The following is a 55,850-nucleotide window of genomic DNA, read 5'->3' as shown; positions in this document are numbered from 1 at the left end:
AGCCATCCGCCGGCTGACCCTTCACGTGGCTCGCGCCGTTGGCGCCGTTGGCGCCGGGACGATTGTCGATCACCACGGTCTGGCCGAGCTTGTCCTGCATCTTCGGCTGCATGAAGCGGGCGGTGCTGTCGGAGGCGCCGCCCGGCGGGAACGGCACCACCACCGTGATGGGCCGGTCGGGGAAAGTCTGGGCGAGCGCCGGCGCGCCCGAGAGCGCCGCGGCGAGCGCGAGCGGGATGATCTTCCAGCGGGACATGTTTCCTCCTGTCGCTTGGACGCGCTGGCGGAGGAGCCGTCGCCCTGAGTTGGCGTGGCGCGGTTCCTCCCCGGATGCCCTTGCGGGCGGCGCCGGTCTTGTCCACGGCCTGAGGCTCTGTTTTGCGGACCGGGCTAATGGATTAAAGCGCTAATGCATTAGTGAAGTCAAACCCGGATTGCGCTATGGTGGATCATGGATACCGCGCTCTCCCGCTCCCGGCCGCCCCGCGATCCGTCCCGCCATGCGGCGCCGCAGGTGTTCGATTATCTGCGCGAGCGCATCATCGCGCTGGAGCTGCCGCCGGGAACGCTGATCTCGCGTGCCGATCTGCAGGAGCTGTTCGGGTTCTCCTCCACCCCGGTGCGCGATGCGCTGATGCGGCTCCAGGAGGAGGGGCTGGTGGATATCTTCCCCCAGCACGCCACCATCGTCAGCCCCATCGACCTCAAGCTCGCGCGTCAGGCGCAGTTCCTGCGCCGCTCGCTGGAGCAGGAGGCGGTGCGCACCATCGCCCTGTCCGCCGAACGTGCCGAGGTCGTGGCGCGGCTGGAGACCGTGATCGAGGTCCAGGCGACCCTGCTTGGGCGCGGCGACCTGCCGGGCTTCGAGAATGCGGATCGCGAGTTCCACCGCGTGTTCTTCGAGACTGCGGGCATTGCCGGCCTGCACGCCATGGTGCGCCGCTATTCCGGCCATATCGACCGCATCCGCCGGCTGCACCTGCCCATGCCCGGCAAGGCGGCGCAGGTGATCGCCGACCACCGCGCCATCGTCGCCGGCATCGCCTCGGGTGACACCGGCAAGGCGCAGGATGCGCTGCGCGAGCACCTGTCCAAGTCGCTTGCCTTCACCCCCGACCTCCAGGCCCGCTGGCCCGATTATTTCCGCGACTGAGGCGCGGCCGGGGGCAGCGCGGAAGCGTGTGCGGGCGCGCCCGTCGAACGGCTGTGGCCGCAGGCGCTCCGGTTTCGGACCGGCGACAATGACGCTTGGGCGGGATGGCGGGTTGCGAACCATTTCAGTCTTGACTACAGCCTGCCGGACGGGAACCCAGCGCGCCGAGGCGCGCAGGCCATTGGCTGTGAATGATGACGGGCGAAGAGCAGGCGTGGGTCCACGGCCTTTGGGATGAGGTGTCGGATTTCGAGGCCAGCCAGTGCGAGCGGGCGTCGGCGCATCTGATGGGCGCGTTGTGCGCGGCGACCGGCGCCTGGAACGCGACCTGGGCGGGCGCGGTGAGGATCGGAGGCGCCGCGCAAGGCGATCCGCTCAAGGGCTGGCGCGTCGCCTCGGTGCAGGCGCTCAAGCCGGTGCCGCCCCATGAGGACGAGGGCCATTTCAAGGAGATCCTGAAGGAGTGGGACCGGCGCGAGATCGATCCCTCATTCCTGCTGCCGATGACCGGTGTCGGCGCGTTCCGCACCTATGCGTTCCGGCGCGATCTGCCGGCCGGCTGGTTCGAGAGCCCCTTCTTCCGGCGCTATTACGAGGCTGTCGGCACGCGCGACGCGGTGTTCGTCGCCTTCCCGCTGAACCAGGACTGCGAATCCCATTTCGGCTTCTATGCGGGGCGTCCGTTCACGCCCGGCGAGATCGCGCTCCTCGCCTATGCCCTGCGCGGCATCAAGTGGTTCCACCGCCACCTGATGATGAGCAGCGGCCTGCTTGCCGCCTCCGCGCCGCTCACGCCGGCCGAGCGGCGGGTGCTCCAGCTGCTGCTCACCAAAGCGTCCGAGAAGGAGATCGCCCGCCAGGCGGAGATCGCCACCTCCACAGCGCACCAGCATGTCACCAGCATCTTCCGCAAATTCGCCGTCCGCAGCCGGGCGGAGCTCATGAGCCTGTGGCTGAAGAGCTTGGGCTGAGCCGCGCCCCCGTGCCGCGCCTTGGAAGGCCGTACGCCTGAGGCTGCCAGGCACCGGACGTTGCCCGCGCGGTTGCTCTTTGAGGCCAAAGTGGTTGCTCGCCCATTCGCCTGCCCTCGCGGCGGCGCGCAGGCGGGTCGCAAAGCGCCGCCGCACGTTCATTCAAGTGTTTGAAAATATTTTCTCATTCTTCCCCGGTTCACGGGTGTGGCCGGGCTGCAATGCTGCAATCGAACCCGCATCCGGGCCTCTTTCAGAGCCGGGAAAATGGGCTAAGAATCGGTGGCTGATATCGCGGGGGCAGGTCATGTCTTGGGGAATTGTCTCGTGGCGGGGGCCGCTGCTCGCCGCCGCGCTGTGGGCTTCGGCCGTGCCGGCCGGCCTGCCTGCGCGCGCCGCCGACCTCACGACGCCCCCCGCGCCGGTGGCGCCGCCCTCTGGCTGGGAGTTCCAGGCCACCCTCTATGGCTGGGCCACCAGCCTCACCGGCGACATCGGCGCGCGCGATCTGCCCGCGATCCCGGTCAATGTGAGCTTCGGCGACATCCTCGGCCACCTCGACGGCGCGGTCATGGCCGACTTCCTGGCCAAGAACGGCGACTGGACGCTGCTGGCCGACGTGTTCTGGTCGAAGCTTTCCGCCGACAAGACGCTGGGCTTCGCCGGGCCGCAGCTCGACTTCAGCCAGCGCCTGCTGGTGATGCAGGGCATTGCCGGCTACCGGCTGCCGGTGGGGCCGGACAATTTCGACCTCAGCGCCACCGCCGGCTTCCGCTATCAGCGCCTGAGCGTCGACACCACGCTCACGCCGGCAGGCATCCCCTTCGGCCTGTCCTCCTCGGACGTGAAGGACTGGCTGGATCCTGTGTTCGGCCTGATGCTCCAGTACCAGTTCAACGACCGCTGGTTCCTGAACGCGATCGGGGACGTAGGCGGCTTCGGCCTCGGCTCGAAGCTCACCTCACAGGGCTTCGTGGCGGTGGGCTACAACTGGAACAAGTCGTGGTCCACCGCCATCGGCTATCGCGCCCTCTACACCGACTACGAATCCATCACCGGCCCGCGCCAGAACTTCCGCTACAACACGACCCTTCACGGACCCATGTTCAACATCGGCTATCACTTCTGATGCCCGGTTCCTGAGCGTGGCCCTTGCCGCGCGGCCACGGCGCGGCCGGCCTCGCCGAGGAGGAGAGGCAGCAGGCTGAAGCCCAGGATCGCGGTCCACATTCCTGCGTCCGGCGGCACCAACTGCAGCACCCCGGCGACGAGCGGCACGTAGGGCGGGATCGCCAGCAGGCCGGTGCACAAAGCGAGCGCGCCCCATACCCAGCCATTGGCGGTGATCTCGTTGCGCACGAGGCCCGCGCCCGCCTGACGCATGTTGAACACATGCCACAGCTGGGCGAAGGCGAGGGTGAGGAAGCTCACCGTGACGATCCCCGTCCCGTCGAGGCGAAGGCCCCAGATGGCAAAAGCGAGAGCGCCGAAGGTCGCGAGCGTGATCGCGCCGGCGTGCAGGACGATGCCGCGCCATTGCGGCCGGCCGAGGATCGGCTCCTTGGGATCGCGTGGCGGGCGCTTCAGCACGTCGCGGTCGCCCTCGCCCAAGGCGAGCGCGAAGGCGGGAAACACGTCGGTGACGAGGTTGAGGTAGAGAATCTGCAGCGGCAGGATGGGCAAGGGCAGGGTGGAGAGCACGGCGAGGCCCACCACCAGAACCTCGCTGAGATTGCAGGCCAGCAGGAAGGCCACCAGCCGGCGGATGTTGGAGAAGATCACCCGCCCCTCGCGGATCGCCTTGACGATGGTGGGAAAGGCGTCGTCCATCAGGATCATGGCGGAGGCCTCGCGCGCCACGTCGGTGCCGCGCTTGCCCATGGCGACGCCGATGTCCGCCTGCTTCAGGGCAGGGGCGTCGTTCACCCCGTCGCCGGTCATGGCCACCACGGCCCCGGCCTTCTGCCAGGCGCGCACGAGGTCCAGCTTCTCGGAGGGACTGACGCGGGCGAACACGTCCACATCGGCAATCCTGCCTTCGCGCACCAGGCGCTCGACCTCGCGGCCCTCGGCGACGGCGATGTCCGCGCCCTCCGGCGCCAGCCCCACCTGCCGGGCGATGGCGCGGGCGGTGACCGCATGATCGCCCGTGACCATGACGACGCGGATGCCGGCGCGCCGGCAGTCGGCGATGGCGGAGGGGACATCGGGCCGGGGCGGGTCCTCCAGCCCCACGAGGCCGATGAGGGTCAGGCCCTCATAGGGCGCGGCGTCGGCCCAGGCGTCGGTGCGCGCGGCGCAGGCGATGACGCGCAGCCCCTGCGCGCCGAGCGCCTCCACCTGGTCCATCCAGCGCGTCCGCTCCTCCGGGCCGAGGCGGGCCGCGGCGCCATCCGCCAGCTCGAAGTCGCAGGCGGCGAGCACCGCCTCGGGCGCGCCCTTGACCGCGAACAGGAAGCTGTCGCCGTCGGGGTGCACGGTCGCTGCCATGCGGGTCGCGGCGTCGAAGGCGTGGGCGGCGGCCCGCGCCATGCGGGTGGGGTGATGGGCGAAGCCGGCCTGCGCTCCGAGCCGCAGCAGCGCAATCTCCATGGGGTCGCCGGTGCCCTCGCCGGTCGCGGGATCGAAGTCGGCGTCGTTGGCGAGCACGCACACCTCGACCATGCGCGCGAGCGCCGCCTCAGCGCCGGGTGGCGGCAGCGGCGCGCTCTCGGCGGGCACGTCGACGGCGCCGGCGGCGAGCACGAGCCGGCGCACCGTCATGCGGTTGCGGGTCAGGGTGCCGGTCTTGTCGGTGAGGATGATGGTGGTCGCGCCCAGCGTCTCCACGGCGGCGAGGCGCTCCACCAGGGCGTTCTGCTTTGCCATGCGCCAGATGCCGCGCGCCAGCGCCAGCGTCGCGACGATGGGCAGACCCTCCGGGATCGCCGCGACCGCCAGCGCGATGGCGGATTCCACCATCAGCAGCGGGTCCTTGCCGCGCGCGAGGCCGATGGCGGCAATGACGATGGTGAGGCCACCGACGATCCACACCAACTGACCGGACAGGCGCGCGAGGCGCTTCTCCAGCGGCGAGGATTCGGGCGTCGCCTCCTCCACCAAGGCGGTGATGCGGCCGAGCTCGGTGCCATGGCCGGTGGCGACCACGAGGCCGAGCCCGCTGCCGCGGGTAAGGGAGGTGCCCTTGAACAGCATGGAGACGCGCTCGCCCAGAAGCGCGTCGGCGGCCACCGGGGCGGGGGACTTCTCCGCCGGCACCGATTCGCCGGTGAGCGTTGACTCGTCGGCCGCGAGGTTCGAGCCCTCGACGATGCGCAGGTCGGCGGGAATTCCGTCGCCGGCCTCCAGCAGCACGAGGTCGCCGGGCACCAGGTCCTCGGCGGGCACCAGGTGCACGCGTCCCTCCCGGCGCACGCGGGCGGTGCGGGTGCCGAGGGCGCGCAGCGCCTCGATGGAGCGTGCCGCCCTGATCTCGGTCACGAAGCCGATGAGCGCATTCAGCGCCAGAACCAGGACGATGGCGCCAGCCTCGACCCATTCCCCGAACCAGGCGGCGAGCGATGCCGCGCCCGCCAGCAGGTAGACCACCGGGCTCGCGAACTGGTGCACGAGCAGCGCGAGCGCGCTCGCCTTGCGTCGGGCGACGATCGTATTCGGCCCATGTGCGGCGCGCCTGGTGAGGCATTCCGCCTGAGTCAGGCCGCGCTCGGGCGATACGTTGAACTGCGCCAGTGCATCGGCGACAGGACTGGCATGGGGCGGGACCTCGGCAGGCGAGGGGGGAATGGCGGTCGCCGAATTCGCGCGAGCTTCGGAAATACGCGCCTCCTGAGATGCGATTGGCGGAACGTGACGATTAGGACCAGCCTGTCAGCAAGCCTCCCTAAGGGAATGCGCGAGGTCAAGCCGCGGCGCGGTCCACCGTCGCACCCCGCCGCGCCGTCTCAGAAGCCGAGCACCAGTGCCCCGCCCGTGAGGCCCGCGCCGACCGCCGTGAGCAGCACCTTCTCGCCCGCGCGCGGCGGCGCGGTTTCGGCGCTGGCGGCGAGGGAGAACGGGATGGTGGCGGCGGAGGAATTGCCGAACTCGGCGATGGTGGACACGAGGCTGTCCTGTGGCAGCGCGAGATTGCGGCGCACCGCCTCGAAGATGCGGGTGTTGGCCTGGTGCGGCACGAAGCGCGTCACGTCCGCGGCGCCGATGCCCGCCTGGGCCATGGCCTTGCGGGCGCAGCCGGTCATGGTGGTGACGGCCTCGGCATAGACTGCCGCGCCGTCGGCGATCTCCATGAAGATGTCCTGCGGCGCCGTCGTCGGCGAGAACGGCTGCCGGCTGCCGCCGGCGGGGATGCGGATGAGGCCGTATTGCGCACCGTCCGAGGTGAGGTCGGCGCCGATCACGCCGGTGCCATCGCGGTCCGATGGCGCGACCACGCAGGCGCCGGCGGCGTCGGCGAACAGCACCGCGCTCACCTTGTCCATGGGATTGATGCGCCGGCTGAGCACGTTCGCCGCCACCACCAGCACCGGGCGCCCCTGGGCGCGCACGAAGCCGTCCGCCAGCGCCAGCGCGTAAAGGAAGCCGGCGCAGGCCCCCGCAAGGTCCACCGCGCCCGAGCGCGGCAGGTAGAGCCGGTGCGCCAGCAGCGGCGCGGAGGGCGGCAGCAGGTGGTCCGGCGTCGAGGTGGCGAGCAGGGTCAGCGCGATGTCGGCGCGGTCGATGCCGCTCGCCGCCAGCGCCTGCTCGGCGGCGGGCAAAGCGAGGTCGGTGAGCGCCTCGCCCTCGGCCACGTAGCGGCGCGCGCGGATGCCGGTGCGCCGCTCGATCCAGCCGGCTTCGAGGCCGAGCCGCGCCTCCAGCTCTTCGTTGGGCACCCGCCGCTCGGGCGCATGGCGGCCGAAGCCGATGACGAGGCTCGAACGGGCCATGGCGCTGCCTCAGGCCAAAGCGTCCGCCGCCGCGGCGATGGCGGCATAAGCGGGTTCGAGGTCGGCGCGTGTCGCGCAGTAAGGCGGCATCAGATAGATCGTGTTGCCGAGCGGGCGAATGAGCAGGTTCCGCTCCAGGAAGAAATCGTAGAGGCGCGGGCCGATGCCGGCGAGATAGCCCGCGTCCCGCGCCTTGAGGTCGAGCGCCGTGATGGTACCGCAGCGGCGCACGCTCTCGAAGCGCGGATCGTCGCGGAACGGGGCGATCATCTCCTCCTGGAGCGCGCAGAGCGCGTCGATGCGCGCCGTCACCGGCTCCTCGTTCCACACCTCGAGGTTCGCGAGCGCCGCGGCGCAGGCGACGGGGTTGGCGGTGTAGGAGGAGGAATGGAAGAAGGTCTTCGCCCGGTCGTCCGAATAGTGGGCCTGGAAGATCTCTTTCCGGCAGAGCGTCACGGCGAGCGGCAGCGCGCCGCCGGTGAGGCCCTTCGACATGCACAGGATGTCCGGGACGATGCCGGCCTGGTCGCAGGCGAAGCGCGTGCCGGTGCGGCCCCAGCCGGTCATCACCTCGTCGGCGATGAACAGCACGCCATGCCGGGCGCAGGTCTCGCGCATGGCCTTGAGGAGGTCCGGCCTGTACATGAGCATGCCGCCCGCGCCCAGCACCAGCGGCTCGACGATGAAGGCGGCGGGCGCTTTGGCGCAGGCGGCTTCCAGCGCGGCCAGCGTCGCCGCCTCCCGGCCGGCGGCGGGGAAGGGGATGCGCTCCACCTCGAACAGCAGCGGCGCATAGGCGGCGTTGAACACGCCGCGCTCGCCCACCGACATGGTGCCGATGGTGTCGCCGTGATAGCTCGCCTCCATCACCACGATGCGGCTGCGGGTTTCGCCCGTGTTGCGCCAGAAGCCGAGCGCCATCTTCAGCGCCACCTCGACGCTGGTGGAGCCGCTGTCGGAATAGAACACGCGCGCGAGGCCCGGCGGCGCCACCTTCAGCAGCCCTTCGGCAAGCCTTTCGGCGGGAGCGTGGGTGAAGCCCGCGAAGATGATCTGGTCGAGGCTTTCCGTGGCCTCCCGGATCGCCGCCATGATGGCCGGGTGCCGGTGGCCGTGGGTGATGACCCACCAGGAGGAGATGGCGTCGAGGATGCGCCGGCCGTCCTCGGTCACGAGGTGCGCGCCCTCGGTGCGGGCGATGGGGATCATCGCGCCCGCGAGCGCATGCTGGGTGAAGGGGTGCCAGACCGGCGAGCTCACGCCGCCCCCCTTCCGGCCACGAAATCCTCGCGCCGGAAGGCGCTCGCGAAGGCCGCGGCGAGCGTGTCCTGGGTCAGCGGATCGAGCCGCGGCAGGCGGCCGAGCACATTGACCTTTCCAAGTTCGCCGACGATGCGGGCGTTCTCCTCGTGCGCCTCGCCGATGAAGGCGACGCCCAGAACCGGAATGCCCCGCGCACGCATCGCTTCCAGCGAGAGAAGCGTGTGGTTGATGGTGCCGAGCGCGGTGCGCGCGCACAGCACCGTCGGCAGGCGCCAGCGGGCGAACACGTCGGCGAGCAGCGCCTCGGGCGTGAGCGGCACCAGCAGTCCGCCCGCCCCCTCGATAACCAGCGGGCGGGAGGTCTGCGGCGGGGTCAGCGTGGCGGGGTCGATGGTGATGCCGTCCCGCTCCGCGGCGAGGTGCGGTGAAGCGGGCAGCGCCAGCCGATGGGCCTCGGGCAGGATGCGCTCCGGCGGCAGGTCGGCGAGGCGCGCCACCGCCTCGCTGTCGGTCTCCTCGCCGAGGCCGGCCTGCACCGGCTTCCAGTAGGCGCCGTCGAGGAAGCGCGCGAGCCCGGCCGCGAACACGGTCTTGCCGATGCCGGTGTCGGTGCCGGTGACGACGATCGCCGCGCTCACGCCGCCTGCTCCCGGAGCGCGGCGCCCAGCAGGTCGAACAGGCCGTCCACGGCCGGTTGGTCGGCATTGAGGGTAAGCGAGATGCGCAGCCGCGCGGTGCCCGGCGGCACGGTCGGCGGGCGCACGCCGCGCACGTCGTAGCCGGCATGCTGGAGGAGGCCGGCGAGCGCCATGGCGCGGCCGTTGTCGCCGACGATCACCGGCAGGATCTGCGAGCCGGACGGGGCGAGGCTGCAGGTCTCGCGCAGCCGCCGGCCGGCATGGGCGACCAAAGCGGCGAGGCGCTCGCGCCGCTCCGGCTCGTCGGTCATGATGGTGAGCGCCGCCTGCGCCGCCACCGCCATCAGCGGCGAGGGCGCGGTGGCGAAGATGAAGGGCCGGCAGCGGTTGACGATGATGTCGGCGAGCACCTTCGGCAGCGTCACCAGCGCGCCGGAGCCGCCCATGGCCTTGCCGCAGGTGTGCAGCACCACCACGTTCTCGCGCCCCTCGAACCCGGCCGCGAGGCCGCGCCCGTCCGGCCCGTAGACGCCGGTGGCGTGGGCCTCGTCCACCAGCAGGAAGCCGTCCTGGCGGTCGGCGAGCGCCAGGAGGTCGGCGAGCGGCGCGCGGTCGCCGTCCATGCTGTAGAGGCTTTCCGCGGCGATCCACACCTTGCCCGTGCCGCCCGCGGCACGGAAGGCGCGGATGGCATCCTCGGCGGCGCCGGCATCGTTGTGGGCGAACAGCACCGGCTCGGCCCGGCCCGCGCGGGCGCCCTCATGGGCGCTGGCATGGATCAGGTCGTCCATCAGCAGCAGGTCGCCCTTCTGCGGCAGGGTGCCGATGACGGCGAGGTTCGCCATGTAGCCGCCGGAGAAGAACAGGGCCGCCTCGGAGCCGAAGAAGCGCGCCGCCTCCGCCTCCAGCGCCGCATGGGCGGGATCGTTGCCGCGCAGCAGGCGCGAGCCGGTGGCGCCCACCGGCACACCCGCCTCCAGGGCGGCAGCGACCGCAGCCTTGAGCCGCGGCGAGGTGGCAAGGCCGATATAGTCGTTGGAGGCGAAGTCGATCCCCGACCGGCCGGAGAGCCGGCGCAGGGAATGGCGTCGTTCGAGACCCCGCAGCATCGCCTCGTAGCGGCCGAGGCGATCCTGATCGCTCATGCCGCGTCCACCCGAGCGCCGGGCTCGTCCTCGATCCGGACCTCCACCTCCTGGGGCGTGAGGCCGAGCGTGGCGAACAGCGCCATGTCCTTGTCCTCGCCGGGATTCTCGGCGGTGAGCAGGGTGTCGCCCACGAAGATGGAATTGGCGCCGGCGAAGAAGCACAGCGCCTGCATCTCGTCGCTCATCTGGGTGCGGCCGGCGGACAGGCGCACGTGGGAGGCCGGCATGAGGATGCGGGCCAGCGCGATGGTGCGCACGAACTCGATCGGCGAGACCGGATCGGCGCCGGCGAGCGGCGTGCCGGGGATGGGCATGAGCTGGTTGATCGGCACGCTCTCCGGCGGCGCGTCGAGGTTCGCCAGCGTCACCAGCATGTCGACCCGATCGCGCGCGGTCTCGCCCATGCCGAGGATGCCGCCGCAGCACACCTTGATGCCGGCGTCGCGCACATTGGCGAGGGTGTCCAGCCGGTCGGCGAAGGTGCGGGTGGAGATGACCTTGGAATAATGGGCTTCCGAGGTGTCGATGTTGTGGTTGTAGTAGTCGAGGCCGGCCGCGGCGAGCCGGTGCGCCTGGCCCGGCTCCAGCATGCCGAGCGTCATGCAGGTTTCCATGCCGAGCGCGCGCACGCCCTCCACCATGGCCACGAGCGTGTCCATGTCGCGTTCCTTGGGGGAGCGCCAGGCGGCGCCCATGCAATAGCGGGTGGCGCCGGCGTCCTTCGCCTTCTGCGCCTCGCCGAGCACGCGCTCCACCTCCATGAGCTTGGAGGCCTTGAGGTCGGTGCCGTGATGGGCCGACTGGCTGCAATAGCCGCAATCCTCCGCGCAGCCGCCGGTCTTGATGGAGATGAGGCGGCTCATCTGCACCTCGTTCGGATCGAAGTTGGCGCGGTGCACGCTCTGGGCGCGGAACAGCAGGTCGCTGAAGGGGGCCTTGTAGAGGGCGAGGGCCTCGTCCGTGGTCCAGACCTTGCGCTTGCTGGTGTCGTGGACGGTGGCGTTCGACCGAGCCTGAGGCGTCATCGGCCCTCCCTTTCGTATTGCTGTTGCTTCGCTGGTTCCTTGATAGCCCCTCGCTGCCGCGACCGCCAGCGTCCGCACAGGCCCGTGGGCGCACCCGCATCGACACCCGCTCGCGGGCCTTCCGGAGCATGGCGGATGGCAAGCCACAATAGTTTGTTTTTAAACAGGTATTCTTCCCATGGTCTGCCGCGGCCCGCGTCTTCAACCCGTCACACGAACGTCGCCTGCGCGGTGCTAGATGCGCGCCAGGGGCGGGTCTTCGCAAGAGTTGTCGCTTGGCCGCCGCACGCGCGGCGGACGCCGGCCATCCGCATGCTGAGGACGCGTTCGCCCGCAACGGGCCGACCCATGTCGGCAGGCCAACCCAAGACGGGGGATAAGATGACGCGCATGACGACCCTGGCCGCCGCTGCGGCCCTCCTCGGCCTGGCCGGCGCCGCCAACGCGGGCGAGATCACGGTCTACACCGCCCTCGAGGCCGACCTGCTGCCGGCCTACAAGGCGTCGTTCGAGGCGAAGTATCCCGGCACGACGATCCGGTGGGTGCGCGATTCAACCGGCATCATCACCGCCAAGCTTCTGGCGGAGAAGAACAATCCCCAGGCCGACGTGGTGCTCGGCACAGCCGCGACCTCGCTGCTGCTGCTGGACGCCGAAGGCATGCTCGCGCCCTACGCGCCGGAAGGCATGAAGAAGATCGAGGCCCGCTTCCTCGACAAGAATACCCCGCCGGCCTGGGTGGGCACCAATGCCTGGGCCGCCGCGCTGTGCGTCAACACGGTGGAGATGGAGAAGCGCAAGCTGCCGATCCCGGCGAGCTGGGCCGACCTCACCAAGCCGGAATACAAGGGCCTGATCGTGATGCCGAACCCGGCCTCCTCCGGCACCGGCTTCCTCGACGTATCGAGCTGGCTGCAGATGTTCGGCGACGAGAAGGGCTGGGCCTTCATGGACGCCCTGGACAAGAACATCGCCACCTACACCCACTCGGGCTCCAAGCCCTGCTCGCTCGCCGCCTCCGGCGAGTATCCCATCGGCATCTCGTTCGAGTTCCGCGCCGCCCGCCTCATCAACCAGGGCGCCCCGCTGGTGGCGGTGATCCCGGCGGAGGGCATCGGCTGGGACATGGAGGCCTCGGCCATCATCAAGGGCACCGACAACGAGGCGGATGCCAAGAAGCTGATGGACTGGGCGGTCTCCGACGAGGCCATGAAGATCTACGCCAAGAACTACGCCATCCTCGCCAATGCGGCGCTCGAAGAGCCGATCAAGAACCTGCCGGCGGACCTGAAGGCGAAGCTGATCGACAACAAGTTCGACTGGGCCGCCGCCAACCGCGCCCAGATCCTCCAGGAGTGGCAGCGCCGCTACGACGCCAAGTCCGAGCCCAAAAAGGGCTGAACTGGAGCCCAGGGCCGAGGCGGATCGGAGCGCCGTGCTCCGACCCGCCGAGGCCTCCCAACGCCATTGCACCCCCCGGGCAAGCCGGGGACGACGCGGCAAAGGGTCGGCGCCGCGAGCCTGGCGTGCCCCGGACAGAGCAGCGCGAAAGGGGCACCCATGAGCCAGCACACCGTGGACCTGTCCGGACTGGCGCCGCATCTGCCGGGAGCGGCCGCAGCCGATCCGAACGACGCCGTCGCCCGCGGCCTCGCCGCATCGGCGCCGCGCCCGGCCTATCTGGTGGTGAACGACGTTTCCAAGCGCTTCGGCGACTTCACGGCGCTGAAGAACGTCTCGCTTGATGTGCGCGAGGGCGAGTTCGTGTGCTTCCTCGGGCCGTCCGGCTGCGGCAAGACCACGCTGCTGCGCGCCATCGCCGGGCTCGACATCCAGAATTCCGGCACCATCCACCAGGCCGGCCGGGACATCTCGGCGCTGCCGCCGGAGGAGCGCGACTTCGGCATCGTGTTCCAGTCCTACGCGCTGTTCCCGAACCTCAGCGTGCGCCAGAACATCGCCTTCGGCCTGGAGAATCGCGGCCTCAAGCGCGCCGACGTCGCCGCGCGGGTGGACGAGCTCCTCCATCTCATCGACCTCGCCGCCCACGGCCACAAATATCCCTCCCAGATCTCCGGCGGCCAGCAGCAGCGCGTGGCGCTCGCCCGTGCGCTGGCACCGAGCCCGGGCCTGATCCTGCTCGACGAGCCGCTCTCCGCGCTCGACGCCAAGGTGCGCCTCCATCTGCGCGCCGAGCTGAAGCAGCTCCAGGCGCGGCTCGGCGTCACCACGGTGATGGTCACCCACGACCAGGACGAGGCGCTGTCCATCGCCGACCGCATCGTCGTCATGAACATGGGCGTGGTGGAGCAGGTGGGCACGCCGCAGGAGGTCTATGACGCCCCCGCGAGCCAGTTCGTCGCCGACTTCATCGGCGCCATGAACTTCGTCGAGGGCGTCATGCTCAATCCCGACGAGGTGATGGTGGGCGACCTCACCTTGGTGCTGCGCCGTCAGGCGGGCGCCCATGCGGCGGGGGAGCGGGTGGTGGTGGCGATCCGGCCGGAGGACGTGCGCATCCTCGGCGCCGACGCCCATGCGGAATGGGAGCATGTGAACCGCGTCGCCGTGGAGGTGGGCGCGGTGGAATTCCTCGGTTCCCACATCCGCGCCAGCCTGCTGCATCCCGCCTTCCCGGCGAAGCCGCTGGTGGCGCAGCTTTCCCAGACCGTCGCCCGGGCGCTGCAGATGGTGCCGGGCCGGCGGCTCGACGTGGTGCTGCCGACCGAGCGCCTCAGGGTGTTCGAGGCGCTGAGGCCGCACGGCGGCCACCATGGCTGACGTCGCCATCGGCGCGCGCGCCGCCCCGACGATCCGCCGCAAGGCCGGTCGCGACGACAGGCTGATGCTCGCCTTCGTGCTGATGATCGGCGCCTATCTCGTGGTGAGCCTGGCGCTGCCGCTCGGCTTCATGCTGTGGAAATCCGCCGAGGTGCGCGCCTTCGCCTACGGCGCGGCGGAACTGCAGGTGGACGTGGGGCAGGGGCCGGTGGCGCTCGGCACGCTCGACCAGGCGGCCGCGCGCCTCGGCCTCCTTCCGCCCGTGGAGCAGGCCCGGCGCTCGGCCTCGCTCACGGCGGCGCAGCTGTTTCCCGACGGCCGCTTCGAGGGCCGGCCGCTGACGGCGGTGCGCATGCGCCTGTCCGGCGGCGCCTCCGATGGGGTGCTGGAGTTCGGCGGCAAGGCTGCGGCTTCGGGCGAATGGGTGGAAGCGGGCCCGCGCGAGCTGCGCCGCCTCGTGCTGCGGGCGGGAAGCATCCGCTCGTTCGGCAACTACATCGCCTATTTCAGCAATCCCGCGCTTACGCGGTCCATCGGCAACAGCCTCGTCGTGGCGCTCTCCACCACCGTGGTCACGGTGCTGCTCGCCTTCGGCTTCGCCTATGCGCTGCAGCGCACCTGCATGCCGCTGAAAGGGCTGTTCCGCACCATTGCCGTGGTGCCTATCCTGGTGCCCTCGCTGCTCGCCGGTCTGTCGCTGGTCTATCTGTTCGGCAACCAGGGGCTCCTCAAGGGCCTGATGATGGGCTCTTCCATCTACGGCGCGCCGGGCATCGTCGCGGGCTGCGTGTTCTTCACCTTCCCCCACGCCTTCCTCATCATCGCCACCGCGCTCGCCATCTCCGACGCGCGGCTGTTCGAGGCGGCGCGGGCGCTGCGCACATCTCCGACCCGCACCTTCTTCAACGTGACGCTGCCGGGCGCGCGCTACGGCATCATCTCCGCCGCCTTTGTGGTGTTCACCCTCACCATCACGGAGTTCGGCGTGCCGAAGGTGGTGGGCGGCGAGTACAACGTGCTCGCGGTGGACATCTACAAGCAGGTGGTGGGCCAGCAGAACTTCGCCATGGGCGCCGTGGTCTCGGTGATCCTGCTGGTGCCGGCGGTGATCGCTTTCTTCGTCGACCGCATGGTGACGGCGCGGCAGGTGGCGCTGCTGACCGCCCGCGCGGTGCCCTACACGCCGTCGCGCAATGTCGGGCTCGACGCCGCCGCGTTCCTGTTCTGCTGCGGGATCGCCGGGCTTCTGCTGCTGGTGCTGGGAGTGGCGCAGTATGCGTCGCTGGTGAAGTTCTGGCCCTACAATCTCAGCCTCACCTTCGCGCACTTCGCGTTCGAGGGTGTCGACGGCGGCGGCTGGGAATCCTACTTCAACTCCCTGCGCATGGCCTTCTACGTGGCGGTGATCGGCACCGCGGTGGTGTTCGTGGGCGCCTATCTGGTCGAGAAGGGCAGGGGCTTCGTGGCCGCCCGCGCGGGCCTGCACTTCCTCGCCATGATGCCCATGGCGATCCCGGGCCTGGTGCTGGGCCTCGCCTACATCTTCTTCTTCAACGATCCGGCGAACCCGCTGAACGTCATCTACGGCACCATGGCGATCCTGGTGATCTCCTCCATCACCCACTTCTACACGGTCTCGCACCTCACGGCGCTGACCGCGCTGAAGGCCATGGACAAGGAGTTCGAGGCGGTGGCGGCCTCGCTGAAGCAGCCGGTGACGCGCATGTTCACCCGCGTGACGCTGCCGATCTGCCTGCCCACCGGGCTCGACATCGCCGCCTATTACTTCGTGAACGCCATGACCACGGTCTCGGCGGTGGTGTTCCTCTATGCCCCGTCCACCACGCTCGCGGCCGTGGCGGCGCTGAACATGGACGACGCCGGCCAGATCCAGGCCGCCGCGGCCATGTGCATGCTGATCTTCTACACCAACCTCGGAGCGCGTATCGTGCACGCCCTCCTTTCGCGCGGTCTCGCGCGCACCCAGGCCTGGCGCATCCGATGAGCACCACGTTCGACCTCGCGGTGGTGGGTGCCGGCATCGTCGGCCTCGCCCACGCGCTCTCGGGCCTCAGGCGCGGCCTTTCCGTGGTGGTGATCGACCGCGAGGCCGAGGCGGTGGGCGCCTCGGTGCGCAATTTCGGCTTCGTCACCGTCACCGGCCAGCAGCGCGGGGAATGCTGGCGCCGCGCCATGCGCTCGCGCGACATCTGGGAGGAGGTGGCCCCCGAGGCCGGCATCCGCGTCGAGCAGCAGGGGCTGCTCGTGGTGGCCCGGCGGCCCGAGGCCATGGCGGTGCTGGAGGCGTTCCGCCTCACCGAGATGGGCGAGGACTGCCACCTGCTCACCGCCGAGGAGGCCATGCGCTCCTACGGCGCCGCGCTCGCCGACCGGCCGTTCGCCGGCGCGCTCTACAGCCCGCACGAGCGGCGGGTGGAGAGCCGGCAGGCGGTGCCGCTCCTCGCCGCATGGCTGGAGGAGAAGGGCGTCTCGTTCCGCCGCCGCTCGCTGGTGAAGGCGTTGGAAGGGGGCCTCGTCTCCACCACCGACGGCGACATCCGCGCCCGGCACATCGTCGTGTGCCCCGGCGACGATCTGCTCACCCTCTACCCCGAGGTGATCGCCGCCCTCGGCATCACCCGCTGCCGGCTGCACATGCTGAAGGTCATGCCGCCGGACGGCTTCCGGCTGCCCTGCGCGGTGATGAGCGACCTCTCGCTGGTGCGCTATCTCGGCTATTCCGAGCTGCCGGAGGCCGGCGCGCTCGCCGCCCGCCTTAGGGCCGAGCAGCCGGAGGCGCTCGCGAACGGCGTGCACTTGATCGCCGTGCAGGGGGCGGACGGCGGGCTGATCGTCGGCGACAGCCACCATTACGGATTCTCGCCCTCGCCGTTCTCGCGCGAGGCGGTGGACGACATCATCCTGCGCGAGATGAGCGAGGTGCTCGCCGTGCCCGGCGCCCGCGTCGCGGAGCGCTGGAGCGGCACCTATGCCTCGCTGCCCGACCGGCTGATGGTGCGCGAGGCGCCGGCCAACGGCGTCCGCCTGGTCATCGTCACCTCCGGCACCGGGGCGTCCACCGCCTTCGCCATCGCCGAGGAGACGCTGGACGAATTTTCGGGAGGGCAAGCATGACATACGAGAACATCGCCGCGGTCGTCTTCGACTGGGCCGGCACCATGATCGATCACGGCTCGAAGGCGCCCATGGGCGTGTTCCAGCGCGCCTTCGCGCAGTTCGGCATCGATCTGTCGGTGGCGGAGGCGCGCGGCCCCATGGGCATGGCGAAGCGCGACCACATCGCCGCGTTGATGGCGCTGCCGCGCGTCGCCGCCGCCTGGGCGGAGAAGCACGGCCACGCGCCGGGCGAACAGGACATCGACAAGGTCTACGAGGTGTTCGTGCCCATGAACGTCGCGGTGGCGGCGGACTATGCGGACCTCATCGAGGGCGTCGCGGGCGTGGTCGGCCGGCTCAAGGCGGCGGGCCTCAAGATCGGCTCCACAACCGGCTACACCCGCGAGATCATGGCCCCGATCCTGCCGCTCGCCGCGGCGCAGGGCTACGCGCCCGACAGCATGGTGTGCGCCGGCGACCTCTCGGCCGGGCGGCCGACGCCGCTGATGCTCTACAAGACCCTGGTCGAGCTCGGGGTGTGGCCGGCGTCGCGGGTGGTGAAGGTGGACGACACCGAGGTCGGGATCGCCGAAGGCCTGAACGCCGGCTGCTGGACCGTTGGCATCGCGCTGACCGGCAACCTGTTCGGCCTCGACCCGGCCGAGACCGAGGCGCTCTCGCCGGAAGAGTTCGAGGCGCGCCGCGCCGCCGCCTATGCCGCGCTGGTGCGCTCCGGCGCCCACTTCGTCATCGACAGCGTCGCCGATCTCGAGGAGGTGCTGGATGAGATCGAGGGGGCGCTGGCGCGCGGCGAGCAGCCTTGAGCGCCGAAGGCGGCGCCAGTGAGGGCGACGTCAACACCTCGCCGCTGCGCGCCACCTGGGACGCCCGCCATGGGGAGGAAACCCGCGCGCTGTTGGCGCGCGATGCCGACGTTTTCCTGCATCAGTCGCTCTCCACGCCGTGCCTCGATGCCATCGTCGGCGCCGAGGGCGTCCATCTGGTCACGGCGGACGGCCGGCGCATCCTCGATTTTCACGGCAACAGCGTGCACCAGCTCGGCCATGGCCATCCGGCCGTGGTCGCCGCCATCCGCGCGCAGATGGAGACGCTGCCGTTCTGCCCGCGCCGCTTCACCTGCGAGGCGGCGGTGGCGTTCGCCGAGAAGCTGGTCGAGCTCGCCGGCCCGCCGTTCGGCAAGGTGCTGCTCGTGCCCTCGGGCTCGGCCGCCATCGGCGTGGCGCTGAAGCTCGCCCGGCACGCCACCGGGCGGCACAAGACGCTGTCCATGTGGGACGCCTTCCACGGCGCCAATCTCGACGCCGTCTCGGTGGGCGGGGAGGCGCTGTTCCGCAAGGATGCCGGCCCGCTGCTCCCGGGCACCGAGCACGTGCCGCCGCCCGGCCTCGCCCGGCGCTTCTTCGGTGACGACGACAAGGCGACCGACCGGCTCGCGGACTATATCGACTACGTGCTGGAGGTTCAGGGCGACGTCGCCGCGCTGATCGCCGAGCCGGTGCGCTGGACCACCGTGGAGCCGCCGCCCGCCGGCTTCTGGGCCAGGGTGCGCGAAAGCTGCACCCGCCACGGCGCGCTGCTGGTGTTCGACGAGATCCCGTCCGCGCTCGGGCGCTGCGGTTCGTTCTACGTGTTCGAGCAGATGGGCTGCGTGCCGGACATGGTGGCGCTCGGCAAGGGCCTCGGCGGGGGCATCGTGCCCCAGGCGGCACTGGTGGTGCGGACCGATCTAGACGTGGCGCCGCATTTGGCGCTCGGCCACTACACCCACGAGAAGAGCCCGCTCGGCAGCGCCGCCGGCCTCGCCGCCGTCCGCGCGATCGAGGAGGAGGGCCTCATCGCCCGCGCCCGCGCGCTGGGGAAGATGGGCGGCGCGGCGCTGGAGGCCATGGCGGCCCGACGCCCGGAGATCGCGGCGGTGCGCCGCATGGGCGCCTTCTTCGGCGTCGAGCTGCACGCATACGGCGGCATCGCCGCCGAGGCGCGGGCCGACCGCGTGATGTATGCGGCGCTGGAGCGGGGGCTGAGCTTCAAGGTGGGCGGCGGCAAGGTGCTGACCCTGTGCCCGCCGCTGACCATCTCGGACGGGGATTTCGCGCAGGCCCTGGAAATCCTGGAGACGGCGCTCGGGACGGCGGTCGCCAGCTAGGCCGATCCAGGGTCGCACAAGGCCAGCCGGCGGCCCGGTGGATGCCCCGGACGAGCCGGGGCATGACGGTGGTGGAGACGACGTGGCGCGATGAGGTTTCTCGTGTCGTCATCTCCTCTCGCACCCCGTCATCGCCCGGCTCGTCCGGGCGATCCACCCTGCGGCCGGGCGCGCCGTTGGCCTGATCGCCCATCCGGTTGCATCGGCGCAAGGCTGCTTTTCCAGGTGTCGCCGCGCATTGCATTCAAGGCCGCATGGCGCCATCTCTCCACCATCGGCGCCGCTCCCGCGCTGCATGGAAAGGACATCCCATGGGCCTGCTCGTCGACGGCGTCTGGCGTGACCAGTGGTACGACACCAAGTCCACCGGCGGCCGGTTCGAGCGCCAGGCCTCGCGCTTCCGCAACTTCGTCACCGCCGACGGCGCGCCCGGCGCCACGGGCGCGGGCGGCTTCCCGGCCGAGGCGGGGCGCTATCATCTTTATGTCTCGCTCGCCTGCCCCTGGGCGCACCGCACCCTGATCGTGCGCGCGCTGAAGGGGCTGGAGGACGCGATTTCCGTGAGCGTGGTGGAACCCTTCATGGGTGCGGATGGCTGGATCTTTGCCGCGCCGGACCCGATTCTCGGCAAGACGCGCCTCTATGAAGTCTATGCCGCCGCCGATCCGGCCTATTCCGGCCGCGTGACCGTGCCGGTGCTGTGGGACAAGGCGCGCGCGACCATCGTCAGCAACGAATCCGCCGAGATCATCCGCATGCTCAATTCCGCCTTCGCGGCGGTGACGGACGTGACCATCGACCTTTATCCCGCGCCGCTGCGGACCGAGATCGATGCCGTGAACGACGTTGTCTATCCGGACGTGAACAACGGCGTCTACCGCGCCGGCTTCGCCACCACGCAGACGGCCTATGAGGAGGCGGTGGGCCAGCTGTTCCGCCGGCTGGACTGGCTGGAGGAGCGCCTGTCACGCCAGCCCTACCTTGCCGGCGACGTGCTCACCGAGGCGGACATCCGGCTGTTCACCACTCTGGTCCGGTTCGACGCGGTCTATGTGGGCCACTTCAAGTGCAACATCCGCCGCATCGCCGACTATCCGGCGCTGTCCAGCTACCTGCGCGCGCTCTACCAGCTGCCGCAGGTGCGGCCCACGGTGAGCTTCACCCACATCAAGCGGCACTATTACGAGAGCCACAAGACCATCAACCCGACCGGCATCGTGCCGGTCGGCCCCGCGCTCGATCTCGACGCCCCGCACGATCGCGCCCCGGTCGCGTTCGCGGAAGCTCAGGCCCCGTAGATCCAGCCGTAGCGCTTGAGCAGGCTGTCGCCGCCGGAGCGGCGCAGGACTAGGTCGCGCGCCATGCGGGGCGGGCCGGAGAGGTGGTAGACGATGCCGTTGCGCCGGGCCGCGCCCTGGATCATGGCGGTGCGGTCGTGCCGGGACGCCTCGTAGGCGCGCAAGGCGGCCTCGGCCTGCGTCTCGCGGGCAAGGGCGCCGGCGAGGGCCGCGGCGTCCTCGATCGCCTGGGCCGCGCCCTGGGCGAGAAAGGGGAGCATGGCATGCGCCGCATCGCCCAGCAGCGTCACCCGACCCTCGCCCCAGCGCGCCAGCGGGTCGATGTCGTAAAGGCCCCAGCACAGGAAGTGGCCGGCCCGCGCCAGCAGGCGGCGCAGCTCGGGGTTCCAGCCCTCGAAGGCGGCGTGGACATAGGCGGCATCGCCCGGCGCGCTCCAGCGCGTGACCGGCCGCTCCTCCCTGACGATGGCGACGAGGTTCAGCGCCTTGCCGCCGCGCACCGGATAGACCACCACATGGGCGTTCTTGCCGAGGTGGAGATGAACCTCGGCAGGGTGGCCGTCCGGCATCTCGATGGTGGCGCGATAGGCGACGCGGCGGGCGAACACCGGCGGCGCGGAAAAACCGAGATGGGAGCGCACGGCCGAGCGCACGCCGTCGGCGCCGATGAGCACGTCCGCGCCGTGGGCGACGAGCTGCTCGCCCTGGCCCCCCACCGCCCGCACGCCCGAGGCCGTGCGCTCGATGCTGCGCAGGTCGACGCCCAGCGCCACCGCCGCGCCCGCCTCCTGCGCCGCCTCGGCGAGCGCCTCCTGCAGGTCGGCGCGGTGGATCACCAGGAACGGCGCGCCCCAGCGCCGCGCGGCGGGGGCATAGTTGGAGCGCGAGAGCGTCGTGCCGGAGCGCCCGTCGCGCACCAGCAGCGCGCGCGGCGCCACCGCCACCTTCTCGATCCGCTCCAGCACGCCGAGGTCGCGCAGGATGCGGGTGGCATTGGGCGAGAGCTGGAGGCCGGCGCCCACCTCCTTCAGCTTGCGCGCCTGCTCCAGCACCTGGACGGCGATCCCGGCCCGCCGCAGCGCCAGGGCGCAGGCCAGGCCGCCGATGCCGCCGCCGACGATGACGGCGCTGCGGGCCGCAAGGGGCCGGCGGGGCTGGAAGGGAATGACGGCCATGTCGGTGCCGGCTTCGTCCATGCCGGCGTGGAGGCCGGCCTCGTCACTTGCGGTCTCGTCACTTGCGGCCTCGGCGCGGGCCGGAGCGTGGGAAGGAGACCCCGGCTCAGGCCGCGGCGCTTGCTGCGTCCTCGTCATGCCACACGCATCCCTCGGGCTTCGCCTCGCCGGCCGCGAGGGCGGAATTGTAGCGGTAGAGGGTGGAGCAGTAGGGGCACACGATCTCGGTGTCGTCGCCGAGGTCGCAATAGATGTGCGGATGGTCGAAGGGCGGCTTCGCACCGATGCACATGAATTCCTTGCTGCCCACCTCGATGACGGTGACGCCGAGGTCGTTGCAGAAGTGAGGAATGTCCGCGTGCGCCATGGTTCCGCCAGAGCCTCTCCTAAAAAGCGCCGCGACCTTACCCCCACATGCGCCGCCATGAAAGGCCCGCGCGCCGCGTCACTTCGGCGTCGCGCGAAGCGGGGAGGGCGAGGCCCTTGCCCGTATCCCTGGCCAAGGGCACAATGAACTGCCGCCACGACAGCAAGAGGAGGGGCGATCCATGAATGAACGCATGTCCGCCTGCGGCGCCCTCCGTTCGAGCGCTCACGGCTAGCTGAGCCGCTCCGCGGTCCCCGCCGGCGCTTTCCGCCCGGCCCGACGGCCTTCAGCCAAATCCCGCCAGGACCGCACGTCCGCACGCGGCGTCTGCGCCGCGCATATCCTCGTCTTTCGAAGGCCGGCCCTTCGCGCGCCTCGCGCGGCCGGAAAACACGTCATGTCGCTCTACCGCACCCATAAGCGCGGGGTTCCCACCCGTGCCGTCTTCGCCTTCCTCTGGCGCCACTGGCGCCGCCGCCCGGCGCTGATCGGCGCGACGGGACTGACCGTGCTGGTCTCGACGCTCGCGGAGGTGTTCGTCCCGGTCTATGCCGGCCGCCTCGTGGAGGCGGTGGCATCCGGTGGCGACCGGTCGGCGGCCTATGCCGCGGCCATGGACGCCTTCCTCGCCATGCTGGCGCTCGGCGCGGTGATGGTGGTGGCGCGCCACCTCTCCTTCGTCGCGCTGGTACGCCTCACCCTGCGGATGATGTCCGACATCGCGTCGGAGGCGTTCGCGCGGGTGCAGCGCTTCTCGGCGGACTGGCACGCCAGCACCTTCGCCGGCTCCACCGTGCGCAAGATCTCGCGCGGGATGTGGTCGCTCGATCTGCTCGACGACACGCTGCTGGTGGCGCTGCTGCCGTCGGTGGTGGCGCTCGTGGGCTCCGCGATCCTGCTCGGCTGGCACTGGCCGGTCATGGGCCTCGCCGTGGCGCTCGGCGCGGCGGGATTCGTGGCGCTCACCGTCGTCCTGTCGCTGAACTATGTGGCGCCGGCGGCGCGGCTCTCCAACGCCTGGGACACCCGCGTGGGCGGCGTGCTCGCGGATGCGGTGAGCTGCAATGCGGTGGTGAAGGGCTTCGGTGCCGAGGCCCGGGAGGAGGCGCGCCTCGATCGCGTGCTCGGCAAGTGGAACGTCCGCACCCAGCGCACCTGGATGGCCGGCACCTGGGCCGGAACGGCGCAGCTCGTGGCACTGCTGGGCCTGAGGGCGGTCATCGTCGGCATGGCGCTGTGGCTCTGGTGGGAGGGCCGTGCGGGCGCGGGCGATGTCGCCTATGTGCTCACCACCTATTTCGTGGTGCATTCCTACCTGCGCGACATCGGCATGCATGTGCACAACCTTCAGCGCTCGGTGAACGACCTGGAGGAGCTGGTGGAGATCCACCAGAAGGGCCCGGCCGTCGCCGACCGGCCGGGAGCCGCGCCGGTGAAGGTCGCGGACGGGCGGATCGCGTTCGAGAACGTGACCTTCCACTATGGCGGCCACGACACCCCCCTCTACCGCGATCTTTCCCTCGTCATCGAGGGCGGCGAGCGGGTGGGGCTGGTCGGCCATTCCGGCTCCGGCAAGTCCACCTTCGTGAAGCTGATCCAGCGGCTCCACGACGTGACCGAGGGCCGCGTGAGCGTGGACGGACAGGACGTGCGCGAGGTGACGCAGGGCTCGCTCCGGCGCGCCATCGCGGTGGTGCAGCAGGAGCCGATCCTGTTCCACCGCTCGCTGGCGGAAAACATCGCCTATGGCCGGCCGGGCGCCTCCTTCGCGGAAATCCGCCGGGCGGCCGAACTCGCCAACGCCTCGGGCTTCATCGAGCGGCTACCGCGCGGCTACGGCACGCTGGTGGGCGAGCGCGGCGTGAAGCTTTCCGGCGGCGAGCGCCAGCGCGTCGCCATCGCGCGGGCGTTCCTGGCGAACGCGCCGATCCTGATCCTGGACGAGGCCACGTCCAGCCTGGATTCGGAGTCCGAGGCACTGATCCAGGAGGCCATGGAGCGCCTGATGGTGGGACGGACCACGCTGGTCGTCGCCCACCGTCTCTCCACGGTGCGGTCGCTCGACCGGCTGCTGGTGTTCGACAAGGGCCGGATCGTGGAGGAGGGCGACCACGATGCCTTGGTGGCGAAGGAGGGCGGCCTCTACCGCCGCCTGTTCGAGCGCCAGGCGCTGGAGCTCATGCGCGGCCTTGCCGCGTGAGGTCGTTGCCCGCGGGGGGGCCGCGGGCAACGCCTCACACCACGAGGCGCCGGTAGAGGTGCCAGGTGGCGTGGCCGAGGATCGGCAGCACCACCGCCAGCCCGACGAAGAAGGGCAGGGCGCCCAGCGCCAGCAGGGCGGCCACGATCAGGCCCCACAGCGCCATCACCACCGGATTGTTCTTGACCGCCGAGAACGAGGTGCGCACCGCCGTGGCTGTGCTCACGTCGCGGTCCACCAGCAGCGGCAGCGACACCACGGACAGGCACATGGCGAACACCGCGAAGCCGAGCCCCACGCCGTTGCCGAGGACAATGAGCCTCCAGCCTTCGCGCGTCTCGAAGATTTCCCTGGCGAACGCGGTGAGCGAGGCGGGCACGTAGCTGCCAAGCGTCGCCTCGTAGATCACCAGCGCGGCCACCAGCCACATCAGGAAGGTGGCGAGCAACACGCAGCCGATCACGGCGATGGAAAGGATCGCCGGCGAGTGGGCGAGCGCGAAGGCATGATCCCATCCCGCCGGCAGCCCCTCCTCCCGGCGCCGGCTCATCTCGTAGAGGCCGACGGCGGTGAGCGGCCCGAGCAGAGCGAAGCCGGCCACCAGCGGGAACAGCAGCGGCAGCACGTCCTGGCCGAAGGACAGCCGGGCGAGGAACAGCCCGACGATGGGATAGATGAGCGCCAGGAAGATCAGCTGGCTCGGATGGCGCAGGAAATCGGACAGCCCCGCCTTCAGGCAATCGGCGAGGTCCGCGGGAGATATGCGCCGCACGCGCAGCGCGACGCCGCCGAAGGCGGTCTCCGGCCGCGCATAGGCCGGGTGGACGGTGGAAGGGACCATGGCGCTCCTCCAACATTGGCACGCGACCGCTTGTGCCTGCCGGCAGAAACCCTAAGTATCTAGCCGGCCCGGATGCGGCTTCTGACCTTTGTTCCAGTCTAGCGCAGGCAGACGGGGACGTCGCGGGGGGCGAATACACGATCGCGGCACAGGTCGCCGGGTTCGGGATCGGATGATTGAGGCAGATGGCCCGCATCTTCGCGTTGTTCACGGTTCTGGCGGCCCTGGTGGGCTTTTCGCCCTGGCTGGTGCCGGTGGCGAAGCAGAGCGTGCGTCTCGTGGAGGCGCGCGACGATCCCGCTGCCATCGCCGATTTCGGCCTCGCCGATCTCGACGCCGCGCGCGTGGCCCGGGAGATCGAGAGCGCGCTTGCGGCCGACGATGTCGCCTTGGCCAATTCCTTCGTCGCGCTCGCCGATGCCCGCAAGATCGCTGTCGCTCCCGCCGTGCGGGAGCGCGTCACGGCGGCGAACGGCGCGCTCGCGAGCACGCTCAGGGGCGCCAAGGAGTTCGGCATGGGCTTCATCACCGGCGAGCCCACGGATCTCGCCGGCCTCGCCGGGGCCGCCACCGGCGACCTCATGGTGTGGGGGGACATCCGCGATGCCACCCGCGAGAGCTGGAAGCTGGCGCAGGGCGAGGATGCGGACGAACTCATCCTTGGCCTGTCCGCTGTCGGCATCGCGGTCACCGCCGGCACCTATGCCACCGTGGGCGCGAGCCTGCCCGTGCGGGTCGGCATCACCTTGGTGAAGGTGGCCAAGCGCACCGGCAAGCTTTCCGCCGCCTTGGGCCGCACCCTGATGCGCGCGGTGCGCCAGAGCGTCGATTTCGTGGCGTTGCGGCGGCTCCTGAAGGCGCCCGGCGCGATGGACGGGCCGGCGCTGAAGGGCGTGGTGCGCTCCGACCGCCTCGCCTCGCTGACCCGGATGCTGGACGACGTGGCGGTGGTCCAGTCCAAGGCTGGCACCCGCGCGGCGCTGGAAGGCCTCAGGATCGCCGACAACGGCAACGACCTTCGGCGGGTGGCGCGGCTCGCCGATACCAAGGGCCCGCAGACGCTCGCCATCCTGAAGACGCTGGGGCGCGGCGCGATCCTCATCACCGGCGCGCTGCTCAAGCTGGTGTGGTGGGTGTTCGTTGCTGCGGTCTACGTCTATCTCCTCGTCTCCTCGTTCAACGCCTTCTGCGTCTCGTGCGCCCGCGCCACCTGGGGCGGGCGCAGGGGTCGGCACCGCCATCGCAAGGACAACGCGCCGGATGGCCGCGGCTGCTGGTGGCGGCGTCAGGAGGCGCCCGTCTGCCTCGCCCTTCCCGAGGAGCCGCGCCTTCTGGCACGCCGGCCGGCGCCGGAGGCGGCCGGTGGCGCCGAGGCCGAGCGCTTCGCCGCCGCCGCCCGAGAGGCCATGGTGCTTGCGCAGGCGCCGGCCGAGGGGGCGAGCGAAGAATTCCGCCAGCACGATCCCCGGCAACCGGCAGTCCCGGATGATGGCGCGCGCCGGGACGGCGTGCGGCCGGTGCGCGCGCCGTCCGGCGCGGCGCGGGTGCAGATCGGCAAGCGCGTCCTCTACCCACGGCCGCGCGGGCGTTTCCCCGATCAAATCTGATTCAATTTCGTTGGCACGCGCTCTAAGTTCGGCGCCCGCCTGCGCCGCCATTGCGCCGCCCGAGAAGGTCCGCCATGCCCCACTTCACCTCCGACGGAATCGACATCGCCTATATCGAGGAAGGCGCCGGCGATCCGGTGCTCCTGATCCACGGCTTCGCCTCCAACAAGGAGATCAACTGGGTCGGTCCCTCCTGGATGCGCACGCTGGTGGATGCCGGGTACCGCGCCATCGCCTTCGACCACCGCGGCCACGGCGCCTCGGGCAAGGTCTACGACCCGGCGCTCTACGACACCCGTCTGATGGCGGAGGACGCCAAGAACCTGCTGGACTACCTCGGCATTCCGCGCGCCGACGTCATCGGCTATTCCATGGGCGCGCGGGTGGGGGCGCAGATGGCGCTGCACTTCCCGCTGGAGGTGCGCTCGCTGGTGATGGGCGGGCTCGGCTATCATCTGGTGGAGGGCGTCGGCCTGCCGCAGTCCATCGCCGACGCCATGGAGGCGCCGAGCCTCGACGACGTCCCCGACCCCATGGGGCGGATGTTCCGCTCCTTCGCCGACGCCAACAGGCAGGACCTCAAGGCGCTCGCGGCCTGCATCCGCGGCTCGCGCCAGGTGCTCTCTCCCGAGGAGGTGGCGCGCATCTACCAGCCGGTGCTGGTGGCGGTGGGCACCCGCGACAAGGTGGCGGGCGATGCCCACAAGCTCGCAGCGCTGATGCCGGATGCGGTGGCGCTCGACATTCCGAACCGCGACCACAATCCGGCGGTGGGCGACAAGGTGTTCAAGCAAGGTGTGCTCGATTTTCTTGCGCGCCGGCCCTGAGCCGGCAGTCGCGAGGGGGCGGGTTCGAGCGGCTCGGCTCGATGGAACGGATGCTGCGTCATCCCCGGCTTGTCCGGGGGATCCACGCCAGGGCCGCGCTGGCGACAGGTTCTTGATGCGCTGGCGGGCCGGCGGGGTGGATGCCCCGGACAAGCCGGGGCATGACGGCGGCGAGTTGGCTGATAGACCGCCGGCCCGTGATCGAGGCCGCGCCGCCGCGGGGAACCTGCGCACGGCGCCGCGCTTGTGCTAGAACGAGGGCAAGTCGTTTCATCCGAGGAGGCAGAGATGCCGCAGACTCCCATGACCGTGCTGCCTGCGCCGGAGCCGTCCGGCCCGCGCCTGACGCGCACCGGGACCGAGCGCTGGCACGAGGTCGTCGATCCCGTCTGGGCGCGGCTGCGCAACGAGGCCGAGGAGGCCATGGGCCGCGAGCCGCTGATGGCGAGCTTCCTCACCGGCGCAATTCTCGGCCAGCCGAGCCTTGAGGCGGTGATCGGCGAGCGCATCGCTGCCCGTCTCGATCATCCGGACATTCCGGGTTCGGCCATCCGCGCCGCCTATTTCGAGGCGACGAGCGACGACAAGACCATCGCCCAGGCCCTGCGCGCCGACATCATGGCGGTGGTGGACCGCGACCCGGCGGCCACCCGCACGCTGGAGCCGGTGCTCTATTTCAAGGGCTTCCACGCGATCCAGACCCACCGCCTCGCCCACTGGCTGTGGACCCACGGCCAGCAGAACTTCGCGCTCTATCTCCAGAGCCGGGCCTCGGCGGTGTATGCGGTGGACATCCACCCGGCGGTGCCCATGGGGCGCGGCATCTTCTTCGACCACGCCACGGGCATCGTCATCGGCGCCACCAGCGTGATCGAGGACGACGTGTCGATCCTCCAGGGCGTGACCCTGGGGGGCACCGGCAAGGAGAGCGGCGACCGCCATCCCAAGATCCGTCGCGGCGTGCTGATCGGCGCCGGTGCCAAGGTGCTCGGCAATATCGAGGTGGGCCGCTGCGCCCGCGTCGCCGCCGGTTCCGTGGTGCTGAAGCCGGTGCCGCGCAACACCACGGTGGCCGGCATCCCGGCCAAGGTGGTGGGCGAGGCCGGCTGTGCCGAGCCGGCGCGCTCCATGGACCAGATGTTCGAGGACAACATCTTCGCCGGCGCGGATATCTGACCGAATTTGCGCCCCGGCCCTTGAACCGGGCGCGCCGGGCCGCCACAAGGCGGGCCTGCCCTTTCCAGGAGGAAGCGATTTGGACAAGACGGAACTCGAGCGCGTGCAGCGTTACCTGCGGACCCTGTTCGGCAATCCGCAGATCAAGGTGACGGCGCGCCCGAAGAAGAAGGACAGTGCCGAGGTCTATCTCGGCGAGGAGTTCATCGGCGTGCTCTTCAAGGATGAGGAGGACGGCGACCTCTCCTACAATTTCCAGATGGCCATTCTCGACGCCGACCTGGAATAGGCTCGGTTCCCGGCGCCCGGCGGGGCGATCCCGCCCGGCGGCCGCCTGTCGGCCATCGCGCAGCGGGGCGGAGCAGGCGGGGGACGGTTGGCGTAGGGCGATGCCCGCCCTTCTGCCCGGTCGCGCCATTGTCGGACGGGACGTGCTATCTCCCTGCTGCGGGCACGGCGTGCGGGGATGCATCATGGCGGAGCAGGGCAAGGACCACGACGCCGGCGACGAGGGCCATCGCGGCCACGCCGATGCTGGTCAGACCCGCTCCGGCGGCCATGACCACACGTCCCACGACCACACGTCCCACGACCACTCGTCTCACGGCCATGCGGTGCCGTCTTCGCTGCGGGCCTTCGCCATCGGCGCGTCGGCGAACTTCGCCTTCGTGGTGGTGGAGGCCGTCTTCGGCATCCTCTCCGGATCGCTCGCGCTGGTGGCGGATGCCGGCCACAATCTGTCCGACGTGCTCGGCCTGCTGCTGGCCTGGGGCGCCGCCTGGCTCGCGCGCCGCGCGCCGACGCAGAGGCGTACATACGGCTATGGGCGCTCCTCGATCCTCGCCGCGCTCGCCAATGCGGTGCTGCTGCTGGTGGGCACCGGCGGCATCCTGTGGGAGGCGGTATCGCGCCTCGGCGATCCCGAGCCGGTCGCCACCGGCGTTGTCATGGTGGTGGCGCTGGTGGGCATCGGCGTGAACTTCGGCACCGCGCTCCTGTTCATGGCGGACCGAAAGCGCGACCTCAACGTGCGCGGCGCCTTCGTTCACATGGTGGCGGACGCCGCCATCTCGCTCGGCGTGGTGGTGGCGGCGGCGGTGATCGCGCTCACCGGCTGGCTGTGGCTCGACCCGGCGGTGTCCATCGCCATCGCCCTCGCCATCGTCGCCGGCACCTGGGGGTTGCTGCGCGACAGCGTCAACCTCGCCATGGACATGGTGCCGGCCCATATCGATCCGGCGGAGGTGGAGGCCTTTCTCGCCGCCCAGCCGGGCGTCACCGGCCTCCACGACCTGCACATCTGGGCACTCTCCACCACCGAGGTGGCGCTGACCGTCCATCTGGTGCGGCCCGGCGCGGGCGCCGACGACGCCCTCCTGACGCAGATCGCGGCGGGGCTGAAGGCACGCTTCGGCATCGGCCATCCGGCGATCCAGGTGGAGCAGGGCGCCATGGCCTGCGCTCTCTAGCCGCCCGAGCTGGTGTAGCGCCGCCTCAGGCCGCCTTCACCGGAGGCAGGCCTTCCAGCGCCTGCTTGGCGATCGCCGACAGCCCCTCGCCGCCGTGGGCCACGTGGTCGGCGATCTTGGCGCGCATGCGCGGATCCCAGAACTTGGCGATGTGCGTGCGCGTCTGCGCCACGGCCTCCTCATGCTTCAGCTGCCCGAAGGCGGTGGCGATCTGGTTGGCCATGTAGACCAGCTTGTCCTCGGTGCTATGCGACATGGGTGGCCCGCTCTGGCTGTCCTGCGCGCGCGATGCGCTCGGGATGGGTGAAGATCTCGAAGCCGTCGGCGCGCACCACCGCGCAGAGCGTGATGCCCGCCGCTTCGGCGGTGCGGATGGCGAGCGAGGTGGGCGCGGAAACCGCGGCGATCACGCCCGTTCCCAGCACGCAGGCCTTCTGCACCATCTCGATGGAGACGCGGCTCGTGAGCAGCAGCAGGCCCTCGGCCGGGTTAAGCCCGAGCCGGGAGGCCTTGCCCACCAGCTTGTCGAGGGCATTGTGGCGGCCCACGTCCTCGGCCAGCGCGACGAGGCCGGCGCCGGGCTCGAAATAGGCCGCGCCGTGCACCGCCCGGGTCTCGTGGTTGAGCACCTGCGCAGGGGCAAGCGCAGCCATGGCGCCGAGGATGTCGGCAGCCGGAAAGCGCCTCGCGGCGGTGACGCGGGCGGCCGGCTTCACCGCCTCGGCGAGGCTCTCCACCCCGCACAGGCCGCAGCCGGTGGGGCCGGCGAGCGCCCGGCGGCGGGCGGCGAGGCGCGCCACCTTCTCGGGCGCGATCCACATGCGCGCCTCGATGCCGTCGCCCGCCACGATCACGTCGAGGCTCTCGATCTCCGCCGCCGCGGCGACGATGCCCTCGGTGAGCGAGAAGCCGAGCGCGAAGTCCGCGATGTCGGTGGGGCTCGCCATCATCACCGCGTGGGTGGTGCCGTTATAGGTGAGGGCGACCGGCGTCTCCTCCGGCACCGCGCGGACACCATCCGACACCACGCCGTCGCGCACCTGCGCGCGCGCCACCCGCCGCGCCGGCGGGGGCGCGGGGAGATCGTCGGGCACGGGGCAGGCGGGCGTTTCGGTCATGGCGTCGGGTCGCTGGGGGCTCATCGTCGGCGAATGTATCAAAAGTTCACCGTGCCGCGTGTCACTATGCCGAGTGGCGCCATGGCGAGTGGCACCATGGCGAGTGGCACAGGGGCGCGCCGCGCGCCCCTTGGAAGGGGCTCGGGGCCTGATGATCCTGGCCGTCTCCCCGCTCCCCCTGCTGGAGAGGGACGGGAACGGGGAGGGCGGTGCCAAATCCATGCCGAAAGTCCATGCCGACCTTCGACGGGTCGCGAGCGCCTCTGCATTTCGGCGCTCGCTGCTGCCATCCCGCCTCACTCCGCCGCGATGCGACGGCTCTTGCGCGAGAGGTCCTCATACTCCTCCTGCCATTGCGTCGGCCCGTTGGAGGGCGCGACCTGCACCGCCGTCACCTTGTATTCCGGGCAGTTGGTGGCCCAGTCGGAATAGTCGGTGGTGACCACGTTGGCCTGCGTCACCGGGTGGTGGAAGGTGGTGTAGACCACGCCGGGCGACACCCGGTCTGAGATCACCGCCTTGAGCGAGGTGGAGCCGGAGCGGCTCTCCAGCTTCACGAAGTCGCCGTCGCGGATGCCCCGGTTCTCGGCGTCGTGGGCGTGGATCTCCAGGACGTCCTCCGGGTGCCAGGCGGTGTTCGCGGTGCGCCGGGTCTGGGCGCCCACATTGTACTGCGACAGAATGCGCCCGGTGGTGAGCAGCAGCGGGAAGCGCGGCCCCGTGCGCTCGTCCGTGGGGACGTATTCGGTGAGGATGAACTTGCCCTTGCCGCGCACGAAGCCGCCGATATGCATGATCGGCGTGCCTTCCGGCGCCTTGTCGTTGCAGGGCCACTGCACCGAGCCCATCTCCTCGAGCTTGGCGTAGCTTACGCCCTTGAACGTCGGCGTGAGGGCGGCGATCTCGTCCATGATCTCGCTGGGGTGCTGGTAATTCATGGGGAAGCCCAGCGCGTTGGCGAGCAGCTGGGTCACCTCCCAGTCCGCATAGCCGTTCTTCGGCGCCATCACCTTGCGCACGCGCTGGATGCGGCGCTCGGCATTGGTGAAGGTGCCGTCCTTCTCGAGGAAGGTCGAGCCGGGCAGGAAGACGTGGGCGTAGTTGGCGGTCTCGTTCAGGAACAGGTCCTGCACCACCAGGCATTCGAGGGCGGCAAGGCCGGCCGAGACGTGCTTGGTGTCGGGATCGGACTGCAGGATGTCCTCGCCCTGCACGTACATGCCCTTGTAGGTGCCCTCCACCGCCGCATCGAACATGTTGGGGATGCGCAGGCCCGGCTCGTCGTCCAGGTGCACGCCCCACATGGCCTCGAACGAGGCGCGGGTGGCGTCGTCCGAGATGTGGCGGTAGCCCGGCAGCTCGTGCGGGAACGAGCCCATGTCGCACGAGCCCTGGACGTTGTTCTGGCCGCGCAGCGGATTCACGCCCACGCCGCGGCGGCCGATATTGCCGGTGGCCATGGCGAGGTTGGCGATCGCCATCACCGTGGTCGAGCCCTGCGAATGCTCGGTGACGCCGAGGCCGTAATAGATGGCGCCGTTGCCGCCGGTGGCGTAGAGCCGCGCCGCGCCGCGCACCAGGGCCGGATCGACGCCGGTGTACTTCGCGACCGCCTCGGGCGAATGGCGCTCATCGGCGACGAAGGCGGCCCATTCCTGGAACTCGTCCCAGTCGCAGCGCTCGCGCACGAAAGCCTCGTTCACGAGGCCTTCGGTGACGATCACATGGGCCAGCGCGGTGACGATGGCGACGTTGGTGCCCGGCTTCAGCGGCAGGTGGAAGGCCGCCTCGATGTGGGGCGAGCGCACCGAATCGGTGCGGCGCGGATCGACGACGATGAGCTTGGCGCCCTGGCGCAGCCGCTTCTTCATGCGCGAGCCGAACACCGGGTGGCCGTCGGTGGGGTTGGCGCCGATGACGAGGATGACGTCGCTCTCCTCGACGCTGTCGAAGTCCTGCGTGCCGGCGGAGGTGCCGAAGGTCTGCGACAGGCCGTAGCCGGTGGGCGAGTGGCAGACGCGGGCGCAGGTGTCCACGTTGTTGTTGCCGAAGCCGCCGCGGATCAGCTTCTGGACCAGGTAGGTCTCCTCGTTGGTGCAGCGCGAGGAGGTGATGCCGCCCACCGCGCGGCGCCCGTACTTCTCCTGGATGCGCTTGAACTCGGAGGCGGCATAGGCGATGGCCTCCTCGTAGCTCACCTCCTTCCACGGCTCGTCGATGGACGAGCGGATCATGGGCTTGAGGATGCGGTCCTTGTGGGTGGTGTATCCATAGGCGAAGCGGCCCTTCACGCAGGAATGGCCGCGGTTCGCCTTGCCGTCCTTGTAGGGCACCATGCGCACCAGCTCGTCGCCGCGCATCTCCGCCTTGAAGGTGCAGCCGACGCCGCAATAGGCGCACGTCGTCACCAGCGAATGCTCGGGGGTGCCGATCTGATGCATGGACTTCTCGTTGAGCGTCGCCGTGGGGCAGGCCTGGACGCAGGCGCCGCACGAGACGCACTCCGAGGAGAGGAACGGCTCGTTCATGCCCGGCGACACGCGCGAGCCGAAGCCGCGGCCGGAGATGGTGAGCGCGAACGTGCCCTGCACCTCCTCGCACGCGCGGACGCAGCGGTTGCAGACGATGCACTTCGACTGCTCGTAGGTGAAGTACGGGTTGCTCTCGTCCTTGCCGAGCTTGGTGTGGTTCTCGCCCTCGTAGCCGTAGCGCACCTCGCGCAGGCCGACGACGCCGGCCATGTCCTGCAGTTCACAGTCGCCATTGGCCGAGCAGGTGAGGCAGTCGAGCGGGTGGTCGGAGATGTAGAGTTCCATCACCCCGCGCCGGATCTGCTTCAGGCGCTCGGTCTGGGTCTTCACCACGATGCCGTCCGCCACCGGCGTGGTGCAGGAAGCCGGGGTGCCGCCACGGCCCTCGATCTCCACCAGGCACAGGCGGCAGGAACCGAACGCGTCCAGCGTGTCGGTGGCGCAGAGCTTGGGGATCTGGTTCCCCACCTCCATGGCCGCGCGCATGATGGAGGTGCCCTCGGGCACCGTGACGCTCATGCCGTCGATGGTGAGGGTGACGCGCTTCTCGGATTTCGAGGCCGGCGTGCCGTAGTCGGTTTCGTGGATGAGGGACATGGGGCGTTCCTCTCAGGAAAGGGGGTGGCGCGCCGCGCGCGCGGAATAAGGGCTGGCGCACCGAGAGCCCTCTCCCCATCGGGGAGAGGGGGATGCGCCGTGTGGGGTGGCGGATGTCGCGCCCATCGTCCTCACTCCGCCGCCTGCGGCAGCTTCGGCGCGGCGCCGAAGTCTTCCGGGAAGTGGTTGAGGGCGCTCAGCACCGGGTAGGGGGTGAAGCCGCCCAGCGCGCACAGCGAGCCGAGCTTCATGGTCTGGCAGAGGTCGCGCAGCACCACGAGGTTCTGCTCCCGCCGCTCGCCGGCGATCACCTTGTCGAGGGTCTCGACGCCGCGCGTGGAGCCGATGCGGCAGGGCGTGCACTTGCCGCAGCTCTCGTGGGCGCAGAACTCCATGGCGAACTTCGCCATGTGCGCCATGTCCGCGGTGTCGTCGAACACCACGATGCCGCCATGGCCGATCAGTGCGTCCCTGGCCGCGAACGCCTCGTAGTCGAACGGGGTGTCGAACTGCGAGGTCGGCAGATAGGCGCCGAGCGGGCCGCCCGCCTGCACCGCCTTGACCGGACGGCCGGAAGCCGTGCCGCCGCCGATATCGTAGATGAGCTCGCCGAGCGGAATGCCGAAGGCGGTCTCGAACAGGCCGCCATGCCTGATGTTGCCGGCGAGCTGGATCGGCATGGTGCCGCGCGAGCGGCCCATGCCGAAGTCCTTGTAGAACTTGGCGCCCTTCTCCAGGATCACCGGCACGGTGGCGAGCGAGATCAGGTTGTTGATGACGGTGGGCTGGCCGAACAGGCCCTTGTGGGCCGGCAGCGGAGGCTTGGCGCGCACCACGCCGCGCTTGCCCTCCAGGCTGTCGAGCAGCGCCGTCTCCTCGCCGCACACATAGGCACCGGCGCCCATGCGCATCTCCATGTCGAAGTCGATGCCCGAGCCGGCGATGTTCCTGCCCAGCAGGCCCGCCTGGCGGGCGATGGCGATCGCCTTCTCCATGACCACGAAGGAGAGCGGATATTCCGAGCGGCAGTAGACGAAGCCCTTGGTGGCCCCCACGGCGAGGCCGGCGATGGTCATGCCCTCGATCAGGCAGAAGGGGTCCGCCTCCATGATCAGGCGGTCGGCGAAGGTGCCGCTGTCGCCCTCGTCGGCGTTGCAGACGATGTAGCGCTGGTCCGCCGAGGCAGCCGCCACCGTGCGCCACTTGATGCCGGTGGGAAAGCCCGCGCCGCCGCGCCCGCGCAGGCCGCTCTCGAACACTTCCTCCACCGTGGCCGCCGGACCGAGCTCAAGCGCCCGCTCGAAGCCCTTGTAGCCGCCATGGGCCTTGTAGTCGGCGAGCGAGAGCGGGTCGATGATGCCGCAGCGGGCGAAGGTGAGGCGCGTCTGCTTCTTGAGGTAGGCAAGCTCCTCCACCAGCCCGACGCAGAGCGGGTGCGGCGCGCCGGCCAGGAAGCCGTGCTCCAGCAGGCTCTCCACATCGGAGGGCTTCACCGGGCCATAGCCCACGCGGCCGGCGGGGGTCTCGATCTCGATCAGCGGCTCCAGCCAGAACAGGCCGCGCGAGCCGTTGCGGACGATGTCGTAGGTGACGCCGCGCGCGGCCAGCGCGTCCTCCAGCCTGCGGAAGATGCGGTCGGCGCCGCAGGCGATGGCGGTGGCGTCGTTGGGGACGAAGATGCGGGGGGTCTTCACCGGGCCATCTCCTTCGCGCCGTCGCGGGCGACCTCTTGGGCGATCTCGTCGATCGCGGCCTCGTCGAGGCGGCCGAGGAGGTGGCCGTTCACCAGCGCCGAGGGCGCGCAGGCGCACAGGCCGAGGCAGTAGATGGGCTCCAGCGTCACCCGCCCGTCTGCCGAGGTCTCGCCCATGGCGACGCCGAGCTTCTCCTCCGCATAGGAAGCGAGCGCCGTGGCGCCCATGGACTGGCATGCCTCGGCGGCGCACAGCTTCACCACGTGGCGGCCGGCCGGCTCGCGGCGGAAGTCGTGATAGAAGGTGACGACGCCCCAGACCTCGGCTCGGGACAGGTTGAGGCTGTCCGCGATCATGGGGACGGCGGGCTCGGGGACGAAGCCGAAGGTTTCCTGGAGCGCGTGGAGGATGGGCATCGCCGCGCCATCGAGATGGCGGTGCTGCTGAATGACCTGCGCCGCGCGCTCGGTGCTCCACGGTTCATGGACCGCCATCGCTTCCACCCTTTTGAAACCGGGAGCCGCGCCGACAGGCTCCCTCTTGTGATCGTTTCAAAAAAGTCTCGCACAGCGGCAGGCCCAATCAAGCCAGCTGTGGGATGTTGCGATAGAACATTTCTATCAAAAACGATGGCAGGGAGGAGGTGAGATCACGTGTCTCTTAGGGTTGAGGTGCGACAATTTGGGTAGTTTAGGGTCATTCTGGGTATTTCAATCGCTGTTCTCTATGTCGTATCGGATCAAGATACCGCTTACAGATCACTGCTGCAGTGCGGCAATCGCCGGGTCCGCGAGAGTTGCGGCTTCAAGCTTTGGCGCGATGCGGCGCGCCTCCGCCACCAGCGCCGCGGTGATCGGAGTGGTCGGCTCGCGGTGCGGGACCACGAGGCCGATGGAGTGGGAGATGTCCGGCTCCACGATCGGGATCGAGCGCACCAGCGTGGTCAGCCCCAGGGAATCGGCCAGCATCGCCGGCATCACGCTCGCCCAGTGTCCGGTGCGCACATGGGTGAACAGGACGATCATCGAGTTGGACTCGAGCGTCGGCTTGGGCGGCCCTCCGGCGGCCGCGAGCAGGCTGTCGACGATGCGCCGGTTCTGCATGTCCGGGGTGAGGAGCGCCAGCGGCAGCTCGGCCACCTCGGCCCAGCTCACCTGGTCGCGGTCGCCGAAGCGGTCGCGGGCGGAGGTCACGAGGCGGTAGCGCTCGCGGTAGAGCGGCACCGTGTTCACCTTGCCCAGCGGCTCGTTGTCGAGATAGGTGAGGCCGGCGTCTATCTCCAGGTTCTCCAGATGGTTGAGGATCTCGATGGAGGTCCGGGAGATGACCGTGAAGCGCACGTCCGGATGCCGCTCCCGGAACGGCGTCGTCAGGGCAGCCACCATGGGCAAGGCGGTGGGGATGGCGGCGATGCGCAGCGGGCCGGAGAGGCCGCGCTTCAGGGCGTCGATGTCCTGGCGCATGGCGCGGTGGTCGGCGACGATGCGGCGGGCCCATTCGAGCGTGCGCTCGCCCTCGGGCGTGAAGCCGAGGAAGCGGGAGCCGCGCTGCACCAGCAGCACGCCGAGCGTGTCCTCCAGCTGCTTGACCCCGGCGGACAGGGTCGGCTGGGTCACGCCGCAGGCTTCGGCGGCGCGGCCGAAGTGGCGCTCACGGGCGAGGGCGATCAGGTATTCGAGCTTGTCGATCATCGCCGCATATCAGGGCGTTCCCGGTCTGCGCGCAACTGGGCATCGTCACCCAATCGCGGCATGCCGTTCACCGGGCCTTAACCCTGTGGAAAGGCAGGCGCGCCTGAGTCCGGCGCGGGTGGCGAGGGCGATGGCCTTCTGCCGCAACAAGAATTCGCCGCGTCCGGGCGCCGACGTCTTGAAACGTTACAATTCTCGGCTTGCCGCTGACCCATTCGCCTCGCCAAAACGCCACGATGTGATTGCGCAATCGCGCTGCCGAATGTTGGCGATGCGGGCGCGACACCTCGGTAAAGGTATCCACATCTGTCCGATATCTTGGCGGAGAAGCCATCATGAGCATGTATGCAGTCCGCGCGGCGCTCGGAGCCGCGGCTGTTGCCATCGGATTCGCCTGGGCCGGCGCAGCGGTCGCCGCGCCCATCTCGCCGGGGACCGCCGCGGCGGCCGAACGGGCGGCGCCGGCCGCTGCCGAACCGGTGCGGTGGGCGTGCGGACCCTATCGCTGCTACTGGCAGCCCGGGGCAACGGTGGTGGTTCCCCGCTACGCCGCCGGCTGGGGCGCGCCGCGCTATCCCTGGTGCTACTGGTCCAAGGTTCGCGGCCCTTATGGCGGCTGGCGCTGGGTGCAGGTCTGCAAGCGCTGAGAATCTCAAAGGATTTCGGCAGCCCCTGTCGCGCGGGCGGCGTCCATGGACGCCGCCCTTTCTGTTGCATGCTCGCGCAACCGTGAACGGAACCATGGGAACCAGAGGGCGAATTTAACTTTTTATTTACGTCTCCATTCGGAGCGGTGGCCGAATCTGGAGGATGTAAGTCGCAGAGGTTCGTGCCATGCCCAGCCTGGCTCATGGATCGGTCTTGATCTCCCTCGTGGCGTGCCTGTTCGCCGCTGTCCTGGTGGCGACTCCTGCCATCGCCCTGCTCATCGCGCCCCACAATGCGCCGCCGGTCCACGTGCCCGGCATAACGAGCCATGTCTCGGCCCTGGCATGAGCGCACGTGCGCGGATCGGCGGCGAGCGGCCGATTGGGTCGGCGTGCCGACGAGGTGGACAAGCTGAGACGCGTCGGTCACAAGGTTGTGGTGGTGTGACTTCGCAGCTTCGGGCTCGCGCCTGAGGTCGGCGTTTCGAACGGCGTCGTCAGGGAGCCGGGCGGATGGGGCATTTCAGGACGGTCGCGATCGCCACCGCCGCATGCGCATGGTGGGCGGCGAGCGCCGTGGCGCAGGAAAGCGCCTTCGAGTTCAACCGGCAGGAATGGCTTCGCCGCTCGGGGGAGCCCGCGGCGGGCCGTGCGAAGCCGAGCTTCCCGGAGGCGCCGGTCCGCTCGCCCTCGGCGCGCCAGGCGCCGTCCCCACCGCCGGCCCGGGCTTATGCGCCGCCGACGGATTTCTTTTCGGCGTTGTTCGGCCCGCGCGTGCCGCCCTCCGACCAGGGGCGCACCTCCATTACCATCACGCCGGACGGGCGATCGGGGTCGGGAGAGGGCTTCGGCGAGGGACCGTCGCGCGGCGGCGTCGGCAGCTACGCCTTCTGCGTGCGCACCTGCGACGGCCGCTATTTTCCGCTCCAGGGCCGCCCGGATACCGATGGGGAAAGCGGGGCGCTGGCGCAATGCAGCAGCTTCTGTCCGGCGGCCAAGATGGACGTCTACTATACCTATGCCTCGGACAAGGCCATCGACGGTGCCGTCAACGCCAAGGGCAAGACCTACACGTCGCTCGCCACCGCCTTCGTCTATCGCGAGCGGCTCGTGCCCGATTGCACCTGCACCGACGGAAAGGTGGGCGGCATGCAGTATGTGGACATCACGCAGGACCCCACGCTCCGGCGGGGCGACATCGTGATGACCACGACCGGGGCAAAGGTGTTTGCCGGCGGCGCCAAGTCCAGGCCTCCATACCGCGAGCGCGATTTCGTCGATCCCGAGCGGTTTCCGGGGCTGCCGTCCGCCATGCGCAAGCGCATTGCCGAGCTGACCCAATTGTAGCCGGGGGCGCTCTCGAGCCGGCTCCAGCCGATCAGGCGCCCTTGCGCTTGCGCGCGGGTGCGGGCGCTGCGGCCGCGACGATCTGCGGGCTGTCCGCCGCTTCGGCGGGGGCCTCCGCACTGTCCGTGCCATTGGCAGCGAGCAGGACGCGGATGCGGTCCGCGAGGCTCGATCCTCCCGTGTCTCCGGTGGCCACCAAGGCGGGAACGGGCGATGCCGCCCCTTCCATGCGCGCTGTCATGGCGACGAGGCGCGCCGCGAGATCGGCCAGCGCCTCCTTGACCGGAGCGAGGTCGGCCGGCGGCACGGGCGCGGCCTCGATGGTGCCGGGACCCGAGCGCGCCCGTTCCAGCGCGTCCGCCATGAGCGAATGGTCGGCCCGCAGCCGGTCGAGGTCGGCGGCGATGCGGCGCGTCTCCGCCTCGGCATCGGCGAACTCGCTGGCGCGCCGGTGCTCGAAGGCGTGGATCACCGAGCGCGTGGCGTCGAGGTCGGTGCGCGCCGCCGCAAGCTCGCCGGTGGCGCGCTCCAGCTCGGCGGAAAGCCGTGCGATCTCGTCGCCCCGGGCGGCGCTCAACGCCTGTGCGTCGGCGAGTTCAGCCTGTGTCCGCTCCAGGTCGGCGGAGAGCCGGGCGACGCTTGCACGCTCGGTTTCCAGGGCGCCGGTGGTGGCCTCCAGGCGGTGCGTGGTGGCGGTGAGGTTGGTGGTGAGGAGGGCTGCCTCCGCCTCGAGATCGGCGACGCGCGCACGCTCCAGGGAGAGGCTCGCCTCGCGGTCGGCGAGGGTCCGGGTGAGTTCGGCCACGCGGGCATTCAGCTGCGCCGCCGCGGCCTCGTGTCCGGCAATGGCCTCGCGGGCCGCCGACAGGTCCTGGTCCAGGGCGGCTCCGCGCGCCGTCAGGTCGCTCACCTGATCCTGAAGCTCACCGATGAGCACCGCACGCTCGGCGCCGATGGCGGTCGCGCTGTCGCTGGTCTGGCTGAGCTCGGCAACCGTCTGCTCCAGCTCGAAATTGCGCTGGCGCTGGGTTTCGATGGTGGCGGCATGGGCGACGATGGCTTCACGCAGCTCGTCCACCTGCAGTTCCAGCCGCCGCTGGCTGAGGGCGAAGAAGGCGCGCTGCTGGTCCTTGTCGGCCTGGATCTCGAACAGGGAGACGGGCACCGCCGCCTCGACGCGCCGCGTCGTCAGCCGCACGGCGCGGTGCCAGACCGCCGGCAGCACGAGCAGGGCCACGAGCGTCGCGAGAAGGACACCCAGAAGGAAATACAGGATCTGCTCGATCACCCGCGCACGCGCCCTTATCGCTCCACGAGGGCTCCTTCATGCCACGGCGCGCGGGCGCCCGCCAGAGCGGCGGGTCGCTCTTGGCTCAGAAAGGGTTCCAGGTGGGGGTAGGGGTGAACTTCAGATAGCCCAGATTGGCGCCGAGGCGCACGCCGACGCCGGAGCGGATCGGCACCACGACGATGCCGTCGGCGCCCAGCGCCGTCATGCCGAAGCCGGCCACCAGATAGGCGGAGCCGGAAATGCCGCCGAAGCGGCGGAAGATGTCGTCCACGCTGCGCAGATTGTAGACCAGGATCATGGTGCGCGCGCCGTCGCCGCCGAAATCCCAGCCCACCGACGGACCCTGCCAGTAGACCTTCAGGTCGCCGGCATTGCGGGTGTAGAGCACACCCTCGCCGTAGCGCAGGCCGCCGATGAAGGCGCCCGCGCCTTCCTGGCCGAGGATGTAGCCGTTGGGCTGTCCCCACTGGCTCACCGCCTTCTCGATCGAGAGCGCGAGCCCGCGGGAGATCGAGCCGAAGAAGGAATGCCCCTTGCTGACCAGCTCGTTGGTGGAATAGGTCTGCGGCGTCGGCTGCTGCTGGGCCGAGGCCGGGCCGATGGCGGCGAGGACGAGGCCGAGGGCCACCAGCAGGGTGGCGGGGCTCAGGCGGAACTGGCGCAAGCTCGGGACCAGGGGCATGGCGGCTCCAATGGTGGGCTTCGGCGGGAACGCGGGGACCGGCGCGGCGGGCAGACCCATTGCCCAGGATCGCAGCGCGCCCCGAATCGCGAAACATTGTGGCACGTAGTGTGACGCCCGTGAGGCGCCGCGCGGGTTTTGCCGACCTGTCGCACGGCAATCACCATCGCCGATGCGGATTATCGTTCCCTTAACCGGGTGCCGCCGCGCAATGTCAGGCGGGCGCGCGGCCCGCGCCCCAGACGAGGAAGCCATTTACCTTGAAGCCGGATTCCTTGTGGCCGTAGGTGAGGGCAGAGCCGTCCGGCCGGGTCACCGCGCCACCGGCGGCGCTCACCAGGGCATGGCCGGCGGCGGTGTCCCATTCCATCACGGTGCCGAAGCGCGGATAGAGGTCCACCTTGCCCTCGGCCACGAGGCCGAACTTGAGCGCCGAGCCGGCGGGGATCATCTCGGCCACCGCGTGCCGGGCGACGAAGGCGTCCGTCACGGGGTCGCCGTGCGAGCGGCTGGTGGCGACGCAGAGCGGGCCGTCCGGCACCTGGCGGCAGCCGATGGGCTGCCAGTCCTGCGCGTCCACCGGCGCGCCGGGCGCGCGGATGGCGCGGAAGGCGGCGCCCGGCCGTCCGGCGAAGAGCAGCGCCAGCGCCGGCGCGTAGACGATGCCGAGCACCGGCCGGCCGTCCTCCACCAGGGCGATGTTCACCGTGTACTCGCCGTTGCCGGACAGGAACTCGCGGGTGCCGTCCAGCGGGTCCACCAGGAAGAAGCGGGGGCCCGGCTCCACCTGCGCGCCCGCCGACATGGCCTCCTCGGCGATCACCGGCACACCTGGCGCGAGCCGCGCGAGGTGCGCGCAGATGATGGCCTCGGCCTCGCGGTCGGCCTTGGTGACGGGGCTCTTGTCGGCCTTCTCCTCGGCCGTGAAGCCTTCCGCCTCGATGCGGCGGATGGCGACGCCGGCGTCCAGCGCGGCCGCGGCGAGGCCCGCCAGCAGCGGGGAATCCGTGGGAAGGGGGGCGCGGGGCGACGGGAGAGGCTCGATCATGGCGGGCCTCCTATCACCCTTCCCCGGTGGCGTCGACGGCGGCCTGGGCCACCAAAGGTGGTGGTTTGCTGCCGCACCGGCTCCGTTGTATCAGAGCCGACCTTGCCCATGAGGATTCGGGCGGGCGCGCCGGGCCCTGCCGGGTCCGGGCGCCGCGCCGGTCCACCACCACGCGGGAGCCGTCATGTCCACCAAAGCCGCCGGCACCGCGCCCGAGGTTTCCGCGCTCGATCTCGCCGCGCTCCTGTGCTCGCGCGTCTGCCACGACGTCATCAGCCCGGTCGGGGCGGTGGTGAACGGGGTCGAGGTGCTGGAGGACAAGGACGCCGCCGATATGCGCGAGGTGGCGCTCGATCTGATCGCCAAGAGTTCCCGGCAGGCCTCGGCCCGGCTCCAGTTCACGCGCCTCGCCTTCGGCGCCGCGGGCTCGGCCGGCGCCCGCCTCGATCTGGGCGATGCCGAGCAGGTGGTGCGCGGGATGATCGAGGACGAGCGCACGAGCGTGGACTGGCGCCTGCCACGCGAACTGCTGCCGAAGAACCGCGTGAAGCTGCTGCTCAACCTCGTCCTGCTCTCCACCACCACCATTCCGCGCGGTGGCGCCATCATCGTCTCGGCGCTGGGGGAGGGTGACGCCATGGGCTTCCGGCTCGAAGCGACCGGCGTCAGCGCGCGCATCCCCCAAGGGGCTGAATCGCTGATCGGCGGCCAGGTGCCGGACGGCGGCCTCGATGCGCACGTGGTTCAGCCGTATTATGCCGGCATGCTGGCGCGCGAGTCCGGCATGACCGTGCGGTTCGTGCAGGACGGCGACATGGTGACGCTCACGGCCGCCTGATGCCGCCCCGGCGGAACGGGGCCGGGCGGCGGGACGAATGCGATGAATCTGATCTGGCGTGTGGCGATCCTTGTCGTGGCTGTGGCCGGGCTTCACCCCGCGCCGGCAGCGGCTTCGGCCCATGGCGGCTACCCCGAGGCGGCGGCGACGGCCGAGCTCCTCGCCGAGGCCCCTGCCGCTGCACGTCCGGCTCCCGCCACATACGAGATGGCCCCGATGCCGCACGCCGCGGTGCTGGCAGCCAGGGCCGCGCCGACGTCCACCTCCGTATCGTTCGAGACCACACCGGCCACGGGTCCGGCAGCAGCGGGCGATTCAGCCGGCGATTGCAGCCACGCCGGCCCGGCGTGCTGCAGCATGCCGGCGTGCGGGGCCGTCTGCCACATGGCGGCGCCGCTCCACGTGGCGCCCTTGGAAATGCCCGCCCGCATCGCGCGCGTCGCCATGCGCCGCGTGCCCGATCCGGCGGCCCATGCTGGAGAGGTGGCTCTGCCGCCGCCGCGCATGCGGGCCTGACGGCTTTCGGCGCCGGCCTTCAGGCGCCGTTCAGTGCCCATCCATCATCATTGCAGGAGAGACCCATGCGGTCGCCCAATCGTTCGGCGCGCCTTGCCGCCGCCGCTTGTCTAGTTACCGGCGCTCTCACCATCGGCCTATCGGGAGCCTTCGCCCAGTCGCCCATGCCGGGCCACGACGCTCACGGCGCGGCTGCCGCGGCGCCGGCCGGCAGCCCGTCCACCGCTGCCTTCAAGGCGGCGGGCGCGCGCATGCACGCCGACATGGACATCGCCTATTCGGGCGATGCCGACATCGACTTCGTGCGCGGCATGATCCCCCACCACGAGGGGGCCGTGGCCATGGCGAAGATCGAGCTCGCCTTCGGCAAGGACCCGCAGATCCGCAAGCTCGCCGAGGCCGTCATCAAGGCCCAGGAGGAGGAGATCGCCTTCATGAAGGCGTGGCTTGCCGCGGCCGAGAAGGGGAAGGCCGGCGGCAAATAGCCGACGAGCCGGCCGCCGGGTGATCCCGGCGCCGGCCCAAACAAAAGCGCCCCACCCGATGCGGGTGGGGCGAGCTTGGCTTGCGAGGGAAGGTAGGGACGGCTCAGACGGCGATGCGCTCGGCGCCGGGCATCGGCTCGCGCAGCACATAGCCGCGGCCCCACACGGTCTCGATGTAGTTCTTGCCGGCGGAGGCGTTCGCGAGCTTCTTGCGCAGCTTGCAGATGAACACGTCGATGATCTTGAGCTCGGGCTCGTCCATGCCGCCGTAGAGATGGTTGAGGAACATCTCCTTGGTGAGGGTCGTGCCCTTGCGGAGCGAGAGCAGCTCCAGCATCTGGTATTCCTTGCCGGTCAGGTGCACCCGGTTGCTCTCGACCTCGACCGTCTTTGTGTCGAGATTGACGACCAGGTCGCCGGTCTGGATCACCGACTGGGCATGGCCCTTGGAGCGCCGCACGATGGCGTGGATGCGCGCCACCATCTCGTCCTTGTGGAACGGCTTGGTGAGATAGTCGTCGGCGCCGAAGCCGAAGCCCTTCACCTTGTCCTCGGTGTTGGCGAGGCCGGACAGGATCAGGATCGGCGTCTTCACCTTCGCGACCCTGAGCGAGCGCAGGACCTCGAAGCCGGACATGTCCGGCAGGTTGAGGTCGAGAAGGATAATATCGTATTCGTAGACCTTGCCGAGGTCGACGCCTTCCTCACCGAGGTTGGTCGTATAGACGTTAAAGCTCTCGGTCTTCAGCATCAATTCGATGCCCTTGGCCGTCGCACTGTCGTCCTCGATGAGCAAGACGCGCATGGCAATCCCTTTCCTCGCAACTGCTCGAAAGACGGCCTGGGCCGCCTTTCGCGTGCTCGGGCGACGGGTGATTCGCGTTAGGTCTGTAGAATCGTTAACAGAAACAGATTCTCTTCCACAAGGGTGTGCGTGAAAATCCTTGTGCACGGGAGTCAAGACTGACTCTGTTCCAGGCACTTAAGTCTTTCCGCACGCCCTCCACGCGATCAGCCCCCGCCCGAGTTCCCCCGGACGCCGGACGGGCGACGCAGCCCGCGTCACCCGACCCTTGCAGCCATGATTAACGAAGGCGGTAAACGATTGGTTGCCGCGGCGGACGTTCCGGCAATTTTCTTCTCGCCGGCCCGGCGACGGTAAGAAACGGGCAACCGCGATGGGACATTCTCCGAGGGTCGAGGGTCCAAAGCGAGCGCCGCGGCCTTCTCATCCTGTGTGTGTCCGGAGTTTACGGTGATGAAGTCGCGAGAGCCTTTGATCCGCGCCAAGAGGTTCCAGATCGACGACAAGCGCCGGCGCCTGGCGCAGATCGACATGATGATCTGCGAGTTCGAGCGCATGGCGCAGGAGCTCGATCGTGACATTGCCGCCGAGGAGCGCCGCTCCGGCATGTCCGACCCCCGGCACTTCGCCTACCCGCCGCTGGCCATGGCCGCCCGCAACCGCCGCGACAATCTGACTCATTCGGTGAGCGAGCTCAGGACCCAGCGCGAGGAGGCGAGCGCGGCGCTGGCCGAGGCAGAGGCCGACCTTGCCTTGGTGGAGACGGCCGGCGAGCTCGATCGCGCCGGCAAGGCGGAGGCGGGTCCGCGCCGTTCATCCTGGAGGAGCGCCGAGGCGCTTCGCCCCTGATGTCGGGCTGGTCGGTATCGCCGTAGCGAAGTTGCGGCGCAGCAAGGGAAATTTGCGATTTCAGGCCTCGGCGGGCCTGCGGTGTGACGACAAACGGCAGAGGCTCCGTTAGGGTTGCAGGCGACCAACGGAACATGAGGTCGTCATGGCGCTCACCCGCGAGGTCCAAGATTTGATCGTGCGGGTCGCGGAGGACGACCGGCGCGCCTTGGCCGATCTCTATCGCCTGTCGGGCACAAGGCTCTACGGCATCGTCCTGCGCCTGCTGCGGCGGCCGGACCGCGCCGAAGAGGCCATGCGGCTCGCCTTCCTGCGGATTCACGCGCAGGCCACGCAATACCAGCCGGAAGACGAGCCGGTCTCCTGGCTGGTCGCGATCGCCCGGGCGAGCGCGCTCGATATCGCCCGCGCCCACGATGAAGCCGCTGCCTTTGAGCCGTTTCACGTGCCGCCTGCCGCCGTCGATCCGCTGCGGCGGCGGGACCGCAGCTCCGCTTTGGCCCGCCTTTTGGGCTGCCTCGGCGCGCTTTCCGAGGAACGGCGCCGCATGGTGCTCCTGGCCTATTACGACGGCTGGAGCCGCGAAGCCCTCTCTGTCTATTTCGATGCGCCCGTGGCCACGGTGAGAGCCTGGCTCGCCCGCAGCAGCAGCGAGATCGCGACGTGCCTCACCCGGCGTCCGTAAGGCCGAAGGCCAGCGACCAGGATCGCGCGCTCGCCGCCGAATATGTCGTCGGCACGCTGGACGGGGCCGAGCGCGAGGCCGTGCGCCAGCGCCTGCGCGCCGACGCCGCCTTCGCCGGGCTGGTGCGCAAGTGGGAGCGGCGTCTTGCGCCGCTGCACGAGCTCTCGGTGCCCGTCGCGCCGCCGCCCGCGCTGCTGGGCACGATCCTTGCCGCCCTGCCGCCGCAGCGGGTGAAGGACGCCGCGCCCGGGCACGAGGGGGCGCCGCCATCGCCGGACAGGCCTCGGGCGGCTCCGAGGTCTCCGGCACCTTGGGCCACGGCCCGGCCCGCCGCTTTCCCGCCGCCTGCGCCCGCCCTGCCGGGCGCGGCGCGGCAAAGCGGATCGCGGCCACCCTCGGTGGCCGTGATGTCCGCCTCGGGCAGCCGCGCCGCGGTCGCGGCCGTTCCCGCGCCGCCGACGCAGGCGGATCGCACCGAGACGCTTCGGGCCATGAGCGAGACCATCGCCTCGGAATGGGAAGGCCTGCTCGCCGGCCTCGACCAGCTGGAGGCGGAAATCCGCGGCCAGCTGCCCGAGCCCGAGGCGTCCCCGGACGTTCCGGGCGCGACGGCGGAACTGGCGGCCGCGCCACTGGTCCGCCTGGTCGCGCCGTCGTCCGCGGCACCGGCAGAATTCCCGGCCGACGCGCCGCCGGAGCCGCTGCGCGCGGCCCGGATCGGGCTGCTCGGCCGCATCGCCGGGCGCTGGGGCCGTGCCGCCCCAGCGGCGCCCGAGCCACCGCCGCCGCCCGCCTCCGACCTTGCGGCCGGTGGGCCGGAAGCGACGGAGGAGGCCCGGCCGGCCACCGAGCCGCGCGGCTCGATCGCCGCCGTTCTCGCTCCGGCGGTCGTGGACGCGGCGCCGGAGGGCGACGTGCCGGCCGTTCCGTCTTCGTCCGAGCCGTCGGCCGCCGAAGCGTCGGCATCGGTGGTGCCGCCGGACGAGAGCGCGCCGATGCCGCTCGCCGCCGCGCTGTCGGGGTGCGCCGACGCTTCCGGCGCGGAGCCCGCCGCCGCGGACCCGCCGCACCCGCCCGGTGCGGAACTCTCCCTGGCTGAAATCCAGCCGCCGGACCCGGGCGCCGCCGCACCGCAACTGCAGCCCGCGACCCCAGCTCTGGACACGCCCGGCGACGCGTCCGCGCCGTCCGTCAGCGAGCCGGCGCTGCCCTTGGAGCTGGAACCGCAGGCCGGCGCGGCCGTCAGCGAGGTGGCCGCGTTCGCTGCGCCGACGCCATCTGCGCCCCCTGATCGTGCGCGCCGGTCCGTTTCCGAAACCGGCCTGTGGCGCGCGGTGGCGGCCATCTTCGCCATCTTTGCCATCGGGCTCGGTGGGCTGACCGCCTATCGGCAATGGATCTGGCCGCGGAACGGAGACTATGTCGCCGTGCTCCAGCCGCAGTCGACGCCAGCCGTGGTCGTTCGGGTCGATCCGGAAAGCGGGGTCCTGTTCGTGCGCGCCTTCGCGCCGCCGCCGCCGGAGGGGATGGCCTACCAGCTTTGGCTGCGGCCGAAGGGCGAGCGCGCGGTGCCGCTCGGACACTTCTCGTCGGGCCTTGCGGTCCGCGCGCCGGAACTTGGCGCCGCCGATCGGAGCATGCTGCGTGCGGCGACGGTGGCGGTCACGCTCGAGCCTGCGCGCGGGGCGGGCGCGGGGGATGCGCCGGGTATGGTGGTCTTCGAGGGGCGCCTGGTGCCCGAATAGGCGTGTCAGGCGCGGGCGGCGCGGACCTCGAACAGCGGCTCGCCCGACGGGGAGAAGCTGATCACGCGGTTCCGGCCGAGGCGCTTTCCCTCGTAGAGCGCATGGTCGGCCTGCTGGATCAGGTCCTCCACATCGACGAAACCGTGCGCGTCCGGATCGTAGCTCGCCGTGCCGATGGTCACGGTCACCGGTCCCTCCTGGGCCTGCACCAGCGGCAGCTCGCGTTCGGCCACGGCGCGCAGCCGCTCGGCGATGCTCCGCGCCACCTCCGCCCGGGCTCCGGGCAGCACCACGCAGAATTCCTCGCCGCCGTAGCGGCCGATGAAATCGCCGGCGCGCAAGGCCTCGCGCGCACCCCGCGCGAATGTGCGCAGCACCGCGTCGCCCACCAGATGCCCGAAGCGGTCGTTGATTGACTTGAAGTGGTCGAGGTCCACCATCAGCACCGAGAGCGGCCGGCGCTTGGATAGGGCGTCTTCCAGGAGCAGGCGCGCGCGCTGTAGCGTCATGCGGCGGTTGACGAGCCCCGTAAGGGCATCGTGGGACGCGAGCCGGTCGAGCACCATGAACAGCGAGCCCATGCCCCACGCGACCGCGAGGCAGATCGCAAGCAGAAGCATGATCGCCTGCGGTCGGCCGTGGATCGCCGCGTCCGGCGAGAGCAGGCCGCTCAGGACGCCGATGCTCCGCGCCAGATGGAGCAGGGCGAAGCTGCTCAGCAGCACCGTCGCCACCATGCGGGACAGCAGCGGCGCGCCCGCCTCGGTCTGCAGCAGGGTCGCGCTGCCGACGCCGGCCCACAGGGCCACCACCAGCGAGACGATGGCGATGCGCGCCGACAGCTGGTCGCCAAAGGCGAACGTCGCGGCGAGCATGGCGGTACCGATAGCCGTCGCCGCCAGGACGAGCGGTATGTGCGCCGGGCGGCCGTCGAATACCCGGACACCGGACAGGACGAGGCCGAGACCGAAGAAGATCAGCCCGTTGCCGAGCAGTGAGGAGATCGGAAGGGGCAGGGTATCCCGCAGGTAGACGAGGAAGCACCCGGAGCCGAAGCACAGGCTGGCGCCGGCCCAGTAGGACAGTGCCTCCGATTCCGCCCGCACGCAGGCCACCGCCTGCATGGCGCCCACCAGCAGGCTCAATATGGTGGCCGTGAGGAACAGTGTCGGGACGTCAAGCGTCATCTCGCTCTGGTTGCCCCCCTTCATGCATCGCCCGCGAAGATTGCTAAGCTAAACGAATTGGCGGAGCCGGCAATGGGCAACGGCCCTGTCCTGACGCAGGTAGCGGCGTGGCGTGTCCTGCGACCGGCCCCGCGCGCCGGCCCCGGTCGCCCCCACCCGGGCCGTTCGGCGGGACACGGCGGGTGAACGAGGCACTGGATCATGGCTCGAGAGTAGGGGATATCAATGCGAGCGCGGTCCCCAGCCGGACCGGCCGCCGCAGGAGACCGACATGGCCGATCCCACCTTGCCCCGTCCCGTCGACCGCGCGCTCGATCCGGGGTTCCGCCACGGCCAGTCCACGGAGCCGAACTATTCCGGCGCCGCCTCGTTCCTGCGTCGGCGCTACGCCCGCGACGGCGGCGGCGCCGAGGTGGTGGTGTGGGGCGTGCCGCTGGACGTGACGGTCTCCAACCGGCCCGGGACGCGCTTCGGGCCGCGCGCCATCCGCGCCGCCTCCACCATCCTCGATGGCGACCCGTTCTTTCCGTTCGGCTTCGATCCGTTCGCGGCGCTCGACGTGGCGGACGCGGGCGACTGCGTGTTCGACTACGGCCTGCCCGCCGGCATCCCCCCGGCCATCGCCGCGCAGGCGCGCGCGCACTATGCGCGCGGCTGCCACCTGGTGACGCTCGGCGGCGACCATTTCCTCACCTATCCGATACTGCAGGCGCTGACGGAGCGGCTCGGCGGGCCGGTGGCCCTGGTGCAGTTCGATGCGCACCAGGACACCTGGGACGACGCCGGCGACCGGGTCGATCACGGCACCATGATCACCCGCGCGGTCAAGGATGGCCTGATCCTGCCGGAGCGCTCGGTGCAGGTGGGCATCCGCACCCACGCGCCGCAGAGCTACGGGATCGAGATCATCGACGCCCTCACCGCCGGGGAGATGGGGCCGGCGGCGCTCGCCGCCCGCATCTGCGAGCGGGTGGGGGATGCGCCCTGCTACCTCACTTTCGACATCGACGCGCTCGACCCGGCCTTCGCCCCCGGCACCGGCACGCCGGTCTGCGCCGGGCTTTCGACGCGCGAGGCGGTGTCCTGCCTGAGGCGCCTAGGTACATTGAATCTCAAGGGGTTCGACGTGGTCGAGGTGTCGCCACCCTACGATCATGCCGAGATCACCGCGCTCGCCGGCGCGACGCTCGCCAGCGCCTATCTCTGCCTTCTCGCCGAACGCAAGGGAAACGGCGTCGCGCCGGCGCCGTAGGGCGCCGTTACCGCGCCAGCGGGTTCCGGCGTGTTGCCCCGGCGGCGCTTGTGCGCTGCGGCGCGATGTGCGAGACCGCCGCCATCCCTGAATTGGAGGCGCATGTGGGCGGACACCGGACCGGGCGGGCGGACTATGTGATGCCGGCGCTGGCGCTGGGATTGGCCCTGACGCTGATGGTGTGGCCGGACCTCGCGCCGGAGCACCGGGGGCCGGCCGCGACCGCGCTCAGCCTGCTCGCCACGGCGCTGCTGACCGGGGCCGCCTTCGCCACCGTCTCCCACTCCGACGTGGTGGCCTCGCGCCTCGGCCAGCCGTTCGGCACGCTGGTGCTGACCCTGTCGGTGACGGTGATCGAGGTCTCGGTGATCGCCTCGCTGATGCTCTACCAGGAGAACAACCCGACTCTGGCCCGGGAATCCGTGCTCTCGGTCATCATGATCGTCACCTCCGGCATCGTCGGCCTGTGCCTGCTGCTGGGCGGCTTCAAGCATCGCGAGCAGGAGATCGCGCAGCAGGGCGTCACCGGCTATCTCTCGGTGATCATCGCCCTGGGCGTGATGCTGCTGATCCTGCCCAACGAGACCCACGCCCACACCCGCGGGACGTTCACGCCGTTCCAGCTGATCTACATGGCGTTCGTCTCGATCGGGCTCTACGGCCTGTTTCTCTACATGCAGACCGTGCGCTACGCGGAGCATTTCGGCGCGCAGCAGCCCGGCCACGGGCAGGCGCCGCCGAGCCCGCGCCGGTTCACGCTCGCCCTGGTGATGCTGCTGCTCAGCCTCGGCGCCGTTGTGGCGCTCTCGCGCCATGTGGCGGCGGGCGTCGAGAACTTCCTCGGCCAGTTCGAGCTCGCCGACCCCGACGCGGTGAAGGGCGCGCTGCTGGCGGCGCTGGTGCTGATGCCGGAGGGCATCAGCGCGGTCCGGGCGGCGGCGCGCAACCACCTCCAGCACAGCCTCAACATCGCGCTGGGCTCGGTGCTCGCCACCATCGCGCTCACCATTCCGGCCATGGCGGCGATCAGCATCTATATCGGCAAGCCCATGGTGCTCGGCCTCGATCCCGAGGACCGCACGCTGATGGTGCTGACCTTCGTGCTCTGCATCCTGTCGTTCGGCACCGGGCGCACCAACGCGCTCACCGGCATCGTCCATCTGATCGTGTTCGTGGTCTATGTGATGCTTCTGTTCGTGCCGTGAGCGTGCCCGGTGGACAGGGGGAGGGCGAGGTGGCATGTTCCCGGCCGACGTCGCAAGCGAGGCGAACAGGCCGTGAAGACCCTTCTGCTCTATATCTTCACCTGGTGGGAGAAGCAGACCGTGGGCACCTGGTGGTGGACCCGGCGCTTCGGCGAGCACGTGGGCGACGACGAGTTTGGCAATCGCTACTATCGCACCAAGGGCGGCGCCATCGACCCGACGCTGGGGTTTGAGCGCCGCTGGGTGATCTACAGCGGCTATGCCGAGGCCTCGATGATTCCTTCCGGCTGGTGGGGCTGGATCCATCATCGGGTCGACACCCCGCCCACCGCCGAGAACTACAAGCCGCGCGACTGGCAGAAGCCGCACCGCCGCAACATGACCGGCACGCCGGGCGCCTATCGCCCGAAGGGTTCCGTTCTCGCCGGCGGCCTGCGGCCGCGGGTGACCGGCGACTACAAGGCCTGGACGCCGGGCGAATAGGGCGGTGGTGCGGATTTCCTCCCGTCTCATGGCGGCGTGTCTCGCGGCATCGGTCGCAGCCGTCTTTGGCCTCGGATCGTCGGCCGTCCTCGCGCAGAGCCAGCGCCAGGGCATCGAATCCCAGCCGGTCCCGCCACCGCCGGGCGGTCTCGTGCCGCGCCAGCCCATGCAGCCGCGCCCGCAGGCGGCGCCTCCGGCCCAGCCCGCGCCGCTGGCCGCCGGTCCTCAGACCGAGACCTCCCCGGATGGCGACGTGGTGGTGGTCCAGCCGCCCTCGGTGAAGATCGCCAACGCGTTCGCGGTGTTCGCGGGGCTCGACAAGATCACCGGCCGCATCCGCACCTTCGACGTCGCCATCGGCGAGACCGTGCAGTTCCCGAACGAATACGGCCTGCAGGTGACGCCGCGCGTGTGCTACACGCGCCCGGCGACCGAGCAGCAGAACACCACCGCCTTCGCCGAGGTGAACGAGGTCACGCCGAAGGGCGAGGCGCGGCGCATCTTCACCGGCTGGATGTTCGCCGCGAGCCCGGGCCTCCACGGCGTGGAGCACCCGATCTACGACGTGTGGCTGGTGGGCTGCAAGGCGCCCATCCCCGACACGGCGGCGGGCCAGCGGTAGAAGTCGCCCTCGGCCTGGAGCGCCTGGTCGAGCAGGCGGTGATACTGGCGCCGGGAGACCTCCAGCGCGCCGAAGGTCTTCAGGTGGCTGGTGACGAACTGGGTGTCCAGAAGGCGGAAGCCGCCCGCTCTCAGCCGGCCCACGAGATGCACCAGGGCCACCTTCGAGGCGTCGCGCTCGCGGTGGAACATGCTCTCGCCGAAGAAGGCGCCGCCGAGCCGCACGCCATAGAGCCCGCCCACCAGCCGCCCGTCGCGCCAGGCCTCCACCGTGTGGCACCGACCGCGCTGGAACAATTCGCCGTAGAGGCGGCGGATGCGCTCGTTGATCCAGGTCTTCTCGCGCCCCTCCTGGGGCTCGGCGCAGCCGTCGATGACGCCCTCGAAATCGGTGTCGACCCGGATCTCGAACTTGTCCGAGCGCACCGTGCGGGCGAGGCGGGAGGATATCTGGAAGCCGTCCAATGGGACGATGCCGCGCCGTTCCGGCTCGATCCAGTAGAGGCCGGGATCGTCGGCGCTCTCGGCCATGGGGAAGATGCCGCAGGCATAGGCCTTCAGCAGCACGTCCGGGGTGATCTCGACGATCTGGTCTGACAGGCGGCTCATGCCTTCAAGACTAGCATCAATTCGCGCGACATCATGGCGGCGGCCGGCCGAACGCGCGGGGCAGCCTCACCCCTTGGCGAGGAAGTCGCCGATGCGCTCCACCGCCTCGCGCATGTCGGCCGCAGAACCGGCATAGGAGATGCGCAGATACTGGTGGCCGTGGAACGGATCGAAGTCGACGCCCGGGGTCAGCGCCACGTGGGCGGCGTCGAGCAGGCGGGTGGCGAAATCGAGGGAGTCGGACGTGAAGTCCGAGGCGTCGGCATAGAGGTAGAAGGCCCCGTCGGCCGGCAGGAAGCGGGCGAGCCCCACCTTCGGCAGGCCCGCGGTGAGGATACGCCGGTTCTCAACGTAGCTCTGCTTGATCGCCTCCATCTCGGCGCGGCCTTCGAAAGCGGCGTCGGCGGCGATCTGGGAGAGGGTGGGCACGGAGATGGAGAGGTTCTGCTGCAGGCGCTCCATGGTGCGCACCAGGGCCGGGGGCACCACCATCCAGCCGACACGCCAGCCGGTCATGCAGAAGTACTTGGAGAACGAGTTGATGACCGTCACGTCCTCGCCGAACTCCGCCGCCGTCACCGCCGGGAAGGCATAGTCGAGGCCGTGATAGATCTCGTCCGAGATGAAGGAAATGGAGAGCTCGCGCGCGCAGTCGATCAGCGCCGACAGCGCCGCGCGGTCCATCATGGTGCCGGTGGGGTTGGCCGGGCTCGCCACCAGGACGCCGGAAAGCGGCGCCTCCCTGTGCGCCCGGCGCAGCTGGTCGGGGGTCAGCGCGTGCCGGTCCTCGGCGTGGGTCTCGATCAGCACCGGCGTGCAGCCGAGGGCGCTCAGCACGTGTCGGTAGGGCGGATAGCCCGGCGCGGCGATGGCGACCCGGTCGCCGGCCTCGAACAGGCCCAGGAAGGCAAGGATGAAGCCGGCCGACGAGCCGCTCGTCACCACCACGCGCTCGGGATCGAGGGCGTGCCCGTAGGCCTCGCCATAATGCCGGGCGATGCGCGCGCGCAGCGCCGGGATGCCGAGCGCGGTGGTGTAGCCCACCTGTCCGCCGGCGAGCGCGTTCGCCGCCGCCGTGCGCGCGACGAGGGGTGCCGGCGCGGCGGGCTGACCCACCTCCAGGTGAATCACCTTGCCGCCGGACGCCTCGATGCGGGCGGCCCGCTCCATCACGTCCATCACCATGAAGGGAGCGACGGCGCTGCGCAGGGACGGGACGACGGCGCGCGGGACGGAAGCGGGCGGGCCGAAAGCGTGCATGGGCGTTCAATTCCTCGCGGGCGGAGGCGCGGCGCGGGGAAGCGCCGTCTTGCCGCCGCAATCTGTCTGTCGGTAGGGGCGCTCGCATCGCCCCAACGTGACCACGGGCGCATTGACCCGACGCGATGTCGAGGCCAGTGTCCCCCCTGTCGTAGCCTGCGCCCCGCCCGGCGCCAAGGGGACTGGCAAGGAGGACCGGCGAGGGCGACCGGCGAGGACGACCGGCGAGGACGACCGGCGAGGACGACCGGCGACTGGGCCGAGCGGCGGCTGGGGGCAGGGCCGCGGCGCCTTTTGCGCCTCGGGCGGCGCTGCGGCAGCGGCGACCGCGCCGCGCGACCTTCGAACGGCTCCGGACACGGGGCGGAAACGGAACGGACGAAGCACGCTTCATGACCTGCCTGCGCCTTGTCTCCCCTGCCCGCAAGACGGCACATGCCCTCGCCCGCGCCCTGTGCGTGACCGCCGTCGCGGCGCTGCCGCTCCATGGCGCCGCGGCCCAGTCCGGGTCGC

At 70.4% G+C, this 55,850-nt stretch carries 53 protein-coding genes (2 of these 53 only partly in view); 30 read left to right on the top strand and 23 right to left on the bottom strand.

Annotated elements, in window-relative coordinates; genetic code table 11:
• Positions 1-256, bottom strand: the 5' portion of a protein-coding gene (locus tag V5F67_RS15355) for a Bug family tripartite tricarboxylate transporter substrate binding protein (RefSeq protein ID WP_394016936.1). It extends 713 nt beyond the left edge of the window; the window shows 256 of its 969 coding nt (coding positions 1-256); the start codon lies at positions 254-256; its stop codon lies beyond the left edge, outside the window.
• Between the two features lie 195 nt (positions 257-451).
• Between V5F67_RS15355 and V5F67_RS15350 the strand changes: the two genes are divergently transcribed.
• From V5F67_RS15350 to V5F67_RS15340, 3 genes are all read left to right on the top strand, one after another.
• Complete coding sequence (locus V5F67_RS15350) at positions 452-1,153, top strand: GntR family transcriptional regulator (protein WP_394016937.1); 702 nt, start codon at positions 452-454, stop codon at positions 1,151-1,153.
• Positions 1,154-1,344: 191 nt separating this feature from the next.
• A complete protein-coding gene (locus tag V5F67_RS15345; RefSeq protein ID WP_394016938.1) occupies positions 1,345-2,124 on the top strand; it encodes a helix-turn-helix transcriptional regulator in 780 nt (259 codons plus the stop codon).
• 307 nt (positions 2,125-2,431) lie between these two features.
• Positions 2,432-3,253 (top strand): hypothetical protein, encoded by an 822-nt coding sequence (locus tag V5F67_RS15340; protein WP_394016939.1) that lies wholly within the window; start codon positions 2,432-2,434, stop codon positions 3,251-3,253.
• Here the strand turns inward: V5F67_RS15340 and V5F67_RS15335 are convergent.
• From V5F67_RS15335 to bioB, 6 genes are all read right to left on the bottom strand, one after another.
• Entirely contained in the window at positions 3,244-5,910 is a 2,667-nt protein-coding gene (locus V5F67_RS15335) for an HAD-IC family P-type ATPase (protein WP_509210663.1), read from the bottom strand. The two genes, V5F67_RS15340 and V5F67_RS15335, sit on opposite strands and share 10 nt — an antisense overlap.
• Positions 5,911-6,068: 158 nt before the next feature.
• Positions 6,069-7,052, bottom strand: a complete 984-nt coding sequence (locus V5F67_RS15330; RefSeq protein WP_394016940.1) for a beta-ketoacyl-ACP synthase III — start codon at positions 7,050-7,052, stop codon at positions 6,069-6,071.
• A 9-nt stretch (positions 7,053-7,061) separates the two neighbouring features.
• Positions 7,062-8,312 carry an adenosylmethionine--8-amino-7-oxononanoate transaminase gene (locus V5F67_RS15325; protein WP_394016941.1) on the bottom strand — a complete coding sequence of 417 codons (1,251 nt, stop codon included), beginning with the start codon at positions 8,310-8,312 and terminating at the stop codon, positions 7,062-7,064.
• The gene (bioD, locus tag V5F67_RS15320) at positions 8,309-8,953 is read right to left on the bottom strand and encodes a dethiobiotin synthase (protein WP_394016942.1); all 645 of its coding nucleotides are present in this window, start codon (positions 8,951-8,953) and stop codon (positions 8,309-8,311) included. Before bioD ends, V5F67_RS15325 begins: the two co-directional genes overlap by 4 nt.
• Positions 8,950-10,098: an 8-amino-7-oxononanoate synthase gene (locus tag V5F67_RS15315; RefSeq protein ID WP_394016943.1), complete on the bottom strand. Its 1,149-nt coding sequence runs from the start codon at positions 10,096-10,098 to the stop codon at positions 8,950-8,952. The genes bioD and V5F67_RS15315 overlap by 4 nt, the downstream gene beginning before the upstream one ends.
• The gene (gene bioB, locus V5F67_RS15310) at positions 10,095-11,126 is read right to left on the bottom strand and encodes a biotin synthase BioB (RefSeq protein WP_394016944.1); all 1,032 of its coding nucleotides are present in this window, start codon (positions 11,124-11,126) and stop codon (positions 10,095-10,097) included. The genes V5F67_RS15315 and bioB overlap by 4 nt, the downstream gene beginning before the upstream one ends.
• Before the next feature lie 381 nt (positions 11,127-11,507).
• On the opposite strand from bioB, the gene V5F67_RS15305 reads away from it, so the two are divergent.
• The 7 genes from V5F67_RS15305 to V5F67_RS15275 all read left to right on the top strand — a co-directional run bounded on the left by V5F67_RS15305 (position 11,508) and on the right by V5F67_RS15275 (position 20,489).
• Positions 11,508-12,527 carry a putative 2-aminoethylphosphonate ABC transporter substrate-binding protein gene (locus V5F67_RS15305; protein ID WP_394016945.1) on the top strand — a complete coding sequence of 340 codons (1,020 nt, stop codon included), beginning with the start codon at positions 11,508-11,510 and terminating at the stop codon, positions 12,525-12,527.
• A gap of 159 nt (positions 12,528-12,686) precedes the next feature.
• On the top strand, positions 12,687-13,907 hold the full coding sequence (locus tag V5F67_RS15300; RefSeq protein ID WP_394016946.1) for a putative 2-aminoethylphosphonate ABC transporter ATP-binding protein: 1,221 nt from the start codon (positions 12,687-12,689) through the stop codon (positions 13,905-13,907).
• Positions 13,900-15,912: a putative 2-aminoethylphosphonate ABC transporter permease subunit gene (locus V5F67_RS15295; protein ID WP_394016947.1), complete on the top strand. Its 2,013-nt coding sequence runs from the start codon at positions 13,900-13,902 to the stop codon at positions 15,910-15,912. The genes V5F67_RS15300 and V5F67_RS15295 overlap by 8 nt, the downstream gene beginning before the upstream one ends.
• The gene (locus V5F67_RS15290; RefSeq protein WP_394016948.1) at positions 15,909-17,042 is read left to right on the top strand and encodes a TIGR03364 family FAD-dependent oxidoreductase; all 1,134 of its coding nucleotides are present in this window, start codon (positions 15,909-15,911) and stop codon (positions 17,040-17,042) included. The genes V5F67_RS15295 and V5F67_RS15290 overlap by 4 nt, the downstream gene beginning before the upstream one ends.
• Positions 17,039-17,848 carry a phosphonoacetaldehyde hydrolase gene (phnX, locus tag V5F67_RS15285; protein ID WP_394016949.1) on the top strand — a complete coding sequence of 270 codons (810 nt, stop codon included), beginning with the start codon at positions 17,039-17,041 and terminating at the stop codon, positions 17,846-17,848. The genes V5F67_RS15290 and phnX overlap by 4 nt, the downstream gene beginning before the upstream one ends.
• Positions 17,845-19,191 (top strand): (R)-1-hydroxy-2-aminoethylphosphonate ammonia-lyase, encoded by a 1,347-nt coding sequence (pbfA, locus tag V5F67_RS15280; RefSeq protein ID WP_394016950.1) that lies wholly within the window; start codon positions 17,845-17,847, stop codon positions 19,189-19,191. Before phnX ends, pbfA begins: the two co-directional genes overlap by 4 nt.
• Before the next feature lie 311 nt (positions 19,192-19,502).
• Positions 19,503-20,489 (top strand): glutathione S-transferase family protein, encoded by a 987-nt coding sequence (locus tag V5F67_RS15275; protein ID WP_394016951.1) that lies wholly within the window; start codon positions 19,503-19,505, stop codon positions 20,487-20,489.
• Here the strand turns inward: V5F67_RS15275 and V5F67_RS15270 are convergent.
• Both V5F67_RS15270 and V5F67_RS15265 read right to left on the bottom strand, forming a co-directional pair.
• Positions 20,477-21,664 (bottom strand): FAD-dependent monooxygenase, encoded by a 1,188-nt coding sequence (locus V5F67_RS15270; protein ID WP_394016952.1) that lies wholly within the window; start codon positions 21,662-21,664, stop codon positions 20,477-20,479. The genes V5F67_RS15275 and V5F67_RS15270 overlap by 13 nt on opposite strands.
• A 106-nt stretch (positions 21,665-21,770) precedes the next feature.
• Positions 21,771-22,031: a zinc-finger domain-containing protein gene (locus tag V5F67_RS15265; protein ID WP_394016953.1), complete on the bottom strand. Its 261-nt coding sequence runs from the start codon at positions 22,029-22,031 to the stop codon at positions 21,771-21,773.
• Between the two features lie 397 nt (positions 22,032-22,428).
• Between V5F67_RS15265 and V5F67_RS15260 the strand changes: the two genes are divergently transcribed.
• The gene (locus V5F67_RS15260) at positions 22,429-24,231 is read left to right on the top strand and encodes an ABC transporter ATP-binding protein (RefSeq protein WP_394016954.1); all 1,803 of its coding nucleotides are present in this window, start codon (positions 22,429-22,431) and stop codon (positions 24,229-24,231) included.
• A 34-nt stretch (positions 24,232-24,265) separates the two neighbouring features.
• Here the strand turns inward: V5F67_RS15260 and V5F67_RS15255 are convergent, their stop codons facing one another.
• Positions 24,266-25,072 carry a DUF2189 domain-containing protein gene (locus V5F67_RS15255; protein WP_394016955.1) on the bottom strand — a complete coding sequence of 269 codons (807 nt, stop codon included), beginning with the start codon at positions 25,070-25,072 and terminating at the stop codon, positions 24,266-24,268.
• Positions 25,073-25,257: 185 nt separating this feature from the next.
• Between V5F67_RS15255 and V5F67_RS15250 the strand changes: the two genes are divergently transcribed.
• The 5 genes from V5F67_RS15250 (at position 25,258) to V5F67_RS15230 (ending at position 30,151) form a co-directional block, all read left to right on the top strand.
• A complete protein-coding gene (locus V5F67_RS15250) occupies positions 25,258-26,679 on the top strand; it encodes a hypothetical protein (RefSeq protein WP_394016956.1) in 1,422 nt (473 codons plus the stop codon).
• A 74-nt stretch (positions 26,680-26,753) separates the two neighbouring features.
• On the top strand, positions 26,754-27,506 hold the full coding sequence (locus tag V5F67_RS15245) for an alpha/beta fold hydrolase (protein WP_394016957.1): 753 nt from the start codon (positions 26,754-26,756) through the stop codon (positions 27,504-27,506).
• Positions 27,507-27,809: 303 nt separating this feature from the next.
• Entirely contained in the window at positions 27,810-28,682 is an 873-nt protein-coding gene (cysE, locus tag V5F67_RS15240) for a serine O-acetyltransferase (protein ID WP_394017795.1), read from the top strand.
• 79 nt (positions 28,683-28,761) lie between these two features.
• Complete coding sequence (locus V5F67_RS15235) at positions 28,762-28,971, top strand: DUF3126 family protein (RefSeq protein ID WP_121624925.1); 210 nt, start codon at positions 28,762-28,764, stop codon at positions 28,969-28,971.
• Between the two features lie 184 nt (positions 28,972-29,155).
• On the top strand, positions 29,156-30,151 hold the full coding sequence (locus V5F67_RS15230; RefSeq protein WP_394016958.1) for a cation diffusion facilitator family transporter: 996 nt from the start codon (positions 29,156-29,158) through the stop codon (positions 30,149-30,151).
• Positions 30,152-30,176: 25 nt separating this feature from the next.
• Here V5F67_RS15230 and V5F67_RS15225 read toward each other — a convergent pair whose 3' ends face one another.
• From V5F67_RS15225 to V5F67_RS15200, 6 genes are all read right to left on the bottom strand, one after another.
• On the bottom strand, positions 30,177-30,407 hold the full coding sequence (locus V5F67_RS15225; protein WP_394016959.1) for a formate dehydrogenase subunit delta: 231 nt from the start codon (positions 30,405-30,407) through the stop codon (positions 30,177-30,179).
• On the bottom strand, positions 30,397-31,269 hold the full coding sequence (fdhD, locus tag V5F67_RS15220) for a formate dehydrogenase accessory sulfurtransferase FdhD (protein WP_394016960.1): 873 nt from the start codon (positions 31,267-31,269) through the stop codon (positions 30,397-30,399). Before fdhD ends, V5F67_RS15225 begins: the two co-directional genes overlap by 11 nt.
• A gap of 296 nt (positions 31,270-31,565) precedes the next feature.
• The gene (gene fdhF / locus V5F67_RS15215) at positions 31,566-34,397 is read right to left on the bottom strand and encodes a formate dehydrogenase subunit alpha (protein ID WP_394016961.1); all 2,832 of its coding nucleotides are present in this window, start codon (positions 34,395-34,397) and stop codon (positions 31,566-31,568) included.
• Between the two features lie 131 nt (positions 34,398-34,528).
• Entirely contained in the window at positions 34,529-36,091 is a 1,563-nt protein-coding gene (locus V5F67_RS15210; protein ID WP_394016962.1) for a formate dehydrogenase beta subunit, read from the bottom strand.
• A complete protein-coding gene (locus V5F67_RS15205; protein WP_394016963.1) occupies positions 36,088-36,585 on the bottom strand; it encodes a formate dehydrogenase subunit gamma in 498 nt (165 codons plus the stop codon). The genes V5F67_RS15210 and V5F67_RS15205 overlap by 4 nt, the downstream gene beginning before the upstream one ends.
• A 264-nt stretch (positions 36,586-36,849) precedes the next feature.
• The gene (locus V5F67_RS15200) at positions 36,850-37,782 is read right to left on the bottom strand and encodes a LysR family transcriptional regulator (protein ID WP_394016964.1); all 933 of its coding nucleotides are present in this window, start codon (positions 37,780-37,782) and stop codon (positions 36,850-36,852) included.
• Positions 37,783-38,117: 335 nt separating this feature from the next.
• Between V5F67_RS15200 and V5F67_RS15195 the strand changes: the two genes are divergently transcribed.
• From V5F67_RS15195 to V5F67_RS15185, 3 genes are all read left to right on the top strand, one after another.
• Entirely contained in the window at positions 38,118-38,429 is a 312-nt protein-coding gene (locus tag V5F67_RS15195) for a hypothetical protein (protein WP_394016965.1), read from the top strand.
• 187 nt (positions 38,430-38,616) lie between these two features.
• The gene (locus tag V5F67_RS15190; protein ID WP_394016966.1) at positions 38,617-38,778 is read left to right on the top strand and encodes a hypothetical protein; all 162 of its coding nucleotides are present in this window, start codon (positions 38,617-38,619) and stop codon (positions 38,776-38,778) included.
• Between the two features lie 164 nt (positions 38,779-38,942).
• The gene (locus V5F67_RS15185; protein WP_394016967.1) at positions 38,943-39,776 is read left to right on the top strand and encodes a DUF2865 domain-containing protein; all 834 of its coding nucleotides are present in this window, start codon (positions 38,943-38,945) and stop codon (positions 39,774-39,776) included.
• Between the two features lie 31 nt (positions 39,777-39,807).
• Here V5F67_RS15185 and V5F67_RS15180 read toward each other — a convergent pair whose 3' ends face one another.
• The 3 genes from V5F67_RS15180 to cysQ form a co-directional block, all read right to left on the bottom strand.
• Entirely contained in the window at positions 39,808-41,064 is a 1,257-nt protein-coding gene (locus tag V5F67_RS15180) for a coiled-coil domain-containing protein (RefSeq protein ID WP_394016968.1), read from the bottom strand.
• Between the two features lie 85 nt (positions 41,065-41,149).
• Positions 41,150-41,749, bottom strand: coding sequence for a DUF1134 domain-containing protein (locus tag V5F67_RS15175; protein WP_394016969.1), 600 nt, complete (start codon positions 41,747-41,749; stop codon positions 41,150-41,152).
• 214 nt (positions 41,750-41,963) lie between these two features.
• Positions 41,964-42,746 carry a 3'(2'),5'-bisphosphate nucleotidase CysQ gene (gene cysQ, locus V5F67_RS15170; RefSeq protein ID WP_394017796.1) on the bottom strand — a complete coding sequence of 261 codons (783 nt, stop codon included), beginning with the start codon at positions 42,744-42,746 and terminating at the stop codon, positions 41,964-41,966.
• 235 nt (positions 42,747-42,981) lie between these two features.
• On the opposite strand from cysQ, the gene chpT reads away from it, so the two are divergent.
• From chpT to copM, 3 genes are all read left to right on the top strand, one after another.
• A complete protein-coding gene (gene chpT, locus V5F67_RS15165; protein ID WP_394016970.1) occupies positions 42,982-43,635 on the top strand; it encodes a histidine phosphotransferase ChpT in 654 nt (217 codons plus the stop codon).
• Between the two features lie 42 nt (positions 43,636-43,677).
• Entirely contained in the window at positions 43,678-44,151 is a 474-nt protein-coding gene (locus tag V5F67_RS15160) for a hypothetical protein (RefSeq protein WP_394016971.1), read from the top strand.
• Positions 44,152-44,216: 65 nt separating this feature from the next.
• Positions 44,217-44,636, top strand: a complete 420-nt coding sequence (copM, locus tag V5F67_RS15155) for a CopM family metallochaperone (RefSeq protein WP_394016972.1) — start codon at positions 44,217-44,219, stop codon at positions 44,634-44,636.
• A 103-nt stretch (positions 44,637-44,739) separates the two neighbouring features.
• On the opposite strand, the gene ctrA is transcribed toward copM, so the two are convergent.
• Positions 44,740-45,441 carry a response regulator transcription factor CtrA gene (gene ctrA / locus V5F67_RS15150; RefSeq protein WP_394016973.1) on the bottom strand — a complete coding sequence of 234 codons (702 nt, stop codon included), beginning with the start codon at positions 45,439-45,441 and terminating at the stop codon, positions 44,740-44,742.
• 453 nt (positions 45,442-45,894) lie between these two features.
• Here ctrA and V5F67_RS15145 point away from each other — a divergent pair, with 453 nt between their 5' ends.
• The 3 genes from V5F67_RS15145 (at position 45,895) to V5F67_RS15135 (ending at position 48,720) form a co-directional block, all read left to right on the top strand.
• A complete protein-coding gene (locus V5F67_RS15145; RefSeq protein ID WP_394016974.1) occupies positions 45,895-46,290 on the top strand; it encodes a flagellar export protein FliJ in 396 nt (131 codons plus the stop codon).
• 145 nt (positions 46,291-46,435) lie between these two features.
• Positions 46,436-46,975: a sigma factor-like helix-turn-helix DNA-binding protein gene (locus V5F67_RS15140; protein ID WP_394016975.1), complete on the top strand. Its 540-nt coding sequence runs from the start codon at positions 46,436-46,438 to the stop codon at positions 46,973-46,975.
• A complete protein-coding gene (locus V5F67_RS15135) occupies positions 46,954-48,720 on the top strand; it encodes an anti-sigma factor domain-containing protein (protein ID WP_394016976.1) in 1,767 nt (588 codons plus the stop codon). Before V5F67_RS15140 ends, V5F67_RS15135 begins: the two co-directional genes overlap by 22 nt.
• Before the next feature lie 5 nt (positions 48,721-48,725).
• Here V5F67_RS15135 and V5F67_RS15130 read toward each other — a convergent pair whose 3' ends face one another.
• A complete protein-coding gene (locus V5F67_RS15130; RefSeq protein ID WP_394016977.1) occupies positions 48,726-49,907 on the bottom strand; it encodes a GGDEF domain-containing protein in 1,182 nt (393 codons plus the stop codon).
• A 271-nt stretch (positions 49,908-50,178) separates the two neighbouring features.
• Here V5F67_RS15130 and speB point away from each other — a divergent pair, with 271 nt between their 5' ends.
• From speB to V5F67_RS15110, 4 genes are all read left to right on the top strand, one after another.
• Positions 50,179-51,159 (top strand): agmatinase, encoded by a 981-nt coding sequence (gene speB / locus V5F67_RS15125; RefSeq protein WP_394016978.1) that lies wholly within the window; start codon positions 50,179-50,181, stop codon positions 51,157-51,159.
• Between the two features lie 104 nt (positions 51,160-51,263).
• Positions 51,264-52,364, top strand: a complete 1,101-nt coding sequence (locus V5F67_RS15120) for a calcium:cation antiporter (RefSeq protein ID WP_394016979.1) — start codon at positions 51,264-51,266, stop codon at positions 52,362-52,364.
• 72 nt (positions 52,365-52,436) lie between these two features.
• Positions 52,437-52,847, top strand: a complete 411-nt coding sequence (locus tag V5F67_RS15115; RefSeq protein WP_394016980.1) for an NADH:ubiquinone oxidoreductase subunit NDUFA12 — start codon at positions 52,437-52,439, stop codon at positions 52,845-52,847.
• 28 nt (positions 52,848-52,875) lie between these two features.
• The gene (locus V5F67_RS15110; RefSeq protein WP_394016981.1) at positions 52,876-53,469 is read left to right on the top strand and encodes a DUF2155 domain-containing protein; all 594 of its coding nucleotides are present in this window, start codon (positions 52,876-52,878) and stop codon (positions 53,467-53,469) included.
• On the opposite strand, the gene aat is transcribed toward V5F67_RS15110, so the two are convergent.
• Positions 53,406-54,077: a leucyl/phenylalanyl-tRNA--protein transferase gene (gene aat, locus V5F67_RS15105; protein ID WP_394016982.1), complete on the bottom strand. Its 672-nt coding sequence runs from the start codon at positions 54,075-54,077 to the stop codon at positions 53,406-53,408. The genes V5F67_RS15110 and aat overlap by 64 nt on opposite strands.
• A 66-nt stretch (positions 54,078-54,143) precedes the next feature.
• A complete protein-coding gene (locus V5F67_RS15100; RefSeq protein WP_394016983.1) occupies positions 54,144-55,337 on the bottom strand; it encodes a pyridoxal phosphate-dependent aminotransferase in 1,194 nt (397 codons plus the stop codon).
• A gap of 392 nt (positions 55,338-55,729) precedes the next feature.
• Here V5F67_RS15100 and V5F67_RS15095 point away from each other — a divergent pair, with 392 nt between their 5' ends.
• Positions 55,730-55,850, top strand: the start of a protein-coding gene (locus V5F67_RS15095; protein WP_394016984.1) for a M48 family metalloprotease. The gene runs 1,307 nt beyond the window's last position; 121 of the gene's 1,428 nt are visible here — the first part of the coding sequence; the start codon lies at positions 55,730-55,732; its stop codon lies off the right edge, out of view.

Origin of the sequence: Xanthobacter pseudotagetidis, assembly GCF_043194795.2 — a bacterium.
In the GTDB taxonomy this organism is placed as follows: Bacteria; Pseudomonadota; Alphaproteobacteria; order Rhizobiales; family Xanthobacteraceae; genus Xanthobacter; species Xanthobacter tagetidis_A.
Note: the sequence above shows the minus strand (reverse complement) of the source record. Positions and strands in the feature narration are given on the sequence as shown.

Coding starts and splice junctions, on each gene's coding strand:
- V5F67_RS15350 (WP_394016937.1), top strand. CDS start 452: ATGGATACCGCGCTCTCCCGCTCCCGGCCGCCCCGCGATCCGTCCCGC.
- V5F67_RS15345 (WP_394016938.1), top strand. CDS start 1,345: ATGATGACGGGCGAAGAGCAGGCGTGGGTCCACGGCCTTTGGGATGAG.
- V5F67_RS15340 (WP_394016939.1), top strand. CDS start 2,432: ATGTCTTGGGGAATTGTCTCGTGGCGGGGGCCGCTGCTCGCCGCCGCG.
- V5F67_RS15330 (WP_394016940.1), bottom strand. CDS start 7,052: ATGGCCCGTTCGAGCCTCGTCATCGGCTTCGGCCGCCATGCGCCCGAG.
- V5F67_RS15315 (WP_394016943.1), bottom strand. CDS start 10,098: ATGAGCGATCAGGATCGCCTCGGCCGCTACGAGGCGATGCTGCGGGGT.
- bioB (WP_394016944.1), bottom strand. CDS start 11,126: ATGACGCCTCAGGCTCGGTCGAACGCCACCGTCCACGACACCAGCAAG.
- V5F67_RS15305 (WP_394016945.1), top strand. CDS start 11,508: ATGACGCGCATGACGACCCTGGCCGCCGCTGCGGCCCTCCTCGGCCTG.
- V5F67_RS15300 (WP_394016946.1), top strand. CDS start 12,687: ATGAGCCAGCACACCGTGGACCTGTCCGGACTGGCGCCGCATCTGCCG.
- V5F67_RS15295 (WP_394016947.1), top strand. CDS start 13,900: ATGGCTGACGTCGCCATCGGCGCGCGCGCCGCCCCGACGATCCGCCGC.
- V5F67_RS15290 (WP_394016948.1), top strand. CDS start 15,909: ATGAGCACCACGTTCGACCTCGCGGTGGTGGGTGCCGGCATCGTCGGC.
- phnX (WP_394016949.1), top strand. CDS start 17,039: ATGACATACGAGAACATCGCCGCGGTCGTCTTCGACTGGGCCGGCACC.
- V5F67_RS15275 (WP_394016951.1), top strand. CDS start 19,503: ATGGGCCTGCTCGTCGACGGCGTCTGGCGTGACCAGTGGTACGACACC.
- V5F67_RS15270 (WP_394016952.1), bottom strand. CDS start 21,664: ATGGCCGTCATTCCCTTCCAGCCCCGCCGGCCCCTTGCGGCCCGCAGC.
- V5F67_RS15265 (WP_394016953.1), bottom strand. CDS start 22,031: ATGGCGCACGCGGACATTCCTCACTTCTGCAACGACCTCGGCGTCACC.
- V5F67_RS15260 (WP_394016954.1), top strand. CDS start 22,429: ATGTCGCTCTACCGCACCCATAAGCGCGGGGTTCCCACCCGTGCCGTC.
- V5F67_RS15255 (WP_394016955.1), bottom strand. CDS start 25,072: ATGGTCCCTTCCACCGTCCACCCGGCCTATGCGCGGCCGGAGACCGCC.
- V5F67_RS15250 (WP_394016956.1), top strand. CDS start 25,258: ATGGCCCGCATCTTCGCGTTGTTCACGGTTCTGGCGGCCCTGGTGGGC.
- V5F67_RS15245 (WP_394016957.1), top strand. CDS start 26,754: ATGCCCCACTTCACCTCCGACGGAATCGACATCGCCTATATCGAGGAA.
- cysE (WP_394017795.1), top strand. CDS start 27,810: ATGACCGTGCTGCCTGCGCCGGAGCCGTCCGGCCCGCGCCTGACGCGC.
- V5F67_RS15230 (WP_394016958.1), top strand. CDS start 29,156: ATGGCGGAGCAGGGCAAGGACCACGACGCCGGCGACGAGGGCCATCGC.
- V5F67_RS15225 (WP_394016959.1), bottom strand. CDS start 30,407: ATGTCGCATAGCACCGAGGACAAGCTGGTCTACATGGCCAACCAGATC.
- fdhD (WP_394016960.1), bottom strand. CDS start 31,269: ATGACCGAAACGCCCGCCTGCCCCGTGCCCGACGATCTCCCCGCGCCC.
- fdhF (WP_394016961.1), bottom strand. CDS start 34,397: ATGTCCCTCATCCACGAAACCGACTACGGCACGCCGGCCTCGAAATCC.
- V5F67_RS15205 (WP_394016963.1), bottom strand. CDS start 36,585: ATGGCGGTCCATGAACCGTGGAGCACCGAGCGCGCGGCGCAGGTCATT.
- V5F67_RS15200 (WP_394016964.1), bottom strand. CDS start 37,782: ATGATCGACAAGCTCGAATACCTGATCGCCCTCGCCCGTGAGCGCCAC.
- V5F67_RS15195 (WP_394016965.1), top strand. CDS start 38,118: ATGAGCATGTATGCAGTCCGCGCGGCGCTCGGAGCCGCGGCTGTTGCC.
- V5F67_RS15190 (WP_394016966.1), top strand. CDS start 38,617: ATGCCCAGCCTGGCTCATGGATCGGTCTTGATCTCCCTCGTGGCGTGC.
- V5F67_RS15185 (WP_394016967.1), top strand. CDS start 38,943: ATGGGGCATTTCAGGACGGTCGCGATCGCCACCGCCGCATGCGCATGG.
- V5F67_RS15175 (WP_394016969.1), bottom strand. CDS start 41,749: ATGCCCCTGGTCCCGAGCTTGCGCCAGTTCCGCCTGAGCCCCGCCACC.
- chpT (WP_394016970.1), top strand. CDS start 42,982: ATGTCCACCAAAGCCGCCGGCACCGCGCCCGAGGTTTCCGCGCTCGAT.
- V5F67_RS15160 (WP_394016971.1), top strand. CDS start 43,678: ATGAATCTGATCTGGCGTGTGGCGATCCTTGTCGTGGCTGTGGCCGGG.
- copM (WP_394016972.1), top strand. CDS start 44,217: ATGCGGTCGCCCAATCGTTCGGCGCGCCTTGCCGCCGCCGCTTGTCTA.
- ctrA (WP_394016973.1), bottom strand. CDS start 45,441: ATGCGCGTCTTGCTCATCGAGGACGACAGTGCGACGGCCAAGGGCATC.
- V5F67_RS15145 (WP_394016974.1), top strand. CDS start 45,895: ATGAAGTCGCGAGAGCCTTTGATCCGCGCCAAGAGGTTCCAGATCGAC.
- V5F67_RS15140 (WP_394016975.1), top strand. CDS start 46,436: ATGGCGCTCACCCGCGAGGTCCAAGATTTGATCGTGCGGGTCGCGGAG.
- V5F67_RS15130 (WP_394016977.1), bottom strand. CDS start 49,907: ATGACGCTTGACGTCCCGACACTGTTCCTCACGGCCACCATATTGAGC.
- speB (WP_394016978.1), top strand. CDS start 50,179: ATGGCCGATCCCACCTTGCCCCGTCCCGTCGACCGCGCGCTCGATCCG.
- V5F67_RS15110 (WP_394016981.1), top strand. CDS start 52,876: ATGGCGGCGTGTCTCGCGGCATCGGTCGCAGCCGTCTTTGGCCTCGGA.
- aat (WP_394016982.1), bottom strand. CDS start 54,077: ATGAGCCGCCTGTCAGACCAGATCGTCGAGATCACCCCGGACGTGCTG.
- V5F67_RS15100 (WP_394016983.1), bottom strand. CDS start 55,337: ATGCACGCTTTCGGCCCGCCCGCTTCCGTCCCGCGCGCCGTCGTCCCG.